This is a genomic window from Parabacteroides sp. AF19-14 (assembly GCF_003635485.1).
GTDB classification, from domain to species: domain Bacteria; phylum Bacteroidota; class Bacteroidia; order Bacteroidales; family Tannerellaceae; genus Parabacteroides; species Parabacteroides distasonis.
The window spans coordinates 1-57,671 of sequence record NZ_QTMJ01000023.1; the positions used below are offsets into that span (position 1 = coordinate 1).

Here is a 57,671-nt window from a genome sequence, read left to right on the forward strand (position 1 = left end):
ACGGCTAAGTTATAAATGTGACGAATCCGACGCATATAGGTAGACACCGTATTCAACGAACGGCCCTTGTCCAACAACCATGACTGATAGCACAAAAGCCTGTTCCTATTAATATAGGCATAAGGAATCGCCTCCATACCGCAAAAGCACTTGAACGAGTTCAAGGCATCTTGATAACTCTTCGCCGTGGAATACCGTTTTTTCTCACGCAGACAAGCCATGTAGATGGACAGGCCCATAACAAAATCTTCTTCTTTTTTCATATCTTCTCCTTAATAAAAAGGCCAAAAATACTACCTTTGTACACTGTGTAAATAAAATCTATACAGATGAAGCAACACCTACGACCGATTATGTTTGTCGGAACCTGCTCTGATGCGGGTAAAAGCGTTATCAATGCGGCGTTTTGCCGTATTTTCAAGCAAGATGGTTATCAACCGGCACCGTTCAAGGCACAAAATATGTCCCTCAATTCCTACTCTACCCCGGAAGGCGGCGAGATGGGCCGGGCGCAAGTCGTACAAGCTGAGGCCTGCGGTATTTCCCCGCATACGGATATGAACCCGATATTACTAAAGCCGACAAATGATAAAAGCTCACAAGTCGTATTAAACGGAAAGCCAGTCGGCAATATGTCCGCCAAGGATTATTTCGGGATACAAAACCAGAAGGAGGAGCTATTTAAGGAAGCTATCGAAGCCTTCAACCGTCTGGAAGCTCGCTATAACCCGATCGTATTGGAAGGAGCCGGAAGCATCTCCGAACTAAACCTGCGAGACCGGGATATCACCAATATGCGTATGGCGATGAAAGCCGGCGCCTCCACCTATCTGATCGCAGATATAGACCGGGGGGGCGTATTCGGCTCTGTATATGGAACGATCGCTTTATTACGACCGGAGGAACGAGCGTTAATGAAAGGGGTTATCATCAATAAATTCCGTGGAGACGCTTCTTTATTCGAGGAAGGACGGAGCCTGTTAAAGGAATTGACCGGGATTCCCGTGGTAGGCGTAATTCCATGGTTTCGGGATATCAAGATAGAGGAAGAGGATTCCGTAGCGTTGGATATGAAAAATAACACTTATAAAGACGGGAAAATCAATGTAGCTATCATCCTGCTGAAACGAATGTCTAATTTCACGGATTTTGATGTATTGGAGATGGACCCCCGTTTCAATCCTTATTATACCAACAATATCGATGAGATAGAGAAAGCCGACATCATCCTGCTCCCCGGCTCAAAGAATACGTTATCGGACTTACAAAGCCTGCGGGCCAATGGGATAGCGATGGCGATTATCCGGGCGCATAAAGCGGGTAAAAAGGTGATCGGTATTTGCGGTGGCTATCAAATGATGGGAGTCCGCTTGGAAGATCCGGAAAGTATCGAGGGAAATATCCCGGCGATTCCCGGTCTCGGTCTTCTGCCTCAATGCACGGTCATCGAGCAGGAGAAGATCACGAGACAAAGCGACTTTGCTTTCCTCCCCTCCTCGGAGAATAAGGATTGTAAAGGATACGAAATACATATGGGACGAACCACCCTATTGGGTGACGCCCCCGAACAGCCCGTAGCCCGACTGGAAGACGGACGAACGGACGGATATTACCTTAACAACCGATGCTGGGGAAGTTATATGCATGGTATCCTTGATAATCCGGCCGTATTGGACAACTTAGCTGAGGGCTTTGACACGGAAACGACTACAGGCCCTTTCGATTATGCCGCTTTTAAGGAAGAGCAGTATGACAAACTCGCCGCCCTCGTAAGGGAGCACGTGGATATGGAATATATTTATAACAGTATTAAAAACTAATATCATGAACAGACGTACTTTTATGCAAAAAACCGGACTTATCATGTCCGGACTTACTTTATCGCCGCTTATCGGTAAATCGTATTCCTCCATATACGGACAAACCGCCCCTAGCAACAAAGTAAAAGTAGCCCTCATCGGATGCCGTAGCATGGGATACGGGGATTTGAATACTTTTCTTGATTATCCGGAGACGGAATGCGTGGCTCTTTGCGATGTCGATGACGAATGGTTAAACAAACGGGCTGCCGACGTTGAGAAGAAAACAGGGAAAAAAGTACCTCACTTATATAAGGACTGGCGACGAGTAATCGATAATAAAGACGTAGATGTAGTCATTATCGGTACGCCGGACCATTGGCATTGCCTTCCGACGGTCTGGGCTTGCCAAGCGGGAAAAGACGTATATGTAGAGAAGCCGCTCTCCAATACGATCGAGGAATGTAACTTGATGGAAAAAGCCGCCCGTAAATATAACCGGATCGTACAGGTAGGCCAATGGCAACGTAGCGACCCGCATTGGGACGAGGCGGCTAATTTCTTGAAAGCCGGAAATATCGGACGGATCCGTACGGTCAAGGTCTGGGCTTACCAAGACGGCAAGCCGACACTTCCGGTTAAACCGGATTGCGACGCTCCCGCCGGTGTGGATTACGATATGTGGCTAGGCCCAGCTCCTAAACGTCCGTTCAATCCTTACCGCTTTCATTATAATTTCCGTTTCTTCTGGGACTATGCCGGAGGCTTGATGTCGGACTGGGGCGTACATTTACTGGATTATGCCCTTGAGGGAATGAACGCGGGCCTTCCCACCCGTGTATTCTCAGGCGGCGGCAAGTTCGCCTATCCGAACGACGCTATGGAGACACCCGATACTTTAATGGCGACTTATGCCTACGATGATTTTAATATCATCTGGGATCACGCTTGCGGAATCAATCACGGACTCTATAACCGTAAGGAAGGATTAGCGTTCTATGGGGAGAATGGTACGATGGTACTCGACAGGGCCGGTTGGGAGGTCATACCGGTCGTATCCAATAACGTAGCTCGCATGGAAGCCGTTCCTTTCAAGAAAGGAGAAGGCAAAGGACTTTATAATCATGTGGGAAACATGTTGAGCTGCATTAAAAGCCGTGAGCTTCCGAACGCCGATGTCGCTATCGGTGCCCGTGTAGCGAAGATGGCTCATCTGGCGAATATCTCCTGCCGGGTTCAACGGGAAGTTCATTGGGATGATAAAAACAATTTGTTTGTCGGCGATAACGAAGCTACCGCCTTGTCGAAAGCCTATTACCGGGCACCTTGGGAATTACCTAAATTGTAACAATCGCAGCATAACGTTAAAATTTTGACAAACAATAAACAATGCCCTAGTAAGCTTGTTAGAACTATAAAAAACGAACAATACGTTTAATTCTAAATTAATACAGCTATGGCAAAAGAAAGCGTCAAAATTTTAAGAGGGAAATTGGATGTCGACAATTTATTATCTCAACTAAACGCCGCGTTAGCGGAAGAATGGCTAGCATACTATCAATATTGGGTAGGAGCCTTGGTCGTTGAAGGAGCCATGCGTTCCGACGTACAAGGTGAATTCGAGGAACATGCCGAGGAAGAAAGGCATCACGCCCAATTATTGGCAGACCGGATCATCGAATTGGAAGGAGTTCCGGTACTTGATCCGAAACAATGGTTTGAATTAGCCCGATGCAAATATGATTCACCGACAGACTTTGACGTAGTAAGCCTTCTGAACCAGAATGTCGCCTCCGAGCGTTGCGCCATCTTGCGTTATCAAGAAATCGCTAAATTCACGGACGGCATCGACTTCACGACTTGTGATATCGCTAAGCATATCTTAGCTGAGGAAGAAGAACACGAGCAAGATCTGCAAGACTATTTGACAGATATCGCACGTATGAAAAAATCTTTCCAGAAATAATTTAGGAAAGGGAAAACTCTTTACAACAAAAATCCCTTGAGAGAATGTCTTAGAGACATTCTCTCAAGGGATTTTAATTTCAAGCACATTAATGCTTTGTCCCATGCAACAAAGCGTCATATAATAAGGCATCCGCCACTTCCAAAGCGATTTCCTCATCTTTCAGATTCCTCAAGATCGTCAAGCCGAACTCAAACATAAAACCCGGCCCCTTGCTTGTGATGATATTTCCATCCTGCTCTACTCCATTATCCGTAGGGGTAGCGCCTACCATTGTTGGTTCGAAGAAAGGAAAACAGGTAGCCCTTTTCCCTTTTAGCAATCCAAGACCACCTAAAACCATCGGTCCGGCACAGATAGCACCGATTAATACGCCTTCCTCCGTTTTCTCCTTGACTAATTCTTTCAAATGGGCATGCGCATTTAAATGGTTGCTTCCGGGTATTCCACCCGGCAAAATCAAGGCATCGACACAACTGAAATCCGCCTCCTCGAACAGGTAATCAGCCATTACCGGAATATCATGAGCTCCTATCACCAATCGGTCACCCGTAATAGATACCATCATAACCCGTACACCACCACGCCTCAAGACATCAATCGTACCCAAGGCCTCTATTTCCTCAAAGCCTGTCGCTAAAAAGACAACCGCATTTTTCATTTCTTTTTTATTTAATATAGTTGACATTCACTTAAAACAGAAGGATCATCCTTCTCCACAACAGCCTTATCCGTAACAACCAATGGTAAGGTGAACCAGAAAGTGGAACCTTTGCCAAGCTCAGATCGCACACCGATCTCACCACCCAACTGCTCTACAATCATCTTGCAGATAGGTAGTCCCAAACCAGCCCCTTGATAAAAATCATCCAATTTCACGAAACGCTCGAAAACAGACTCCAGCTTTTCCTCTGATATCCCGATTCCGGTATCCATGACAGAGACACGTACGAACATATCTTCCACCTCATAAAAAAGCGAGATAAAACCTTTGGAAGTAAACTTAATGGCATTAGACAAGAGATTTAACAAGACCTGTTCTACCCGGTGCGGATCGATCCACAGACGAACAGAAGGCATGGCGACCGAGTTATATAATAATGCCACATCGGAAGTCATCTTCAAGGATTGTACCACATAGGCCTCTTGGCAAATATCCCTCAACTCAACTTCCGACACGTTATAGTTTAACCGACCGGACTCGATCTTCGACAAATCCAGGATATCGTTAATCAGTTTCAACAATAAATCGCAATTCTTATTTATAATCGAGAAGTATTCCCTTTGCTCACTGGCATTAGTCGTTTCCGTCACGAGATGGGCAAAGCCAACGATAGCATTCAGCGGGGTCCGGATCTCATGGCTCATATTAGCGATAAAAGCGTTTTTCATCTTATCCGCCTCTTGTACTTTCATCAGCGCCAACTGGTCTTGACGTTGCTCCGTGATATCATTCAGCATGACCAATAACAGAGGCGAGGCTCCCGGGTCCGGATTCGTGATCAGTAAACGTACGATATTTACGATTCTCACCTCTCCATTCGGTTTCTCATACTCGACCATTTCCTTTACCATACGTCCCGTCTTGATCGTATGGTAATCTTCCGTTCGGATCTCATGCGCCCGCCGGGAATCAGGGAAAAGCTCGAAATCCGTCTTCCCTAAGATATCTTCCGCCTTGACCCCCGTAAATTCCTCCGCCGCCTTATTAAAATAGATATACCGGAAACCGTTGAAAATATCTTTCACCGTGATCTCCACAAATACGTTCGACAAGATCGTATCCATCAAGATATTTAAGAAGTTGATCGTATGCTGGCTTTGGCGCATCTCAAGTTCGTTATCGCTCGCGGATGGTGTCAAAGTGGCTTTTTCCAGATCGGCTTCCAGTCTCTCAATCCTTTGAATCAACTCTTCTTTGGAAAGGTGGTCATATTTTCCCATGGCCCATACATAAAGTTAAATTGCGTAATGGACAAAAATAGCTATTATTTTTTTATTTACAACGGCTTACCGCCTAATAATTCTTATTTTCAAAAGGTCATTACTAATATTTTGACACAAAAGCATGGCATTATCCAAAATAAAAGATACATTTGCAATCTAATTTCATGAATTAAACACACTCTAATTGAAAAAACGATGATGTATTGGCAGAAAGAAATAGAAACCATGGATCGTAAAGATCTGGTAAAATTCCAACTGGAACGACTGAAACAAACCATAGAACTAGCGGGCAACTCCCCTTTTTACCATAAGATATTCAAAGAGAAAGGAATTACCCCGGACAGTTTTCAGTCCTTGGAGGATTTACAAAAACTTCCGTTTACAACGAAAGATGATCTTAGAAATAACTATCCGTTCGGATTGGCAGCCATCCCGTTACAGAAATGTGTACGTATCCACTCTTCCAGTGGAACGACAGGTAATCCTACCGTTGTCTTACATTCCGCCAAGGATTTGGACCAATGGGCTAACCAAGTAGCTCGTTGCATGTATATGGTGGGGCTAAGGGATACGGACGTATTCCAAAATACATCCGGCTACGGCATGTTTACCGGTGGCCTCGGTTTCCAGTATGGAGCAGAAAAACTAGGTGCGTTGACAGTGCCTGCGGCGGCCGGTAATACCAAACGACAGATTAAGTTCATCACCGATTTCGGCACCACCTGTTTACATATCATACCGAGCTATGCCACTCGTTTGGCCGAGGTTATGTATGAGGAGGGAATAGACCCCAGAAAGGATACCAAACTACACACCGTATGTATCGGTGCCGAGCCTCACTCGGAAGAACAACGTAAACGCATCGAACAGCTTCTGGGTGTCAAGGCTTACAACTGTTTCGGTATGTCGGAGATGAACGGGCCGGGTGTAGCCTTCGAATGTACGGAGCAGAACGGCTTGCATATCTGGGAAGACAACGTGATCGTAGAGATCGTAGACCCGGTTACCCTGCAACCGGTGCCCGAGGGAGAAGTCGGAGAATTGGTATTAACGACCATCAACCGGGAGGCGATGCCTTTACTCCGTTATCGTACCCGTGACCTTACTTGCATCTTACCGGGCGATTGCCCTTGCGGACGTACCCATAAACGCCTTGCCCGTTTCAAAGGACGTAGCGACGATATGATAATCTTGAAGGGCGTGAACCTGTTCCCCATCCAAATCGAAAAGATATTGATGCAATTCAAGGAGTTAGGCAGTAATTACTTGATCACCCTCGAAACGATCGGTAACAGCGACGAGATGTTGATCGAGGTTGAGTTGAGCGACCTATTCACCGATGATTATTCAGCCTTACAGCGTTTGACGAAAGGTATCACCCGTCAGTTGAAGGACGAATTATTACTTACACCACGTATCAAGCTGGTAGCCAAGGGATCTTTGCCAACCACAGATGGCAAGGCGGTACGAGTGAAAGATCATCGCAAGCTTTGTTAAATAAACAATTAAAATAACACCTTATGACAGTCAATCAAATTTCTATTTTCCTAGAAAACAAGTACGGGAAATTAAGCGAGATATTAGCGTTATTGGCGGAAGAGCGCATCCGCATCATCGCAGCCACCGTAGCCGACACCTCCGAGTATGGAATCCTTCGTATCATCGTAAGCGATCCCCAGAAGGCATACAAGATATTAAAAGAAAACAACGTCAGCGCAAACCTGACCGACGTATTAGCGATCGTAACCAGCTCATGCGCCGGAAGTTTTGCCAATACATTATCTTATTTCACGAAAGCGGGCATCAGCATAGAATATATGTATTGTTTCTCCATCCGGGAAAAAGCGATCTTGATCTTGCGTACGAACAACCGGGAAAGCGCCCGTGAGGTAATCCGCCGTCAGAATCTCGAGTATATCTGTGAAAGTGATCTAATAAAACTTTAATAGGCACGGATATATGTTCGGAATCAGCGACCCCGGTATTTGGCTGGCTTACCTTCTAGCGTTCGCCTGCTTCCTATTTTCTATTTGGTTCGGGATAACCACTTGGAATAAAGAAGACGACGAAAAAACAAACCCTACTAAAGGATCACGAAAATGAGTACGCTAACATTAGGCATTATTGTCATCATTTACATGTTTGTAATCGCTTGGTTAGGGTATCTCGGATACAGGCAGACGAAAAACGCCAGTGATTATTTATTAGGCGGACGAAAAGTAAACCCCATTATCATGGCTCTGTCTTACGGGGCGACCTTTATCTCGGCATCGGCGATCGTTGGTTTCGGTGGCGTAGCCGCTACGTTCGGCATGGGTATTCAATGGCTTTGCTTATTGAACATGTTCATGGGCGTAGTGGTAGCCTTTATCTTTTTCGGACGAAGGACCCGGAAGTTAGGCGAGGCACATAACGCACGGACTTTCCCGCAATTATTGGGATTACACTATAAGTCCCGGTCTATACAGATCTTCATCGCCTCGATCATTTTCATCGGCATGCCCCTCTACGCCGCCGTGGTGATGAAGGGAGGAGCCGTCTTCATTGAGCAGATGTTTCATATCGACCTTCATCTGGCCTTGTTGATCTTCACCTTGATCGTAGCGGCCTACGTGATTACGGGCGGAATCAAGGGAGTACTTTATACGGATGCGTTGCAAGCGGTTATCATGTTCGCTTGTATGCTATTCCTGCTATTTTGGTTTTACCATATCATGGACATGGGCTTTATCGAGGCAAACCAGAAGTTGACGGATATCGCCCCCATGGTGCCCGAACGCTTCAAGGCCTTGGGACATCAAGGATGGACAGCTATGCCCATCTCAGGCTCTCCACAATGGTATACATTGGTTACCTCATTGATCCTTGGCGTAGGAATCGGTTGCTTAGCGCAGCCACAACTAGTCGTACGCTTCATGATGGTGGAAAGTACCAAGCAACTCAACAGGGGCGTATTGATCGGCTGCGTATTCTTGATTGTCACGGTAGGGGCGATTTATCACGTGGGAGCCTTGTCTAATTTGTTTTTCCTCAAGACGGAAGGTGTAGTCGCCTCCGAGGCGGTAAAAGATATGGACAAGATCATCCCCCTATTTATCAATAAAGCGATGCCGGAGTGGTTCGGGGCGGTTTTCATGCTTTGTATTCTCTCTGCCAGTATGTCTACCCTTAGCGCACAATTTCATACCATGGGAGCGGCTTTCGGGGCAGACGCATTCCCCAAACTAGGACGTAGCAAAAATCCGAACTCTACATTAGGTGTACGTATCGGCGTGCTATGCTCTATCTTGGTCAGCTACGTTATCTGCTATACGCTAAGCGCGAGTATTATCGCACGAGGCACCGCCTTGTTCATGGGTATTTGCGCGGCTACATTCCTACCTACCTATTTCTGCTCGCTATATTGGAAAGGGGCTACCCGGCAAGGGGCCTTGGCCAGCTTATGGGTAGGAGGCTTGGCCAGTTTATTCGCCATGTTGTTCCTTCATAAGGCGGAAGCGGCTCCGGTAGGACTTTGCAAGGCTTTATTCGGACAAGACGTCTTGATCGATGTATATCCGTGGCATGCGATAGATCCGATCTTATTTGCTTTGCCATTATCGGCGATAACGATTGTTTTGGTTAGCCTAGCGACTCAAAAGAAGGCTTTTTAGCTTTTCTTATGAACCTCAAAACACTAATTAGCATTTATTCTATTGACAGATATATAGAAAACAGTACATTTGCACTGTGGTTTTTTCATAATAGTATTAGATTTAAGGTTAACAAAGTTGGTTAGGGGTTGCCGGGAGGCAATCCTTAATTGTTTTATAGAGGTCTAGATATGATTAAATACATTTTTCTACTATTGATACTTTGTTGCTCCGGTTGCCGGCACGCACAAACGGAAGATACCGTAATCAAGGTTTCGGTACTTCGTGGTCCATCCGTTATCGCATTCGCCGATTGGCTTGAGAATCCTCCAATTATAGATAACAAGAAAGTACAAGTTAAAGTGGTAGACTCGCCCGATCTGGCGCAAGCCTTACTGATCAAGCAGGAGACCGACATAGCCGTACTCCCCATGATCAATGCGGCGAACTTGTACAATAAAGGGATCAAGATCAAACTAGCGGGGTGCCCGATCTGGGGAACCCTTTACCTCGTTGAGAAAACTCCCTTGAAAGAACCGGCATTGTATGTATTCGGCAACGGTACGACTCCCGATATCCTTACCCGGTACTATCTCGGCCGCCAACGATTAGATTATCCTTTGAATTACGCCTTCAATACCGCCGGGGAAATCACCCAAGGCATCTTAGCCGGAAAAGTAAATCGTGCCGTGCTCGGGGAACCGTTTCTAAGCATCGCTTTACGGAAAGACAGCAGCTTACGAATAACTGCGGACTTGAATCATTTTACAGACAACGATACCCTCGGATTCGCCCAAACAGCGGTCGTATACACCCCGACGATGGAGAAATATCGTATCGCTTTTGAGGATGCCTTACGAGCCTCCTGCCAAAAAGCCGTACGATATCCGAAAGAGACCATCCATTCTTTGGAAGAACATGGAATCTTCGCCCAAGGGGCCTTAACTCCTAAGAGTATCGAGCGGTGTAAAATCCATTATTTATCAGCTATCGAGGCGAAAGACGCCGTCATGGGTTTCCTACGTCTCATCGAACAGTATGAACCCAAGGCCGTCGGCGGGAGGCTTCCCGATGCCGGATTTATCCCCGAAAAACAATGAGATTGCGAAAAACAATCACTACGATAGTCGCTACCGCTATCCTCTTGGCGGGATGGCAACTATTCGCCGTTATAGCCAACCAACCGGAGCTGATACCTTCACTTCCTCGACTCGTACGGACACTTTGCGAATGGCTCGTCTCCGGTAGTTTCTATCAGTCGGTCGGAGCGACTATACTCCGGGGAATCTTAGGCATGTCGATCTCATTCGTTTGTGCGATAGGGATGGCCGGGTTATTCGCCCGTTTTGAGTGGGTGTATGAATTATTCAGACCTCTGCTTGCCATCATGCGCTCGATCCCGGTCATATCCTTCATACTTTTGGCGCTTATATTCCTAAATCCGGAAAGTATCCCTTTGATGATCGCCTTCCTCACCATGTTCCCGCTACTAACAGAGAATCTGACACGGGGAATCCTCGACCTGCGTCCGGGTTTATCCATTATGGCACGTCAATTCCATATCAGACGTTCCAATGTCTTATTCCAGATCATCTATCCGCAGCTAAAGCCATTCTTATATAGCGGGCTTGCCTCCGCCACCGGATTCGGCTGGCGTGCGATCATTATGGGAGAAGTCTTGTCGCAATGCGCATTCGGAATCGGAAGCGAGATGAAAAGGGCGCAAAACTTTATCGCTGTCCCTGAGCTACTCGCTTGGACAATCGTGGCGGTATTCATCAGTTTCTTTTTTGACAAAGGAATTAGCAAAGTCGCTGATATCACCCCTAAAATATCTTTCGCGAATGAGGATCAGACCATCCCGACCCCTACATTATCAGTTTTAGACACGAAAGATATAAGTTACCAATACGGCATACAGCACTTTTCCCATTCCTTTCAAAAAGGGATTATTTATGGAATTAGCGCACCTTCAGGCAAAGGAAAAACAACGTTATTAAACCTAATCGGAGGTATCTTATTGCCTACGGAAGGAGAGATACATCCCACAAGACACTTTGGAATCGCCACCATATTCCAACAACCGCAACTCCTGCCCCATCTAACCGCAGAAGAAAATATCATCCTCCCCCTCTCCTCTTTTCTCACGGAGGAAAAAGCCCGGCGAATTGCCCAAAAACACTTACAGGAAATGGAAATGGAGCCCTTCGGGAACCGATATCCTAAAGAGCTTAGTTACGGACAGCAACAACGTATCGCTATAGCGAGGGCATTGGCATACCCTTCTCCTCTCCTTTTGATGGACGAGCCGTTCAAAGGCTTGGATGAAGCCCTAAGCCATCGCATCATAGAACGAATACGAGAAATGCAAATGAAAGAAGAACGGATCATTCTTTTCACGTCACATAATCCGGATGAGATTCGGTTGTTGGCGGATGAGGTGATTTACCTATAAATTCCAACCAAACTTGAATGTCTTATTTCACTTTCATCGGTTGGCAAGGTATCGTAAACCAGAATGTAGAGCCCTTTCCTTCCTCCGACTCAACCCCGATTTTACCTTTCAACTTCTCAATTATCGTCTTGCAGATAGAAAGCCCTAATCCTGTTCCTTGCTTAAAGCTGTTCAATTTCACGAAACGATTGAATATGCTCGCTTGAGACTCCTTACTGATTCCCATACCCGTATCCGTTACGTAGACATAGATACCATCATCGGTCAAACGATAACCAAACCGTATAGAACCCGAGCTGGTGAACTTCACGGCGTTGGAAAGGAAATTGGTCAAGACCTGAGTCAAACGGGTCTTCTCCGACACAATACAATAGTCATTACCGTCCGACTCAAAGATAACCTTTACATCCGGGACCACTCTCAAGGCGAAAGCTTGCTGCTGGGGAGCGAATATCTCACTCAAACGCAGGGTCGTATAAATAAACTCCATCTTTCCTGACTCGATCTTCGAGATATCCAAGATATCACCGATCAACTGCAACAAAAACTCATTGCTACTCTCTATGATCCTCAGATATTCCTTTTTTTCCTCCTCATCGTCACTCTCCGCCAATAAGGTGGAAAAGCCGACGATGGCATTTAAAGGGGTACGTATCTCATGGCTCATGTTAGCGATAAAAGCGGACTTCATCCGGTCGCTCTCTTCCGCCAAACGCTTAGCCTGCACATCCGCCTCGTGCCGTTTATCGACGGTCATATCCCGAAGGATTCCGATCGAGCGGATCGGCTTGCCATCCGGATCAGCCTCATAGACCTCACCGATCTTCTCCAGCCATACATACTCATCCGAGAAATAACGACAAGGGAAACTGAATCGCATGGAATCGATCTCGCCCCGCATGAAAGCGGTTGTAATATTCTCATAGACTTTCCGGTAATCCGGATGGATCTTCTCCGTAAAACTAGCGTGGGTGATCTGCACATGCTTGATCTGGCCGTTTTCTTCCAAGGAAAGCTCCGCCGTACCGTTTACCAGATCCCAAAGCCACGGGTAGATCTTACCCGCTTGACATGCGAGCGCCAAGCGCTTATTATAGCTATGCAACTCCTCCTCGACCTGCCTTTGCTTTGTAATATCCCATGAAATCCCTACTAAATAAGGAGGCTTATCCTCACGGGGCGCTAGCAGTTTCATCGTATCCATAGTACGCAAGATACCTTTCGGATCGATCATTTGCTCCACGAAACGCTGCATCTTACCCGTTTTCACCACCTCCTCGTCCATATCTCTGAAAGATTGGGCGACGACCGGATCTAGAAATAGGTCAAAATCTGTTTTCCCGACCACATCATTATGATATCGTCCGTAAAGTTGGTTCATCAAAGGGCTGGAGTACACGTACCTGAAATTATCACCCGTATCCTTCACGAAAAAGTAGATGGGCAACGAGTCCACGATATTAGATAACAATCCTGCTAAATCCCTATAATCCTGTTCCAAAGTTTTGTTCTCCGTAGTATTAACTTCCATGTTGATTTTTTTAATCAAAGGCTTGAATATTCCGGCCGTAAAATTCTTGAAAATTAATGAAAGATACAAATAATAAGCCCAAGAAGTGAGCATCCCGACCGAAAATATAAGCAAAACCGTATATTTGTACTCCAATTCTAAGAAAACTAGATATGACAAACGTATTTCACACGCTTATAGCCCGTTTTCTACAAATTCCGGAAGGACAAGTGGAACGGACAATCGGGCTCTTGAACGAAGGCGCTACCATACCTTTTATAAGTCGTTACCGGAAAGAGGTGACCGGAGGATTAGACGAGGTGCAAATCGGTGCCATCAAAGATCAACTGGATAAACTGACGGAACTGCGCAAACGAAAGGAAACGATCCTCGCCACGATAGAAGAGCAAGAGAAACTTACTCCCGAGCTCCGGAAACGCATCGAGGAGTCTTGGGATAGCACCGAGATCGAGGATTTATATCTCCCTTACAAACCGAAACGGGTCACCAAGGCGGAGATCGCACGCCGGAAAGGACTGGAGCCCTTGGCTAAGATCGTTATGATGCAAAACGAGAATAACCTATCCGCACGTATCAAGAGCTTTATCAAGGGGGAAGTGAAAAACGCCGAAGAAGCCTTGCAAGGGGCACGGGACATTATCGCCGAATGGATCAACGAGAACGAATCGGCACGTAACACCGTACGTAACTCTTTCGCTCATACCGCCATGATCACATCCAAAGTGATCAAGGGGAAAGAAGAGGAAGGCGCCAAATACCGGGATTACTTTGATTTCAGCGAGCCTTTGAACCGGGCCAGTTCCCATCGCTTATTGGCTCTCCGACGGGGAGAGGCGGAAGGTATCCTTCGTGTAAGTATCTCTCCCGACGCAGAATCTTGTCTGGATCGCTTGAACCGGCGTTTCGTAAAAGGTCGTGGAGAGGTTTCCGAGCAAGTGGCTACAGCTGTCGACGATTCTTTCAAACGCTTGCTGAAGCCCTCTATCGAGACGGAGTTCTCCAACCAGAGCAAGGCGAAAGCCGATGAGGAGGCGATCCGGGTATTTGCCGAGAACCTCCGGCAATTGCTGCTCGCTCCTCCCTTGGGACAAAAACGGGTATTAGGCGTAGACCCCGGATACCGTACCGGATGTAAGTTGGTCTGTCTGGATGCGCAGGGGAATTTACTGCATAACGAGGCGATCTTCCCGCATCCGCCCCAGAACGAGAAGGGCAAAGCCGCCGCTAAGGTCGCCCAGTTAGTAGCCACTTACGCCATAGATGCCATTGCCATCGGTAATGGTACGGCCAGCCGTGAGACCGAGCAGTTCATCACGAATATACGATACGACCGCAAGGTACAAGTGTTCGTAGTCAGCGAAAACGGAGCCTCTATCTACTCCGCGTCCAAGATCGCTAGGGAGGAGTTTCCCGAATACGACGTCACGGTACGCGGAGCTGTCAGCATCGGTCGCCGGCTGATGGACCCTTTGGCCGAGTTGGTCAAGATCGACCCGAAGAGTATCGGTGTCGGCCAATACCAGCATGACGTAGAGCAAAACGCCTTGAAAAAGAGTCTGGATCAAACCGTAGAGAGTTGCGTGAATCTGGTGGGTGTAAACGTGAATACGGCGAGCAAGCATTTGCTGACTTACATCTCGGGATTAGGCCCCACGCTAGCGCAAAACATCGTGAATTACCGGGCGGAGCACGGACCCTTCACTTCCCGGAAAGAACTGATGAAAGTCCCCCGTATGGGAGAGAAGGCTTTCGAACAAAGCGCTGGATTTCTACGGATACCCGACGGAAAGAACCCGTTGGACAACTCGGCCGTACACCCCGAGAGCTACCCGATCGTCGAACGGATGGCCAAGGACCTAAAATGCTCGGTAGCCGACCTGATCACCGACAAAGCGCTTAAAAAGAAACTAAAACTAACGGACTACCTTACGGATAAGGTCGGGATGCCTACCTTGCTTGATATCATGGAGGAACTGGATAAACCGGGCCGTGATCCCCGCCAAACGATCCAAGTATTCGCGTTCGATCCTACGGTGAAAACGATCGAGGATTTGAAAGAAGGGCAAGTATTGCCCGGTATCGTGACCAACATCACCAACTTCGGTTGTTTCGTCGATGTAGGAATCAAGGAAAACGGGCTTGTCCATATCTCCGAGCTGGCGGATCGTTTCGTAAGCGATCCTACCCAAGTGGTCTCCATCCATCAGCATGTCAAGGTGAAGGTTCTAAGCGTAGACCTATCCAGAAAACGTGTTCAATTATCCATGAAAGGGATCTAAACGATGAAAGAGAAGATTAATAAGACAAACGTGGCGCGCCTGCTGGACAAGGCTAAGATCGCCTACCAGCTCGTGCCTTATGAAGTAGACGAGAATGATCTGAGCGCTACGCATGTAGCGGAGCAGCTAGGGGAAGATATCGCCCAAGTATTCAAGACCTTGATCTTACATGGCGATAAGAGCGGTTATTTCGTATGCGTGATCCCCGGAGCGGACGAGGTGGACTTGAAAAAGGCGGCCAAGGTATCTGGGAACAAGAAATGTGAGATGATCCCCGTGAAAGAGTTGTTACCGCTTACCGGTTATATCCGGGGAGGATGCTCGCCTATCGGCATGAAAAAGCATTTCCCTACATATATCCATCCTACGGCATCCGGCTTCGATAAGATCTATGTAAGCGCCGGACAACGAGGCTTGCAGATACAGATAGCCCCCGCCGATTTAATCAAGGTGGCACAAGCTATAGAAGCGGATTTGATCGCATGATCTAACACCGCGGAGAGTACTTCGTAAGAAGTACTCCAGTACTTCGCAAAGAGTATCGCAGTACTTCTTAGGGAGTACTGGAGTACTCCTTATGAGGGACTGAGATCAAACAGCACATGATATCTTAGAATTTCTTAAACGTATACGTTCTTCCTTCGCAGCTCATTACCAGATTCGTCACAGATGACTGCTCGATCGTGAAAGTTTGTTTAGGTGAGGTCCAATCCGTATAACGCATGAATTGTTCCAAAGGCGTACCTCCATAGTTGACCAACTCCAGATCCAGTCTCGTATCTCCCTCCAACGTCTTATAACCGAAATTCGTACGATATACGTCCTTTGCCGGGTCATATAATTGGTACTCGAACAAAGAGGTCTGGAAGTTATACCAAACCGTATCCACCGTCTGGACCACCCCATTCGCCTCTACGGTTTTCAATTGCCATTTCCCTTCCAGCTTATGTTCCACCTTATTACAAGACACCAACGCCACGACAAAACAAGTTATCGCTATCAAATTTTTCATCATAATCCTCGTACTTATATACCTATATTGATTTGAAACGTCAAAGAAAAGAATTAATTTCCAAAGGACAAAGTTTTTAAGGATATCCTAGCCACAAATACCCAGAACTTTTTCTTCCTTCCCTTTGTTAATTGGATAATTACAATACAAATATTATCCAATATGAAAACATTTATTGATAAAATGGATTATGCGGTCAAGAATTGGTGGTTGTCACTATTGGTCGGACTGCTTTACATCATCGTCGCTATTTATTTAATGTTCGCGCCATTGGCGAGCTACGTAGCGCTTAGTATCTTATTCAGCGTCTCTATGTTCGTAAGCGGCTTGTTCGAGATCGCTTTCGCCTTGGCGAACAAAAAGGGTATCAGCAGTTGGGGATGGTATTTGGCCGGAGGTATTATCGACTTGATCTTAGGTATATTCTTGATGGCAAGCCCGGGACTTAGCATGGAGGTGCTTCCGTTTGTCTTGGCATTCTGGCTTATGTTCAGAGGCTTCTCGGCTACCGGTTACTCGATGGACCTGAAACGATACGGTACACGGAACTGGGGTTGGTACATGGTCTTTGGTATCTTGGCTATCCTTTGCTCCATCGGTGTTATCTGGCAACCCGCCCTAGGGGCCTTCACGTTGGTTTACATGATCGCTTACGCCTTATTAATAATAGGTATATTCCGTGTCATGCTATCCTTCGAACTGAAAAGCTTGCATAAACGGAATAAGGAAGCACAAGCGGAATAAGTCTGATTCAAGGATTAATTGGTCTATTTTTAAATTAAGAAGTGAATCAACAGCACTTTTACTACTTTTGTGTTCGATCATTAATAAAATAACGGATGAACGCAAACTTACCACAATTAGATTTGCCCCGGGATTATGTCGTAGGAAACGACATTACCGAGGCAATCTTAAACTTTTACAAGCAGACTTGCCGGTTAAAAGCAGGTATTTTCGCTTTATGCGTTGAAGGAAATTTAAGGGCATCCATCAACTTGACAGAGTACACTTTGAAACCGAATGATTTCATCACCTTGATGCCGGGAAGCATTATTCAGTTCTGTGAGCAGAAAGAGAGTTTCCGCCTTTCCTTTATAGGATTCTCATCCGAGTTCATGGACTGCGTGAACATGATAAAGTCTACGATGAGCGCCTTACCTACTATCTACGAGAATCCGATCATATCACTGAGTGAGGACCGGGCGCACTTCATTAACGATTATTTCCATTTGCTAGAGCGGGTACAAGCGAAAGAGAAATCCATAAACAGGGAGATGGTGAAACATATCCTACTTACCATGATCCATGGGATCAGCGATTTGTATCAAGGGAAATCATGGCCTAACAAGATAACGACCCGTAGCGACGAGATCCACAAGAAATTCATCCAACTGGTGATGAAGAATTATACCTCAAAGCGGCAAACGGCTTTTTATGCCAGCCAACTAAGTATTTCTCCCCAGCACCTCTGCATGATCATCAAGCAAAAGACAGGACGTTCCGTATCCGATATCATAGCCGATATGATAATCATGGACGCAAAATCGCAATTGATGGCTACGGACTTGACTATCCAAGAGATATCTTACTCCTTGAACTTCCCGAATGTATCCTTTTTCGGTAAGTACTTTAAACGGTACGTAGGCGTATCTCCACAGAAGTTCAGAAACAGTTAAGATAAAATTTAAATGTAACAGAAAAAAAATATCACTTTTTGCTTGTAGTTTCCAAAAAAGCGTTACTTTTGCTGCGTATTTAAAAACAAACAGACAATGAATCGATTTAGCTTTACATATTACTTTTATTACTTTTACTTTAGCAGAGTAAAGGCAGGAGTTTGTATGTAAAGCGTTGATGATTGAATATAAATATCAATAAAATATAAAGTCCTGCCGGTTTCGGTGGGACTTTTTTTGTTTGTAACAGTTTAGAGTAAAAATAGAGAAACAAGATGAAAAAGAAAGTAGCAATACAGGGAATAGCCGGTTCGTATCACGACATCGCCGCCCGTAATTATCATGAAGGTGAAGAAATAGAAATCATCCCTTGCAATACGTTTCGGGATGTTATCACGACGATCAAGAAAGACCCGTCCGTACTAGGCATGATGGCCATCGAGAATACGATAGCGGGAAGCCTCCTTCAAAACCATGAGCTGATCCGTGAAAGCGGGCTGAGCGTCACCGGCGAGTATAAGCTACGTATCTCCCATTCCTTAGTAGCGCTTCCGGGAACCTCGATACACGAGGTAACAGAGGTCAACTCCCATCCGATAGCGTTGATGCAATGTACCGATTTCCTCGATACTCTGCCAAACGCCAAGGTAGTAGAGAAAGAGGATACCGCCATGAGTGCCCGGTGGATCTCGGAGAACCAACTGAAAGGACACGCGGCGATATGCGGGAAACTGGCTGCCCAGATCTACAAGATGGAAGTCCTTGCCGAGGGGATCGAGACTAACAAACGGAATTTCACCCGCTTCCTCGCTATAGCGGACCGCTGGACGGTGGATGAGATGCTTCGAGGAACCGATAAAAACAAATCCTCTCTCGTATTCGCTCTTCCCCACACCTCCGGCAGCCTTTCCAAAGTCCTCTCCGTTCTCTCTTTTTACGACATGAATCTTTCTAAAATACAGTCCTTGCCTATTATCGGGCGTGAATGGGAATACTTGTTCTACATCGATCTTACTTTCACGGATTTTACCCGTTACAAACAAGCGTTGGACGCTATCAGACCGTTAACAAAAGACTTAAAAATATTAGGCGAATATGCAGAAGGAAGACAAAGTGTGTAATATTACACCCGCTAACCGTGTAGGTAGCGTACAGGAATACTACTTCTCCAAGAAACTGAAGGAAGTAGCCGAGATGAACGCCGCAGGCAAGAACGTCATTAACCTTGGCGTAGGCAGCCCCGACCTTCCACCTTCGGAACAGACCATCGAGACGTTGTGTGAACATGCCCGCAGAGCGAACGAGCACGGTTATCAGCCGTACGTAGGCATACCGGAACTGCGTAAGGGATTCGCCGACTGGTACAAGACGTGGTACGACGTAGACTTGGACCCGAAAACAGAGATCCAACCGCTCATCGGCTCCAAAGAAGGTATCTTGCATATCTCGCTGGCATTCTTGAATCCGGGGGATGGCGTACTGGTTCCGAACCCGGGATATCCGACATATAGTTCCGTCAGCAAGCTGGTAGAGGCTCGTTTGATCCCTTACGAGTTGAAAGAGGAACTGGGATGGCAACCGGATTTCGAGGAACTGGAGAAAATGGATCTCTCCAACGTAAAGCTGATGTGGACCAATTACCCGAATATGCCCACAGGGGCGAACGCTAGCGTAGAGCTATACGAGAAGCTAGTGGCCTTCGGCCGGAAGCACGGTATTATTATATGTAATGATAACCCCTATAGCTTCATCTTGAACGAGCATCCGCTAAGTATCTTAAGCATACCGGGAGCCAAAGAGATCTGTATCGAGATGAACTCCATGAGTAAGGCTCATAATATGCCGGGTTGGCGTATGGCGATGCTGGCTTCCAACGCCCAATTCGTCCAATGGATACTGAAGGTAAAAAGCAATATCGACTCCGGGCAGTTCAAGCCGATGCAATATGCGGCGGTAGAGGCCCTAAGCGCAAAGAAAGAGTGGTACGACAACATGAACCGTGTCTATCGTAGCCGCCGGGACCTTGCCGGACAAATCATGCGTACCTTGGGATGCGAGTACGACGAGAACCAAGTAGGTATGTTCCTTTGGGGACGTATCCCCGACTCCGCCGAGAGCGGCGAGGCAATCGCCAACAAGGTGCTATACGAGGCAAACGTATTCCTTACGCCGGGATTTATCTTCGGTAGCCGTGGCGAGCGTTATATCCGTATCTCCCTTTGCTGCAAGAACGAGACTTTAGAAGAAGCCTTGAAGAGAATTGAGAATTTATAACTGAAAATTGAAAATTAAAATATAGATCACAAAGATGGAAATGAAGATTGAACCGTTAGCATTACCGGGAGTTGACACACAACGTCCTATCGTAATCGCAGGCCCTTGTAGCGCCGAGACAGAAGAGCAAGTGTTAGAAACAGCCCAAGGATTAGCCTCCAGAGGCGTTAAGATATTCCGTGCGGGTATTTGGAAGCCTCGTACGAAACCGGGTGGATTCGAGGGTATCGGAGCCGAGGGATTGGCTTGGTTGAAGAAAGTGAAAAAAGAGACCGGTATGCTGGTATCTACCGAGGTAGCGACTAAAGATCATGTATTCGAGGCATTGAAAGCCGGTATCGATATCCTTTGGATCGGAGCACGTACGACGGTAAACCCATTCGCTGTCCAAGAGATCGCCGACGCGTTAAAAGGGGTTGATGTACCTGTATTGATCAAGAACCCGGTTAACCCGGACTTGGAGTTGTGGATCGGAGCGTTCGAGCGTTTGTACGGAGCGGGCATTCATCGTTTGGGTGCTATCCATAGAGGTTTCAGCTCATACGACAAGAAGATCTACCGTAACCTTCCGTTGTGGCATATTCCTATCGAGCTTCGCCGCCGTATGCCGGACCTGCCTATTTTCTGTGATCCTAGTCACATTGGTGGTAAGCGTGAGTTGGTAGCCCCACTTTGCCAGCAAGCGATGGACTTGAGTTTCGACGGATTGATCGTAGAGTCTCATTGTAACCCGGATTGCGCATGGAGCGACGCTTCCCAGCAAATCACCCCGGATGTATTGGATTACGTATTGAACCTATTGGTGATCCGTGACGTAAACCAGACTACCGAGAACCTGACCGCTCTTCGCCGCCAGATCGATGGTATCGACGAGCAATTATTGGAGCTTTTGGCTAAACGTATGCGTATCTCCAAGGAGATCGGCGTTTATAAGAAAGAGCACAATATGCCGATCTTGCAGTCTCCCCGCTACAGCGAGATCTTAGAGAAACGCTCCAGCATGGGTGAACAAATGGACCTGAGCCCGGACTTTGTAAAGGAGATCTTGAAGGAGATCCATGAGGAATCCGTGCGCCAGCAAATGATTATCATGAACGAACAATAATTTATAAGATGAAAATATTGATTTTAGGCGCAGGAAAGATGGGTTCTTTCTTCACCGACCTGCTTAGTTTTGATCATGAGGTAGCCGTATTGGAGAAAGATCCGAAACGTATGCGTTTTATCTATAACGCCCTTCGCCTACAAAACCCGGAAGAGGTTAAGGATTTTAATCCCGAGTTGGTCATCAACTGCGTGACGTTAAGTTACACGATAGAGGCTTTCAAGGCCGTGATGCCTTACTTGCAACCGTATTGCATTATTTCCGATATCGCTTCCGTGAAGACTTATTTGAAGGAGTTTTATGAGACATGCGGTTTCCCGTATGTCTCCACTCACCCGATGTTCGGACCTACATTCGCTAATCTGGGACAACTGGAGAAAGAGAATACGATTATTATCTCCGAGGGCGATCATCTGGGCAAGATCTTCTTCAAGGATATTTATTCCAGCCTCCGCCTGCATATCTGCGAATACACGTTCGAGGAGCACGATAAAGTGGTAGCCTACTCACTAGGTATCCCTTTCGCCTCCACTATGGTATTTGCCGCTACGATGAAGCATCAGGATGCCCCGGGTACCACTTTCAAACGCCATATGAAAATCGCCCGCGGCCTTTTGTCCGAGGACGATTTTCTATTGACCGAGATCCTTTTCAACCCCCGTACCCCTCGCCAAATCGAGCGGATACAAGAGGAATTGCATATCTTGCAAGAAATCATCAAGGATAAGGATTCCGAGAAGATGAAAGAGTATCTGACGAAGATACGGAAGAATATCGAATAAGAAATTAAGAGGGTTGTGCTGATTAATTTTTCAGCACGGCCTCTTTTAAAAGTTCTCTCCTTACCAACATAAAGGAGATAAATAACGTACACAACTCCGCCACCGGTACATTATACCAAATACTTTGGATGCCGAATAAAGAAGGATAAACGATAATACCAAAGGTTACGAATACCAAGCTACGCAGCATAGAGATAACAACCGACAGCTTAGCGTTGCCGATAGCCGTGAAATAACTGGAGGCCAATATATTCAGCCCACTCATCAAGAAGGTGAAGCAATAAATCGTTATGCCGTAATTAGCGATCGCCAAAGCGTCCAAAGCCTCTCCTCCCTTAAAGAAAAAGGACGTGATCTGTTGCCCGAAAAAGAATAAGATGGCGAATAACGTTATACCTATCATAAAATTAACACGCCCTGCTAATCTCAGCACTTTCTCGATCCGGTCCAATCTTCCCGCCCCGAAATTATAACTGATAATCGGTATAATTCCATCGGATATCCCTAAAAATACCGTGGTGGCGATAAACAGGATATAGTTAATCGCCGTAAAGGCGGCGACTCCATCCTCTCCTAAATATCGCATCATCGTTATATTGAACAAAAAAATCGTGATTCCGGCAGATAGCTCGGATATTCCTTCCGAAGAGCCATTGTATAACGCATTCCAGACCAAAGGCCAACGGAAACGTCCTCTTTGTACCGCTACGACTTGCCCTCGCTGGAACATCCGGGGAATATTGAACAGCGCTCCCAAGGTAAAGGCCAAGCCTGTAGCCAATCCCGCCCCCTTAATCCCTAAACCCATTACCGGGATAAACAAAAGATCCAGACCGATATTAATCAACACCGTACTTCCCATTACGATCATGGCATAAAGCGGATGCCCCATCGCCTTAATCATATAATCTCCTAAGAACATCAATGATAATAAAGGGAAAAACGGGACAAGGGAACGAATATAGTCCACGGCTCCCGTAACCAATACGTCATTCGCACCTAACATACGGGCGATATCTCCGGCGAATATATAAATCAACCCGCTAATCAAAACGGATATTCCTCCAAGAAACAAGAACGAAGTAGTTATAGCGTTATTCGCCTCTTGCCGATCCGAACGTCCGAGGTTTATACCGATCAAGGTCTGACACCCTACTCCTATCACGATAGACAAAGCCGTCATCAAACTATAGCAAGGTAAGATCAGATTCACGCTGGCCAAAGCGTTCGCCCCGACAAACCGCCCTAATATCACACCATCGATCACCGACTGAATCCCGAGGAATAATAGGCCGGCTACTCCCGGTATCGTATATTTCAGAAATAGTCTTGAAATCTTTTGGGTTAGTAAACCACGCTCCAACTCTTGGCGATGGATCGCCTTTTCTCCACTCATTTTCATATTATCCACTTCACGTTTTTAACGACGCAAAGATATGGCTATTGAAAACAAGAAAAATTACCCTATGATAAATAATGACTTTTCCCTATTTTTTTACAGAAGCACGGATACGGCTCAATGACTGTGGGGTTATCTGTAAATAAGAGGCGATATGTTTCAAGGGTAGTTTCAAGATCAAGTCCGGACGGGTTTTCAGCAATGACTCATATTGTTCACGAGCTTCCATCCAGCTATCGTTTATAAAATAGTTCTCATATTCCCGAAGATAGTAATCTTGTATTTTCAATCCCCAATTGGCCAACTCAAGGGAGCTCCGGCATAGGTAATCCAATTTCGTTTTCGGTATTCTCAATAATGTCGTATTCTCCACCATTTGAACATTATAGGCGGAGATATCCCGATAAACAAAATTGATCACCTCGCTATCTGAGGCGAACCATAACGAGATATCTTTTCCCTCACGCTCCACGAAAGCCCGGACCAATCCGGTTTTCACGAACCAAACAAACGGATCTCTTTCTCCCTCCCGGATCGATAATTCTCCCTTAGCAAAAGAAACCTCTTTCATTTCTTCCAACAACTGCCTCACGATCTCATCTGATAAAGGAGACACCTGCCTTAATTGTTCTACGAATTGATCCATAATCATTCATTTATCTTATAACCGTAAAGATATAAAAAAAGTACGATCCCAAAAACAAAGGTAATTTTGAAGGTTTGCGGATTCCAGTGATTTTATGTAATTTTGCGCCGCTAAATCTAAGAAGAGGTATGAGCTGTAAATTCGAATATTATTTTTTTACGACTAAAAGCATCTTGTTCGTCCATTGGACTACGAGAGGTTCTACCGTATCCGCACCCTATTCCTTCTAATTTATCTTTACATTTTCATTTAGAACAACTCTATCGTATATCCGGTATATACGATCAAGGATTTTTACACCATCATTAATAACAGAACAATACATATGTACAATAGAATAGCGGGTTACAAACAATATTATAAATCCTTAGTAATGCTAGGGGTACCTATCATCATCGGACAATTGGGGGCTATCATCACCGGATTGGCAGACACCATCATGGTGGGACAGCACAGTACGGAGGAACTAGCGGCGGCATCGTTCGTCAATAATGTAATAAATGCGTTTATCATAATGGGAACTGGATTCTCCTATAATCTTACCCCGCTGATCGGACAGAATTTAGCGATGAATAAAAAGATCGTGATCGGAGGCTGGCTCAAAAACAGTCTGGTTGCCAATATGACTACCACCTTATTATTGATAGCCGTCTTACTGGGGATTTACCTAAACCTAGACTCTTTAGGCCAACCCGAAGAACTCTTGCCATTGATAAGACCTTATTTCGCAGTCTCATTAGTCTCGATCCTATTCGTAATGCTTTATAATTCATTCCGTCAATTCGTGGAAGGCATAGCCAACCCATCCATATCCATGTGGGTCCTATTGACAGGGAATCTGCTGAATATCATCGGCAACTATATCCTCATTTACGGAAAATGCGGAATGCCGGAACTCGGACTGCTCGGGGCAGGTATAAGCACCTTTATCTCGCGTATCATCATGCTATTGCTTTTCATCGCCGTATTCATGCTGCGAACCGACTATAAGCCTTACCGGAAAGGTTTCACCCATATTCGTATCAATAAGCAGAGTTGGAGAAGGCTGAATTCCATAGGCTGGCCGATCAGTCTACAACAAGGCTTGGAAGCGGGAACATTCTGCGTCACCGCCATCATGGTGGGTTGGCTGGGTAGCCTTGAGCTTGCCGCCCATCAAATAGCCATTACCATATCAACGATCAGTTTTACCATCTATTTAGGTCTTGGAGCCGCCGTAGCGATTCGTACCAGTTATTATAAAGGGGCGAACGACTGGTATATGGTGCGTAAGATCACCATTGCCGGGCTTCATCTAGGGCTTATTGTCGTTTGTATTGTCTGCACCACCTTATTCATGACCCAATCCTGGCTTGGATTAATATTTACGGATAATCTTCATGTCAACGCAATCGTGAAGACACTACTCCCCATATTGATGCTCTATCAAATAGGAGACAGCGCACAAATCATTTTAGCGAACTCCTTACGAGGGCTAGCCGACGTGAAAGCGATTATGTGGATCTCGTTTCTCGCTTATTTCATCATAGCCATACCTGCCGGATATCTATTGGGATTCACGTTCCATTGGGGTATCGCCGGGATTTGGATGGCTTACCCATTAGGCTTCTTATGCTCTGTATGCCTGCTGGGATACCGGGCGAAAATGCAGGTAAAATCGCATCTCGCCTAATCCGATCAAGCCTTACGATTGATCCGGGAGAAACTAATAACCGCCCCGATCAAGGCCAACACACTTCCCAGCCATAACGCCGCGGGCATGCTATGGCCGGGAAATAACTTAAACATCAAGGCTACCAGCGAAGCCCCGCAAGTTTGTCCCAGCAAACGGGCCGTACCCAACATGCCACTAGCCCCTCCACTCCTACTTTCCGGAGCGGCCCCGATCATGAGGCTATTGTTAGGAGTCTGGAACAACCCGAAGCCACAACCGCAAAGCGCCATGCGCCAGATAATATCCAGATCGGAAGGATGCGCCGGTAATTCCGCCAACGAGAACAACCCTCCCGAGAAGATAATCAACCCGATACCACTCAAGACCCCGGCATTCATTTTCTCCGACAAGATCCCGGCCAAAGGGGCGCACACCATTGTCGCCAAAGGCCAAGGAGTCAATAATAAGCCGGTCGCCACCTCATCGCGTCCCAGTACCCGCTGCAAGAAAAACGGGAAAGAGACCATAGCCAGCATCTGAGCGATGAAAGAAAACACAGACGTAATGATAGAAAGGGTAAAAAGAGGAATACGCAGCAAGTCTATCGGCAATAATGGATAGGCCTGCCGTTCCTCTCTCCGGATATAGAAATACCCACAGAACAATACGATAACAATCGCCGCTATTATCAATGAGATATGTACATCATGCGTGAACGCCTCGATAATCGCTATCACCAAACCGAATGTCAGCGCGTTCATGAGTGCCGCCGTAACATCAAACTTACGTCCGACAGCCTTCACCGGATTTTGCGGCAAGAACTTAAAGCTCAATATCAAAGCGGTAATACCTATCGGGATATTTATAGCGAACAACCAAGGCCAGTTCCCCACGGACAATATACCGGCGGCTATCGTAGGACCAGCGGCGGCCGATACGGATACCACCAAGGCATTAATCCCCATACCTCGCCCCAGAAAACGTTTGGGATAAATAATACGGATCAAGGCCGTATTCACGCTCGCTATGGCAGCGGCGCCAAAACCTTGTAGCGTACGGGCGATAATCAGCGTAAACAAGGAATCGGATAAAGCGCAGGCCAAAGAGGTACAGCTAAATAACAGCAACCCGATCGTATACACCTTCCGATACCCCCAGATCTCTCCCATCGACGATAACGACAGCAAAGAAATCGTGATCGCCAACTGATAAGCGTTCACCACCCATATAGAAGCAGACGGACTCGTATGGAGATCGCCGGCAATCGTAGGTAAAGCCACGTTTGCGATCGCCCCATCCAACACCGACACGGTAACACCAAGCCCAATCGCTAGGATCGCCCAATAACGGCTAGGGATTGGCAAGCCATCCGGGATATTCCCTCCCGTCTGACCATTTATATTCGTTATTTCTTTATCCATACGGTATATGAAACAGAAATAGGGTGTATCTGGTTTAGGAAGTATCGACCAGATCGAGTATCTTTGCCCGTATAAATGGACATGACATGGCAAAACAAGGCACTATACTAGTTGTGGATGATAATAAAGGTATCCTGACCGCCGTACAAATGCTGTTAGGAACTTGCTTCGAGAAGGTTATCACCATCTCTACCCCGAACAAGATAAAAAACACGCTGCACGACGAGAACGTGGATGTCGTATTGCTCGACATGAATTTCAGCGCCGGTATAAACAGCGGCAACGAGGGGCTGTTCTGGCTCTCCGAGATCAAGAAGGCTTATCCCTCGATACAAGTCGTTCTCTTTACCGCCTACGCCGACATCGATCTGGCGGTACGAGGAATCAAGGAAGGAGCCACCGATTTCGTGGTAAAGCCTTGGGACAACGCTAAATTATTGGAAACCTTGCAAGCCGCTTACCAAATCCGCTCGGCCAATCATAAAGGCGGTGTCGGCAACAAGCAGTTGGTATCCAAGGAAAGCGGTATGTTCTGGGGAGACAGCAACGCCATGCAGCAACTACGGATGCTGATAGAGAAAGTAGCCAAGACAGACGCCAATCTATTAATCACGGGAGAGAACGGAACCGGTAAGGAAATGCTGGCCCGGGAAATACACCTGCTATCCCCCCGCAAGGATGAGGCCATGGTACCGGTGGATATGGGCGCTATCACGGAGACGCTGTTCGAGAGCGAGCTATTCGGACACGTAAAAGGGGCCTTCACCGACGCCCGGACGGATCGCCCCGGTAAGTTCGAGGTAGCGAACAACGGAAGCTTGTTCCTCGATGAGATCGGGAACCTATCTTATCATTTGCAAGCCAAATTATTGACCGCCTTGCAACGCCGGAGCATCGTACGGGTAGGTAGCAATACCCCGATCCCCATCAATATCCGCCTGATCTGCGCCACGAACCGGGACTTGCAGGAGATGGTACAGAAAGAGCAATTCCGCGAGGACTTGCTGTATCGTATCAATACGATACACGTAGAGATCCCGCCCTTGAGGGAACGGCCGGAGGATATCGTACCGCTTACCGAGATATTCATCACGAAATATACCAATATCTACGGTAAAAAGCCCATGGCCCTCACCGACGACGCCAAGGAAAAGCTGAAAGCCCAACCTTGGCTGGGTAATATCCGCGAACTGGAACATACCGTGGAGAAAGCGATTATCATCGCCGATGGTGATACTTTAGATGGCAGCAATTTCGATTTCCCCCGTAAGCGGGAGGTGCCCGTCAAGAATGACATCACTACGCTCGAGGAAATGGAGTATACTATGATCAAGGCCGCCATGGATAAATTCGGCGGTAATCTCTCGCTCGTGGCTAACCAGTTGGGTATCTCACGGCAAACGCTTTATAATAAGATCAAGCGGTATGAACTTTAAAGGCATTTATTACAGCCTCACCTTCCGCCTCGCCCTCGCTATCGGGCTGACGGCGGCACTCACCTACCAGGCCTTGGAGAAAGAATGGGGATGGTTTCTGTTCTTAGGCATCGGATGGATGGCTGCCTTGCGGGGCATCAGCCTTTTGTTCAAGCGGAACGCACAAAAGGTAGCCTTCATGTTCGACGCGATCGACAATAGCGATTACGCCTTCAAATACGCTACCCGGGGGCGTTCCTCCAACGACAAGCTGGTTAGCGAGTCCTTAAACCGCATCACCCAGATACTTTTTCAAGCGAAAGCCGAGGCGATCCAGAAAGAGAAATATTACGAGTTGATCATGAACCAAGTGAATACGGGTATCATCGTAGAAGATGATAAGGGCAATATTTTCCAGACCAACAACGAGGCCTTGCGACTGCTGGGATTGACGGTCTTTACCCATGCCCGCCAGCTCGGACGCATCGACGAGAATCTAGAGCGCCTCATCAGCGACGTTCGTCCCGGCGAGAAACATCAGATCTCTTTTATCAACGAGCGTGGCACGGTACATCTCTCGGTCCGTGTCTCCGAGATGACGCTCCAAGAGAAACACGTCCGCATCATCGCGATCAATGATATCAACAGCGAGCTGGACGATAAGGAGATCGAGTCATGGATACGGCTGACACGGGTCTTGACCCATGAGATCATGAACTCCGTCACCCCTATCACCTCCTTGAGCGACACCTTGCTTTCCCTCCATCAGAATATTGACGAGGAGATACGAGGCGGTTTGGAGGTAATCAGCTCTACCGGGAAGAGCTTGATCGCGTTCGTCGAGTCGTACCGTAAGTTTACGCATATACCGACTCCTCAGCCCTCTTTATTCTACGTCAATAAGTTCGCCGAACGGCTCACGCGGTTGGCCCGTCATCACAATAACTACCCGAACATAACCATTCGTATCGACGTGGAACCGGAGGACTTGATCGTCTACGCCGACGAGAACCTGATCACGCAAGTAGTCTTGAACCTCTTGAAGAACGCCATGCAAGCGATCGGGCACGAGCAAGAAAACGGGCTTATCTTGTTCAAGGCGTATTGCGACCCCAACGAGGCCGTTATCCTAGAAGTGACGAACAACGGCCCTATCATCCCCCCCGAGGAAGCCGAGCATATATTCGTGCCGTTCTTCACCACGAAAGAAGGCGGAAGCGGTATCGGGCTGTCCATCTCACGGCAGATCATGCGCTTGTCCGGCGGCAGCATCGCATTGAGAAGCAACCCGGCCCAGCGGCAGACCACCTTCGTGTTGACATTCCCGTAGCTCGTTTACCGTATCCGCATAAACGCGGACACGCGGCCGGGCGGATACGCGGACACACAAGCCCGGATACACGGGCGCGACCGTACGGGTACGACCGCATATCCGTACAGCTGCCCATCCGTATCCGAGTAGCTACATCTTTGTATCCGGGCAGCTACATCTTTGTATCCGAGTAGCTACATCTTTGCAGCCGTACGGATACGGACGGACAGCCGGGCAGCTACAAGAGGACAGCCGTACGGATACCCGCCATCGGCCGTCCGAACGTATTTCCGGCCACCGTTGGGTAACAACAAAACTATTCGTATCTTTACGCTGTTTTTTAAATTTAAAAGTATCCATACAAACATGAACTTACTAGACAAACTGAAGATCAACCACCGCCCCCGCTCCGGGGCATTGGATTTGCTAAAATATATCGGCCCCGGATTACTTGTCACCGTAGGCTTTATCGATCCCGGGAACTGGGCGACGAATCTCGCCGCAGGCTCCGAGTTCGGCTACGCCCTCCTGTGGGTCGTCACCTTCTCGTCCGTCATGCTGATCATTATCCAGCACAACGTGGCCCACCTCGGTATCGTGACCGGCCTCTGCCTCTCGGAGGCGACCAACAAATACATGCCCCGCGTGCTAAGCCGCCCGATCCTAGGATCGGCCATGCTCGCCAGCGTATCCACCTCCCTCGCCGAGATACTCGGTGGAGCCATCGCCCTCCGGATGTTGTTCGGTATGCCGATCAAGGCGGGAGCGGTGATCGTCACCATCGTATGCCTCGCCATGCTATTCAGTAATACATATAGTAAGACCGAACGCTGGATCATCACGTTCGTGTCCATTATCGGGCTCTCGTTCCTATACGAGCTGGCGTTGGTCGACGTAGACTGGGGGCAGGCCGTGGTAGGCTGGGTGAAACCCACCTTCCCCGAGAACTCCATGCTGATCATCATGAGCGTACTGGGAGCCGTCGTGATGCCTCACAACCTGTTCCTGCACTCGGAGGTGATACAGAGCCGGGAATGGAACCTAGAAGACGAGTCGGTCATCAAGAAACAACTGAAGTACGAGTTCTACGACACGCTCCTGTCCATGGTGATCGGCTGGGCGATCAACTCGGCGATGATCATCTTGGCCGCCTCTACCTTCTTCAAGCAAAACATCGCCGTAGACGAGCTGGACCAAGCGCAACAGTTATTGGTACCCCTCGTAGGAAATAACGCCGGGGTGATTTTCGCCGCCGCCCTATTACTGGCAGGTATCTCCTCGACCATCACATCCGGTATCGCCGGGGCTTCCATCTTCGCCGGATTCTATGGCGAGGCGTACAATCATACCGACCTCCACTCCAAGCTGGGAGTCCTGCTATCGTTCGTCCCCGCCTTGGCCATCATATTCCTGATCGGCGATCCGTTCAAGGGATTGATCCTGTCGCAGATGTTGTTGAGCGTGCAATTGCCGATCACGGTCTTCACGCAAGTGTACCTCACTTCCAGCAAGAAGGTCATGGGTGTCTACGCGAACAGCCGCTCTACGACCATCATCCTCTTGCTGTTGGGAACGATGGTAACCGTCCTAAATATAGCCCTGCTCATCAGCCTATTTTAAAAAGAAATCGCTACCTTTGCCCCATTCGAAGAAAAACTATCAATTTTTAAGTATGAGCGATATCAATACAAACGAAGAAGAAGGCAAGAAGAACCTGAATTTCATTGAGGCAGCCGTAGAGAAAGATTTAGCGGAAGGCAAGAACGGAGGACGTGTACAAACCCGTTTCCCGCCCGAGCCCAACGGATACCTTCACATCGGCCACGCGAAGGCCATTTGCCTAGATTTCGGCATCGCTGAACGCCATGGCGGTATCTGCAACCTCCGTTTCGACGACACGAACCCGACGAAGGAGGATGAGGAATACGTGGAGGCGATCAAGGAGGATATCCAATGGCTGGGATATCAGTGGGGAAATATTTATTACGCGTCCGACTACTTCCAGCAATTGTGGGATTTCGCGATCCGCCTCATTGAGGAAGGTAAAGCATATATTGACGAGCAGACATCCGAACAAATAGCCCAGCAAAAGGGCACGCCTACACAACCGGGCATCGAGAGCCCGTATCGCAACCGTCCGATCGAGGAAAGCCTAGCTCTCTTCAAGAAGATGAACACGGGTGAGATAGCGGAAGGTGCCATGGTACTTCGCGCGAAGATCGACATGGCAAACCCGAACATGCACTTCCGCGATCCGATCATCTATCGGGTGGTTAACCATCCGCACCATCGTACGGGCACGACGTGGAAAGCGTATCCGATGTACGACTTCGCCCACGGACAGAGCGATTTCTTCGAGGGCGTGACGCATTCCTTGTGTACCTTGGAGTTTGTCGTACACCGTCCTCTGTATGATTTGTTTATCGATTGGCTAAAGGAAGGCGAGGACTTGAACGACAACCGCCCCCGACAGACTGAGTTCAACAAATTGAACCTAAGCTACACGCTGATGAGCAAGCGTAACCTGCTTACATTGGTAAAAGAGAACTTGGTAAACGGCTGGGATGATCCCCGTATGCCGACCATCTGCGGTTTCCGCCGCCGGGGTTACTCTCCGGAGTCTATCCGTAAGTTCATCGACAAGATCGGTTATACGACTTACGACGCCCTGAACGAGTTCGCCTTGCTGGAAAGCGCCGTACGCGAGGATCTGAATGCCCGCGCCATCCGTGTATCCGCCGTGATCAATCCGGTGAAACTGATTATCACCAACTATCCGGAAGGACAGGTCGAGGAGCTGGAAGCGATCAACAACCCGGAAGATCCGGAAGCCGGCAGCCATACGATCGAGTTCAGCCGTGAGTTGTGGATGGAACGTGAGGACTTCATGGAAGACGCTCCCAAGAAATATTTCCGGATGACACCGGGACAGGAAGTTCGTCTGAAGAACGCCTATATCGTAAAATGTACGGGCTGTAAGAAAGACGAGAACGGTGAGATTACCGAGGTATATTGCGAATACGATCCGAATACCCGCAGCGGTATGCCGGACGCTAACCGTAAAGTAAAAGGTACCTTGCACTGGGTAAGCCGCGCCCATTGCCAAAAAGCGGAAGTACGCTTATACGACCGCCTTTGGAAGGTGGAGAACCCTAGAGACGAATTGGCCGCTATCCGGGAGGAGAAGAATTGCTCCCCGCTAGAGGCGATGAAGGAAATCATCAACCCGAACTCCTTGGAGATCCGGAAAAACTGTTACGTAGAGAAGTTCGTGGCGACCTTGCCCAAGCTTTCCTACCTTCAATTCCAGCGTATCGGCTATTTCAACATAGATAGCGAATCCACCCCCGACAACTTGGTATTCAACCGTACCGTAGGGCTAAAGGACACGTGGAGCAAGATTAATAAATAAAGAATAGTAAATGAAAAAAGACGATATCTCACGCTTGTTACAACATTATCTTTCAGCGAAGGAAGAGGGTAAGGAGCCTTATTTCGACGCTGATCAAATCGATGAAATGTTGGACAGCTTTGAAGATTCGAACGATTATACTTACTTTGATGAAGTCTTAGCCCTCGGGCTAAAGCTTCATCCCGGTAATTCCGCCTTGCAAATCAAGAAAGGCAGGCAATTCGCGTATAACGAGGATTATGAGAGCGCTCTCGCTCTGCTCGAGAATATAGCGGAGACTGATAACCAAGATCTGGATATGTTAAAAATGGAATGCTATTGCTCGCTCAACCAATATCCCAAGGTTCTGGAGATCACGGAAGAGTTGATCACTAGGGATTGTGACTATTTGGAGGAAGTCTTCGAGTACATCTCCCCCATCCTGAATGATTTAGACATGAACAAAGAGGCCCGCGATTTCGTGGACCGTGGCTTGGCTTTATTTCCGGATAACTTGATCCTTAAGAATGAGCTTTGCTACATCCTCGAGACGGAAGGAGACGTTCCCCGGGCGATCGAGTTATGTAATGAGCTAATCGATAAGAATCCTTTCTCATACGAGTATTGGTTTACGTTGGGAAGGCTACATTCCATGGTTGGCGATTACGAGAAAGCGATCGAGGCTTTCGACTTCGCCTTGACGTGTGATGATTCCGATACGGAACTGAAAATATTGAAAGCGTACTGCCTGTATATGAACGAGAGCTATGAGAAGGCGATCGAGGAATATCAAGAAATCGAGGGTGATGAGGAGGTGATGCGCCGTATCTCTCCACTCATGGCGGAATGTTATATGAAGCTGGAGCAATATGAGAAGGCTTACCAACTGCTTTCCACGATCATAAACGATCCGGATATGGAGGATGGGCCGACCAATTATATCAATTATATCCGTTGTTGTACCGAGACTGAGCGCGACAACGAGGCTTCCATCATGTTATTCAAGGCGGCGCAATTGTATCCGAACAATGTCCGTCTCCTTTCTCTTTTAGCGCTTTGCTTGCTTGATAGCGGGAAAAAGGAGGAGGCTATCGCTATTACGAATAAGATATTCAAGATCATCGATAAGAAAAGTATCAATCCGGAAACTCAAGAAGAATGCAACAGCCTGCTTCATGCCGGACAATATTTGCTTTCTAAGGGAGATGTAGATAAGGCGATCTCTTATTACAAGAAAGTCCTTCAAATCAACCCGAAGACTCCAATGATTCACATCCATTTGGCTATGGCTTATCTGGATAACCGTGATATGGAAAATTTCATGGAGCATATCGGCCAAATATCCGGAGATGATCTTCTTTATTTGCTTCGTAAAGTGGGACCAGAAGTATTCGCGGACTTTACCATCGATTCCGATAAAGAGAAGAAACATATCCAACCCGAGGATCTGGTAAAAGAGTTTTTAAAGAATAAAGATAACAGTAATTAGACAATTAATAATGTAATATGCCTAACAAACGAAATCTCAAGGACTACGGTTTCTTAGTATTAAAAGGTATGGGTATGGGAGCGGCGGATGTCGTTCCCGGCGTGTCGGGAGGAACGATCGCCTTTATCGTAGGTATCTACGAGGAACTGATCGACTCTATCAAAAGTATTAACGGGACGACATTGAAACAATTATTCACGGGGAAAATAGCGGCCTTCTGGAAAGGGATCAACGCTAATTTCTTGCTTTCTATCGTGGGTGGTATTGGTATTAGTATATTCTCGCTGGCGAAGATCATTACGTATCTCTTGGTGTATCATCCGATCTTGGTATGGTCTTTTTTCTTTGGTTTGGTGCTGGCCTCTACTTGGTTCGTCTCTAAGGATATCAAGCAATGGAACTGGAAGACGATCTTGAGTTTTGTTGTCGGGGCAGTGATCGCTTTTTATATCACCGTGGCGACTCCCGCCGAGACTCCGAGTAATTTACTCTTTATCTTCCTCTGTGGGGCTATCGCTATTTGCGCCATGATCTTGCCGGGTATCTCGGGTAGCTTTATCTTAGTGTTGCTCGGAAAATACTTCTATATCATGGAGGCGGTCAAGACGTTTAACGTTCCCGTTATGTTGGTGTTTATAGCGGGTGCGGCTATTGGTATCACGACGTTCTCCCGCGTGTTGTCATTCGCCCTTCGTAAATTCCATGATATAACGATCGCCGTATTGGCCGGATTCATGTTGGGTTCGCTTAACAAGGTATGGCCTTGGAAAGAAACGATCGAGACCTATGTGGATAGCCATGGCATGACCAAGCCGTTGGTCGAGGCGAATATCGCTCCGAATCAGTTTGTTTGGGAGGCCGTCGGATTGATGATCTTAGGTTTTGGGATCGTATATTTCCTAGAAAAGCTCTCACAAAAAAGCACTAAGGCGTAACCCAATATTACAATGGGCATTATAAGGTGATTAGAATGCCCATTGTAACCTTCTTATAATGCCCATTCAAAGGTGGCTACAATGCCCATTCTTATCTACTAATCATTTCTATCATCGCACATCGTACTTTTCCAATAAGCGAAACCCTCCCCATACCAGTAAGGCGATAAAGAAAAACGTGGTCAGCGCATACAGGCCAATAAGCGCAAGACGTTCTTTTAAGGGAACGCTTCTTTCTTGATATCGAGGCGCTTCTTTTATATCAAACGACTTTCGGCTGGTAGAGACATCCTCATAAGGATTATACCAATGTGGGCTTTCCGGGTCCTCGGCGTCTTTTTGCTTGAACCATGCGAGGAACGTAAGTTGGAAGGCCTGTAAATCACGCCAATTTTTCTGGAATCGTAGATGGCCTCCTCCTAATAGGGCTTCCATCGCCCGCTCGTATTGGACGGTTGGGGACAGGAGGGTCAATCGACGGACTCCCTCGAACTGGCGGATCAGGCATTCGTAGTAATCCCGATAGGATTTCTCCCTTACTTCTTTCTTTTTCATCCACAGGATCGCACGGCGTTCATGATAGGGATAAAACGGATTCTCACTCTGTTGCGCCATGCTACCGGGAGGTGCCTCTTTGGTCAATTGGCTCTCCTTCGCCTCTACCTCTTGGGCTATGTCTCGCAATAAAGGGGTCGGATAAAGGGTATAGCCCCAGAATGTGGCGCTATTCGGGATGATAATAGTCCCAAACAGCCAGAAGGATACGCAGATCAGCAGACTTACATTCGAATGCCTTGTCATGACGGAGGCGAAAAGTCCAAAGCAGACGCATAACGTGATCAGTAAAAGGCTGATTCCGATAAATCCGAGTAACTTATAAATGAAAGAGGGCGTATAGATGGATGGTAACATATCGCCTAAGGCTAATAATCCCACGAATATGCCTCCTAGCAATAAGAGCATGACAACGGATATATGCGAGAATATCTTACTGATCCAATAGTTCCTCCGGGAAATGGGATAGGATAACAAATAGCCTAACACCTTATCCCGTTTCTCTCCACATATCGAATCATAAGAGAATAACAGGGCGATAAAGCTAATGAAAATCGAGACGATAAACGTCCAGTCCACCGAGCTTTTCGTGTCCAGCAAAGGGTTCAACATTCCTTGTTCCACCTCCAGCCTTCCCGCGTTCCATACATTATATTGAATGGAGTTTACCATTTCCTCCTCTTTACAGCCATACAGGAAACCGTCCGTACGGGGAGAGTAACGGAATATTCGTAGATGATTCGCGAAATTCGTCAGGTTATCGCTCAACTCACGTTCCTTTTGCACCTCATCTTCCACCAATTGCTTATAAGTAGCCTGCTGCTCCATGTAGAGCGAGACAAACAAACGACTTCCGCCGGCAAATAACAGCACGATAAGCACGAACGATACCCGGAAGCGCAAACTACGCAGCAGGCGGCTCACCTCGTGACGATATACTATAAGACTATCGCAAATCATATCTTTTAAAAATATATATACCACCCGATAAGAACCCGATAAGCAGGAGGGATAAGAGGACAAATGCCCGCATCCCTTTCTTCGCCCGTTGCCAGCCGGATAATTCCCGTGGGCAAAACCGAGGAACATCCCGAACATCCACAGGCGAGTAGTTCGCGTCGGCATACTGTTTCTCTGCCTCTTTCATGGTCTTCTCAAAAGCGGCAGGATCTTCCTTCTGGAGTCTCTCCCATTGTCGCTCTAACGCCTCCCATTCCGCTTGGGGCATGAACTCATCCTCCCGGCAAGGGGTCACATAAGAGGCCGAATAGAACAGGTCCCGATCCGTCAAGTATTGGATGAACCGTTTGCGATAGTCGCGGGCATCGCTCATATAAGACAAAAGCGCATCGGCATCGGTATTACCCAGCCGGGCCATCAAACGGATATAAGTAGCCGACGGGGAGAGAAGATTCAAGATATCCTGCCACTTCCGCTGGGCAGACAAGATACGCGAGTATTCCTTATCCAGTTTCCAGAGCCGCTCCGCATGATCCATCCGTATATTAGCCTCTACGACGGCCATCCGGCGGGTATGTTCCAGCACCAAGCGAGAACCTCCCCGGATATCTTTCATGCCTTCCCCATCCTCCATGTTAAATAAATATTGAAGTGACTGGAGCCTCATGGAATCCCGTAGCTCCACCCATCGCTTATTACACTCTCCTCTCATCGACCAGAAAAGTTCCACCTTCTCATTCTCCACCTGTTTATAGGAGGGCAAGGCCACCATGCTCCGGGAAGCGTAGGAGGACAAAGCCGGAATCACGAACAGGAATGTCAGCCAACTGAGCATACAGAGCACGATTGAGGTTACCGACCGGGCCGTCAGCGACGACACCAAGATACCGAACGAGGCAAAGAAAGCCAAATAGACAAACGAAGCCAAAAACATCCACCCTACGCCCATCCATTCGCTGCCCGAAAAACGGATGCCGCCTCCCAACACCACCAAGCCGAGCGCCAGCAAAAAGCAAGCCAGCAAGATCGGCAAAACGGTCAATACCACGCCTAGCCACTTCCCCAACAAGAAGCTATACCGGCTCACGGACGAGGAGAAGATGAAACGAAGCGTCCCCTCTTCCCTTTCCCTCGTCACCGCATCATAGGAAAAGACCAGCGCAAGGAGCGAGATCATAACGCTCAATACCGCCGAGAAATCAAACGGGGGAAACACTTTCATGAACGGGCTGTTTTGCGCCCAGTTAAATTGAAGTGGCAGAAACGGGATTTCCCATAAGTCGATGGAGACGATATAGCCCACGTTATTCGTGATCCCCCGGCTGAGCAGGCTCAAAGGTTCCGGCTCACGGACGAGCTTAGGACTCACTTTAGACCATACCAAGCAGGAGCGCATTTCCTCCCCCGCCTGTCTCGCCTCTGCCTCACATACCTCTTTTTGTATCTGATAATCGCTGACGCTGACAATCATCGTGAAAAGCACGATCACCAAGCAGAGCAATAATCCTACCACAAAACGGGACGAGCGGACGTTTAGCAGGAACTCCTTCCGAGCGAATATCCAGATATTTCTCATAAGACCGCCTCCTGCATATAGTCCAGATAGATACGTTCCAGATCATCGCGCAGGAACTCGTCACGGGCACGGACCATGACCAGACGCCCATCCTTCATGATCCCTACTCGATCCGCCAAGGAACGGGCACGGAACAGGTCGTGGGTACAAATCAGTATCGATTTTCCTTCCAAGCGGAGGTGGTGCAAGAGTTGCATCAACTCGGCGGTGCTCCGGGGATCAAGGCCGGAGGTAGGCTCATCCATCACCATATTGTCGGCGTCTTTCAACAAGAGGGCGGCGATCTCTACTTTTTGCCGCATTCCCTTGGAGAAGGTCTTCAACTTACGCTCGAAGCTTTCTTCCGGCAGGCCGACACGACGCATCGCTTGATAATAGTCTCTCCGATCCAAGCGTTTCCCGGTAAGGCGTGTGAAGAAGTCCAAGTTCTCCCGGGCGGTAAAGTCACCGTACAGCATGACGTTCTCGGAGACATAGGCGATATGACGGCGTGTCTCCGCCGGATTGGAACGGACCTCTACCCCGTTCACCAAGGCCCGCCCGGAAGTGGGACGGATGAAATCGAGGAAGAGGTTTAAGGTCGTACTCTTCCCCGCCCCGTTCGCCCCCAAAAGAAAGAAGATCTCTCCCGGTTCGATCCGGAGGTTCAAGGCATCCAGAGCCAGATGCCCATCCTCATATCGTTTCGTTAAATCAATCGCTTCTAACATGAAACAAAGATAATCATAATCTGTTGATAACCTCATTAGCCGCACCGGAACCTTTGTACTTGCTACGGGTGGCGTTGAAACGATACGTAACGGTCAGGCGCACTTGGCGGCTATCCGGATTACTCCATTTCGTCATACTGCGGTCCGCCGCATACATCACGAAAGAATAACGTTGCGTAGCGAAAATATCGAAGCCTTGCAAGTTCAATGTCAACGCCTCGTCTTTCAAGAACGACTTACGTAACCCCACATAAACCCCTCCCGTTCGCTTACTTAAGCCTTGCATATTATCGCCATCTGTGGAAACACGACCATCCAACGAGAATATCCATCCTTTAGGCAAACGAAACGAGTTGTTTAAACTAAAGCCATAAGTCGGTTTATTAAAGGATCGCATCTCCCCCATCGTAAAAGCCTCAAAGAAAGGTTTGCTCACGCTTAGGTAAAGGGAAGGTTCCCAGAAATTAAACTTAGGGGATAAAGAGACGGAAGCATTAAGGTATTGCGCCTTCGGATAGTTTTCTTGGGAGAAGACCGTAATGACCGGATCCGGCTCGTACGCCTTCATCATAAACGACGAAACATCCTTTATATATTGGTAATTCAATGAGGCTTGGATAAATTTATAGCCAAATTGATAAGTCAAGTCGTGATTGAAAGAGGGTTTCAATAGCGGATTACCGCCCTCGTAAGTGAAACGATCGTCGTACTGCAAGTCACTCCGCAATTGATAAAACGAGGGGCGACTTGTCTTTGCCGTATAACTTAACGACATCTGGGTCTTTCCTATCGGCATGGAAAGAGCGACATTCGGGAAGACATTATCATACAGACGGCTTTGTTCCGGAAGGAAAATACCTTTATCATAATAATCAAAGTCAACATGCTCATAACGCAAACCGATCTCAGCGCTTAATTTCTGCCAAGTCAAGGCATAACTGATAAAAGCGGCGGCATTCTGCTCCCGTATCTTGCTATCGGTAGCGGGCAGGATGCTTTGTGGATTGTCGAAACGGTCCGTACGATGTACATAACTGTATTCCCCTCCCCATTTCAATTCTCCCACGGCGATCGGGTAAGTCATCACTAATTTAACGGCATACAAACGGTTGCGAGTCCGGTTACTGGTTGTTACCAAGCGATCGTCATCCATCTCGCTATTCTCATTGGCAAACATACGGTTCTCCGAAGATCCGGTTAACCAGTCCGCATTAAAACTAATGGTTAGTTTATCATTAAACCTCCCTTCATAATAAGCGTTCACCTTGTGTTGATTTACGTCCGTTTCCATGCGGGTTTGGTAATGCAATACATCATATACCGTTTTATTTGCGTACATCGTGTTATCCGATATGAAATCACCTCCCGAGTTAAAACCCTTATTTCCTTCATACGTAGCGCCGAAGGAATGATGCTCATTCACCTCGTAATTCGCACCCAACTGACCATATACCGAACGGGAAGACTGGTCCACTGTCGTTTCCGCTTTCTGTTCCCACAGCGTGTCCACTTGAATATAGCTACTTGTCCGTTGCCTCGTTTGGGCTTGCCACAAGGAATAGTTAACCATCCCAAACAAATCCAATCCGTTCTTACGATAGTTCAAGTTCAATTGATCCGTGTTACTCGTCTTATGGCTTTGGGAAACATTACTCCGGACATTGACACCCAATCCCTCGCCCGCATGCCGAACCGTACGAATTTTCAATACCGCCTTCACCGTAGCGTCATATTCCGCACCCGGGTTCTGGATCAGTTCCACCTTGGAGATATCCTTCGAGCTTAGGCGTTCCAATTCCGAATTATCACGAACCAAACGGTTATTAATGTAGATCAAAGGCTCTCCCTTGCCGAACACGGTATATTTCCCGTCCGAGCTTTCCAAGCCGGGGATATGCGAGAGCACGTCATTCGCCGTACCGACCGTACTCAGCAAAGTCTCCCGAATGTTCGTCACCAAGCTACTTCCCTTTAGTTGGTAAGTAGGCAGTTTACCGGTCACGACCGCCTCGCCCAAGGCGATGGCATCCGGTTCCAGACGGATCGTTCCCACATCCCCCGCCTTCGGGCACTCCAGACAAATATCCTTATATCCGATATAAGATACCCGCAAGATATAACACTGCTCTTTCAAGCCTTCCAACACGAACTCACCCGACTCCTCGCTAACCGTCCCTTTTACGAACGCGGAATCTTCCGGATTCAATAACACCACATTGGCGAAACCAACAGGCGCCTCTTTATCATCTACTAACTTACCTAGGAAAGACTGTGCATTGACGCTTCCCCCAAAGATCGCTATAAGTATAGCGAGTAAAATAACAGCTCTCTTTCTCATATTCTTATTCTTTTTATCGTATCTAATCAAGTCTGCGATCACTATCCACTAAGCATTGATAACCAACAAACTACAGTTTCTTAAAATTCCTTACTAGGAAAACTTTTGTTTCTTCCTGTGAAAACTTTTGTTTCTCTATAGGAAAACTTTAGTTTCATTGAAGGAAAAACTTAGTTTCTAGTAAGGAAAAACATAGTCCCTCCTATGGAAACTAAATGGGTATCGGTAAACTTTTACCCAAATATACCAGAGATCATCCCTCTTTACCCTATAGAATACAAACGCCGTGCCAAAGCACATAACTCACTAATAAACAATATTATACACAAACAGCAAATATTCCATCTTTGGGTAACGGGTAATATCCTTACTCAAAACGGGTAAATTCTTACTCAAAAAGAGTACATTTGCCCATCCTAATATCCGAGAAGCATGTTATCCTTATTCAAACGACACACAAATACACCGCAGCCCGAACTCAGCAAGATGCTTTCCGAGTTCAACCGTTCCTTGATGCTTATCGCAGATAAGTCCCTACTGATCAATAATTTTATCTCCAAGATCAGACAGATATGCCCTGTAGAGATCATTCATCTTTTTCTATTAGATGAGAATACGGGAAAGTATAAACCGCAAGACGGCCCGTTATCCTCTTCCCTCTCTTTCAATGGAAAAGATAAACTGATCAGTTGGCTATTCGTGAACGAACGCTCGCTTCTGCTCTCCCAAAATCCCGATATAGCGGATTACTTCACGGCCGAGGAGCGGGAGAAGCTGGAGCAACTCCAAGCGGAGCTCATTTACCCGCTCAAAGTGATGAATAAGGTGAGCGGCGTGATTATGCTGGGAAAGAAGACAGATCGCACCGGTTTTACCGAGAATGAGCTGGGGCTTCTCTCCCTCTTGTTCAACCAAGCGGCATTCGCCATCGAACATGCCTCCCTTTATGAGATCCAATCCGAACGAATCAAGAAGATGTACCGGACCGACCGGCTCGCCACTTTAGGGGAACTGGCCGCCGGAGCCGCCCACGAGATCCGTAACCCGCTGACCGCCATTCGTAGCACGATCCAATACTTAAGCAAGGATTTCTCGGCCGATCCCGTGAAATCGGAGATGGCCACGGAACTCATCTCCGAGGTGGAGCGTATCAACAAGATCGTGCAAGGCCTGCTCTCTTTCGCCCGTCCATCCGCCTTGAATTCATCGGAAGTCAATCTGGAGCAATTGATCAACCAGACATTGCTACTCGTCCATAATACGCTGAAGAAGCAACAGGTCGAGGTGGAATTTGAATATTTCCATGAGAATACCGCCTTGCAAGCGGATGCCGAGCAACTCAAACAAGTATTTCTCAACATCATCCTCAACGCGGTGGAGGCGATGAGCCAGAATCCCCCGGAACGCTCACGTACATTAATAATTAGTATAGAGAAGGGAGCATCCATTGACGATCATTCCCATTACCTGCTCCTCTCCTTCGAGGACAGCGGAAAAGGCATCGGCGAGAAAGATCTGGATCACATCTTCAATCCCTTCTTCACCACCAAAGACGAGGGGACTGGTTTAGGACTCGCCATCTGTTACGGTATCATCAACCGCCACGAGGGCGAGATCGAGGTACACAGTACTCCCGGCAAAGGCACATGTTTCACCATCAAGTTACCGCAATATATAGTATGAAAGCAAAAATAGTAGTAGCCGACGACGAGCCGCGCATCCGTGCGATGATCGCCCTGCTCTTGAAAGAAGACGGATACGAGGTACAAACCGCCGCGAACGGACAAGAGGCCGTAGACGCCCTCCTCTCCTTCCGTCCTGACGTGATCTTGCTAGACCAGCAAATGCCGGTGCTTACCGGCGTGGAGGCATTGGAGAAGATCAAACGGCTATGCCCGAACCAAGTCGTCGTGTTCATAACCGCCTTCGGTTCCGTCTCCTTGGCGGTAGATGCCGTAAAGAAAGGCGCTTACGATTTTATTGAGAAGCCTTTTGACAACGATAAGTTGCTCCTTACCGTAAGCCGTGCCGTAGAGCATTGCCGGATGAAAGGCGAGATCAAGCACTTGAAAAACAAGTTAGGAGATATGAACACCGGTATCATCGGTGAGAAAAGCGGACTGAGGCAGGTCATGCTCCAAGTGGGACGGGTGGCGGAAACCGACGCTACCGTCTTGATCCACGGAGAGAGTGGAACCGGAAAGGAACTGATCGCCTGGGCGATACACGACCGGAGTAAACGCGTGAGCCAGCCTTTCGTGGCGATCAACTGTGGGGCGATCCCGCTCACCTTGATGGAGAGCGAGCTTTTTGGGCATGAGAAAGGCGCCTTTACCGATGCCAAGGAAACACAAGCCGGCACGTTCGAGCGGGCAAATGGCGGTACCCTGTTCCTAGACGAGATCGGTGAACTCCCGCTAGACGCCCAAGTAAAATTACTGCGTGTATTAGAAGAACGTAAGATTACCCGCATCGGAGGCAAGAAAGCGATCCCCGTCAATGTCCGGATCGTGGCGGCTACGAACCGGAACTTGGAAGAAGAAGTAAGACTGGGTAAATTCCGTCTGGACCTGCTCTATCGGCTGAATGTCTTCACCATACAGCTTCCACCCCTTAGGGAACGGAAAGAGGACATCCCGTTGCTGGCCGCATTTTTCCTTCGCAAACATAATTCCTTGCTCAATCTCTCGATCGAGAGCATCACGCCCGAGGCTATGGATCAGTTATGCGCCTACGACTGGCCCGGTAACGTACGGGATTTAGAGAACGCCGTACAAAGCGCCATGATACTCTGCGTAGACCGGCAAATCCATCCCGGACATCTGCCCGCCCGTATCAAAAGCTACCAGATGGAGCGACTGACAGCTCCTCAGGAAGCGGAAGAAGACACCTCGCTCCGTGATACGAACTCCTTGGCGGAGAGGGCCCGCATCCTGTCCGCGCTGCAAAAGCATAACTATAACCGTACCCTGACCGCCGAGGCTTTAAATATCAGTAGAAAGACGCTATTCAACAAAATGAAACGTTATAATCTTGGCAACGAGTAATTTTTTACTAACTTTGATGCCTCAATAGAAATGTGTTACATTTAGATTTTAAATAAACAAGTATTATGGCGAAAATAAAAGGAGCTGTTGTTGTAAACACAGAGCGCTGCAAGGGATGTAACCTTTGCGTAGTAGCCTGCCCGTCGGATGTACTGGAGTTGCACCCACGAGAAGTAAACAACAAGGGGTATCACTATGTGTACATGAAGAACCCGGACGCATGCATCGGTTGCGCTAGTTGCGGGTTAGTTTGTCCGGACGGTTGTCTAACGATCTACAAAGTAAAAATATAAAGTTATATCAAGATATGGCAGAAGATATAAAATTAATGAAGGGTAACGAGGCCATCGCCCATGCGGCTATCCGCTATGGCGTGGACGGTTACTTCGGCTATCCGATCACTCCGCAGTCGGAGATATTGGAAACCCTTATGGCAGAGATGCCGTGGGAAAAGACCGGCATGGTAGTCTTACAAGCGGAGAGCGAGGTAGCCGCTATTAATATGGTATACGGCGGAGCCGGCTCCGGAAAGAAAGTGATGACCTCTTCTTCCAGTCCGGGCGTGAGCTTGAAACAAGAAGGTATTTCTTATATCGCAGGAGCGGAGCTTCCTTGTCTGATCGTGAACGTTATGCGTGGCGGTCCCGGATTAGGAACGATCCAGCCAAGTCAGGCTGATTATTTCCAGACCGTGAAAGGCGGTGGTCATGGCGATTATCGCTTGATAACCTTGGCTCCATCTTCCGTACAGGAGATGGCTGATTTCGTCGGTCTTGGTTTTGATCTGGCTTTCAAATACAATAACCCCGCTATTATCTTGGCAGACGGTATCATCGGACAGATGATGGAGAAGGTGGTATTGCCTCCCTATCAACCCCGCCGTACCGAGGAAGAGATTATCGCTCAATGTCCTTGGGCCGTACAAGGAAAGAAGGGCGGACGCAAAGGTAACGTCATCACTTCCTTGGAGCTAGACCCGGCGAAGATGGAAGAGAACAATATCCGTTTCCAAGCGAAATATCGCAAGATCGAGGAAAACGAGGTTCGTTACGAGGAGTTCCAATGTGAGGACGCTGATTATCTATTGATCGCGTTCGGTTCTTCCGCCCGTATTTGCCAGAAGGTAGTTGAGATCGCCCGTGCGGAAGGTATCAAGCTTGGCTTGTTACGCCCGATCACGTTATGGCCGTTCCCGACAAAAGTGATCGCCGCTTATGCGGATAAGGTAAAAGGTATGTTATCGGTTGAGTTGAACGCCGGACAGATGGTAGAGGACGTTCGCCTAGCCGTAAATGGTAAGGTGAAGGTAGAGCACTTTGGCCGATTGGGTGGAATCGTATTCACCCCGGATGAGGTATTGAACGCGCTGAAGGAAAAATTATTCTGATCCGTATGACACGAGGAAGTAAAGCTGACGAGATATTGACGCTGGTCTTTATGCTACTGGCCATAGCTGCCGTGGTATGTTACTTCGCTGTTAGCGATAAGACCGTATTCTTGTATTGCGGTGGAGCGGCGATCGTATTGCGGCTGGTGCAATATGTCCTAAGATATATACATTAATAATTAAAGATTATGGAACTCAACGATATAATTAAACCGGAAAATCTGGTGTATGAAAAGCCCAGATTGATGAATGAAAATCCCATGCACTACTGCCCCGGTTGCAGCCACGGTGTGATACATAAGCTAATCGCCGAGGTTATAGCCGATATGGGTCTGGAAGATAAGACAATCGGTATCTCCCCCGTGGGATGTGCCGTATTCGCATATAACTACTTGGATATCGATTGGATCGAGGCAGCCCACGGACGTGCGCCAGCCATCGCTTCCGCCGTTAAACGCTTGAATCCGGAGAAGATGGTATTCACGTATCAAGGAGATGGTGACTTGGCGGCTATCGGTACGGCCGAGACGATTCATGCAGCCAACCGTGGCGAGAATATCGTGATCGTATTCGTAAATAACGCGATCTATGGTATGACCGGCGGACAGATGGCTCCGACTACATTGGAAGGTATGCCCACAGCTACCTGTCCTTACGGACGTAACATCGCCTTGAACGGTTACCCGCTGAAGATCGGTGATTTATTAGCCCAATTGGAAGGAACTTGCTTGGTAACACGCCAAAGCGTACAGACGGCCGCAGCCGTACGGAAAGCGAAGAAGATGCTTCGTAAGGCTTTCGAGAACGCTATGGCCGGTAAGGGTACTTCTGTGGTAGAGTTCGTCTCCACTTGCTCATCCGGCTGGAAGATGACTCCGGAAAAAGCCAATAAATGGATGGAAGCGAACATGTTCCCCTTCTACCCGCTGGGCGACTTAAAGAATGTTGAATAAGTAATACGGTAAACGACAATGAAACAAGAAATAATTATAGCAGGCTTCGGTGGACAAGGTGTATTGTCTATGGGTAAGATCTTGGCCTATTCCGGTTTGATGGAAGGCAAGGAGGTTAGCTGGATGCCTTCATACGGACCTGAGCAACGTGGCGGTACGGCCAACGTAACCGTTATCTTGAGCGACGAGCGTATCAGCTCACCCGTATTGAATGAATATGATATCGCTATTATCTTGAACCAACCTTCCATGGATAAGTTCGAGAGCAAGGTGAAACCGGGCGGTATCTTGATTTACGATGGTTATGGCATCCATACGCCGGCGAAACGTACGGATATTAACGTATATCGGGTAGATGCCATGGACGCCGCTACCGAGATGAAGAACGAGAAGGCATTCAATATGTTGATCTTAGGCGGGTTGCTTAATATCGTCCCGATGGTTCAATTGGAGAACGTCATGCTAGGATTGAAGAAATCCTTGCCCGAGCGTCACCATCATTTGTTGCCGATGAACGAGGCTGCCATTAAGAAAGGAATGGAGATTATACAGAAAATATAAGAAGCTCATTCATTGATGTGCCGATATGCCAATTAAGTTTTCTGATTGGCATATTGGCATATTTTATAATTGGCACATTATTTTTTGTTATATCTTTGCAACCCATGAAGTATTATCTATACATATTACTTTTTCTGATAGGAACGGCGGCTTCCGCGCATGCGCAAGGACGTTCCGGGAGCCGGGGAGGACGAGGTGGATTCTCGTTATCTAATTTATCATCCTCAAACAAGGAAATACCGGATAGCTTGCTGCAAACAGATAGCGCAGCGCTGAAATCAAAACGAATCATCGGTTATCGGCTCACGCCTCTTTTGGGAGAACGTTATATCGCTCCTATGGATACCAATCGATTAAATTTCGGGAATAGTACGTTGGTGGAAGCGAACTCATTGGCCGTAGGTTATCTGGCGAATGTGGGATCGCCGGCGCAAACCCGTATTTTTAACGAACGTAAGGAGGAACGTGATTTCATCTTCGCCGATGCTTATGATTATTATATCACGACCCCGACAAACGCTTATTTCTATGATACCAAAGTACCCTATACCCAAGTGACTTATACGACAGGAGGAGCCAGCCAGAATAAGATGGACCGACTGAAAGGGGTACTGACCATGAACTTTGGCAAGAAGATCAATGTCGGTGGCGAGATGGATTATATCTATAGCCGCGGATATTATAACTCCAACGGTAATAAATTATTAAGTTATCGTTTTTTCGGAAGTTATATCACCGACCGTTACGAGTTAAACGCTTATTTAAGTAATTTCAATTTCGTAAACTACGAGAACGGTGGACTTACAAATGACCAGTATATCACGAATCCCGATGACTTGGCCGAGAATCAAAGAAATATCGATAGTAAATCATACCCTGTCCGTTACACGGACACATGGAACCGTGTCCGTGGAAAACAATATTTCCTGACACAGAGATACAATCTCGGTTTTACCAAAGAATTGGAAGAAACCGATGAGGAAGGGAACATAAAAGAGGTATTCATTCCGGTTTCCAGTATCATCCATACCATCGATTACGAAGATAACCGCAGACGCTTTATCTCTAATGATGCCGGGATCGATACCTGCTACACTCATCTTTATGGTATGGACGCATCTTTGAATGACCAGACTTCCTCCTGGAATTTAAAGAATACTTTTGCGTTGGCCTTGCGGGAAGGTTTCCAAGATTGGGCTAAGTTTGGGCTGACCGCCTTCGTTACTTTCGAGAAACGCCGGTTTAGATTGGCATCCCAAGTTCCCGGACTGGATTACGGTCCGGATGGTCGTGGAAGCTCTGAGCCGAGTACATTAAATTTCCCTACTTCCGAGGTATATGATGAGTTTACGACCTACATCGGAGGCGAATTATCCAAACGCCGTGGTAGCCTTCTTACCTACAATGTCCGTGGAGAATTAGGACTTGCGGGAAGTGACGCCGGAGAGGTTCGAGTGAGCGGAGACTTACAGACCAAATTCAAGCTTTTCAAGAAAGACGCTACCATCAAGGCGGAAGGATATATCAAGAATATCACCCCGGCGTTTTACCAACGTCACCATCATGGGCGTTACTATTGGTGGGATCTATCATTGAAAAATGTGCAAAGGATTTACGCCGGAGCGAAAATCAACTTGGAATCCACCCGTACCCAGTTATCCGGAGGAGTGGAAAGTATCCAGAATTATGTATTCTTCAACGGCAAAGGTTTGCCGGAGCAAAGCAGTAAGAACATCCAAGTTGTCTCAGCCCGTATCAAGCAAGATATCATGTACCGTGCGTTCGGATGGGAAAATGAGGTAGCCTACCAGCTTTCTAGCGAGAAGTCTCAACTTCCGTTGCCGGATATCAGCGCATACTCGAATATATATCTAGCGTTTAAGTTGGCGAAAGTATTAACCGTACAGATTGGTGCGAACGTATACTACAACACCGCTTATTACGCTCCTTATTACGAGCCGGCTACCCAGCAATTCCAAGTACAGGAAGAAGACAAGAAAGTGAAGGTTGGCAATTATCCGTTGATCAACGCTTATGCGAATTTCCATTTGAAGCAAGCTCGCTTCTTCATCATGGCATACAATCTAGGCTCTAAGTTCGTTGACCCGCATTACTTCTCTCTTGCGCATTATCCGTTGGACCCGATGGTCTTGAAAATGGGCATCTCCGTGACTTTCAATAATTAATCGATTGCCATGAGATCTAAGAAGTTGCTTATCCTATACGCTTTCCTACTGATTGTCGCTGTAGTGACAATGGTACAGCTTTGGAGACTTAACCAACGTCCCCAAGAGATCGGACCTCGTGATTATCCGGAAATCAAGGAAGAAGGAATTCTCCGGATGATAACCGAATACAATCAATCCGGGTATTTCGTATCAGGCGATACAGTGCAAGGTTTTCAATACGAGCTTAGCCAAGCGATCGCTAAATTATCCGGATTGGAGGTTCAGACGCATTTGGAAATGAGTTTAGCGAAAAGTTTCGAGGAATTATCGGACAACAAATGCGACGTAATCGCAAGAAACATACCCATCACCTCCGAGATGCGGGAAAACTACCTGTTCACCGAACCGATCGTTCTCAACAAGCAAGTCTTGGTACAACGTACGGCAGAGGCGAACAACGGACAAGCCCCTATCCGTAACCAATTGGATTTAGCCCAAAAGACTTTATACATACCGAAAGATTCCCCGGCCTTATTGCGTCTGCAAAATCTGGGACACGAGATAGGCGATACGATCTACGTGGTGGAAGATGAGTTATATTCTACCGAGCAGCTTATGATCATGGTAGCCAAAGGCGATATCGATTATGCCGTATGCGACCAACAAATCGCTCGCATGACCCAGAAAAACCTGCCGGAAGTCGATATCCTAACGGATGTCAGTTTTACCCAATTGCAATCGTGGGCGGTCCGTAAAGACTCCCCTGTCCTACTGGATAGCCTAAATAGTTGGCTCCAGCAAATCAAGAACAGTGGATTATACGACCAAATTTATAAACGCTATTACAAATAGCGCTATTCGTGAGACGGCAAAATAAAGGAGAACTCTGAACCTACCCCTAATTCAGAAGTAACATGTATCGAACCTCCCATCTTAACAACTAATCCTTTGCAGATAGCCAGTCCTAATCCGATACCTTCCATATAGTCGTTTATTTTCACGAAACGACCGAAGACATCTTTCAATTTGTCCTTATCGATACCGATTCCCGTATCCCTTACGTAAAAACGTAATTGATTATCCGGTTGAATGGTATATCCCATCGTGATGCTACCTTCTTTCGTGTTCTTGATAGCGTTGTTCACCAAATTATTAATCAACTGCAACAGACGCATGCTATCCGTACCGAACATATGGTGGTCAGCCCCTTTCTCCAAAACTAACTTGACTCCTCCCGGAACCCGTAACTTGGCGGAAGCATAAATCGTATCCATCAATTCACTGACATCTAATTGCTCATATGTGATCTTTATCGCATCCGCCTCGATCTTCGAGATATCCAAGATGTCATTGATCAATTGCATCAACAATTGGTTATTCATCTTGATCACATCGTAGTACGACATACGTTCCTCATCCGTATCAGCAAAAGCCATCAATTCAGAGAAGCCGGTAATCGCATTCAAAGGAGTCCGGATCTCATGGCTCATATCCGCCAGATATTTCGATTTCATCTTATCAGCGGCCTCGGCCTTCACCTTCGCCTCCTCAAGGCTTAATTCTTGATTCTTCCGTTCCTGAATATTCGTTGAACATCCAAGGATAACCGAAGGTCTTCCTTTCTCGTCCCGTTCATACACGGTAGCAAATACCTCTCTCCAAACATATTCCTTCTTGCCGGGAAATAGCATACGTGCCTCGATCCTTGCCTCAGAGATTTCCCCTCGGCAAAGACGGGTAAACATATTATGATAATGTTCTTGATCATCCGGATGCGCCCGGCTGATAAACTGCCCCCATGACACCTCTATCATATCTTCCGACATGGTATTCCAATCGTTCAAGGTCACAACGGAATCCTTGAAATTATGGGTACTGTCCGGATCGATGAAAATCGAGCATGTACGTATATCACTTATCCGCAATGCCATTTTCGTCAAGATCCGGGTTCTTCTCAAAGTATTCTCCGTAGCCAACTCGGAAGTTATATCTCTCCATAAAGCCAAGACAAGCGGCTTGCCATTATTTAGGGAAATAGGATATTTAGCGACCTCTATATCCCGGTAATCGCCGGAGGCCGATTTTACCTTGCCCTTGAATCTAGCGGTCAGTCCTGTCTTGATCACGTTCATATCGGTTTCCAGACGCTCCTCGGCGGTCATCAAGGCATTATAATTCACCTCGAAATCATCATGTCCCTCGATCTCCCGGGTTTCAATACCCGTTATTTCCTCCATAAAATGATTCCAATACAGGTAATTAAAATGGTTATCCCCATCTTTCACGAAAACCCCCAACGGTAACCGATCTAATATCGTATTGATCAGTTCTTGTAGATTGTTTTCTGTTTTCAGAGAAGATACATTGCGTGTATAAACGATTACAAGCTCCTCATTAAAAAGGCTTGCTTGCGATAGATAATAATAGTTCTTTCCTTCAAAAGAGACCTCAAAAGAGAAATCCACTTTCACTTGCTCCTCGAAAACACGTTTAACCGCAGCTCTATAGATCTCATATTGATCGTAGTTCTTCCCGTCCGGGAACAACGCTTGAGGTTGCTTTCCGATACAGTTATTCGCTAAATAATGATAATAATCGTCTTTTGCAGAAATAACCTTGACAAGAGTAAGATTTCGATCTACTAATACAATCGTATCGGGACTCTTCTCCATGATCATCTCTAATCCAGACTGAACGTTACTTCCGCTTTCTAGACTATTCATATTAATTCTTTCGTTTTTGGGGTATAACTCGGGGATAAAGGTATTTATTTTTCTATTTATCACCAAAGAGAAACCTACCTATTGCATAATATTTCTAAATAATCTTTATCTTTACCGGGAATTTGAATGTAAAAAGATGAGATTTGATGAATTAGATTTGGAAGATGCCGTATTAGACGGGCTTTATGACATGAATTTTGACGAAACGACTCCAGTCCAAGAGTTAACGATTCCTGTCATTTTAGAAGGTAAAGACATCATCGCTTGCGCACAGACCGGAACCGGTAAAACGGCGGCGTATGTTTTGCCAGTTATTAATGAACTAAGCAAAGGTTGTCATCCGACAGACGCGGTGAATGCGGTCATTATGGCACCGACCCGGGAATTGGCTCAACAAATAGACCAACAAATTCAAGGATTCACTTATTTTATACCTTCCGTATCCGCAGTAGCCGTGTATGGAGGTACCGACGGAATCGCTTGGGAACAACAAAAGAGAGGTTTAGAGATGGGTGCGGATATCGTGATCGCTACCCCGGGACGTTTATTGTCCCATATTAAGTTAGGTACTGTAGATTTGTCTAAAGTGTCGTTCTTCGTCTTAGACGAGGCGGACCGCATGCTGGATATGGGTTTTTATGACGACATCATGCAGGTTCATAAACAGCTGCCCCCCTACTGCCAGACGATCATGTTCTCGGCTACCATGCCGCCTAAGATCCGGACGTTGGCTAAAACCATCCTAAAAGATCCGGAAGAAGTCAAGATCGCTATCTCACGCCCACCCGAATCTATCATGCAAACCGCATATATCTGCTACGATCCACAAAAGCTCAAGATTCTACAAGATCTCTTCACTCAAAGCCGCCCTCAACGGGTAATTATCTTCTCCTCTTCTAAAATGAAGGTGAAAGAATTAGCGTCTACCTTAAAAAGATTAAAGTTCAATGTAGCCGCCATGCACTCGGATCTAGAGCAATCCCAAAGGGAGGAGGTCATGAAAGAATTCAAGAGCGGACATATCGATATCCTTGTGGCTACGGATGTCGTAGCACGTGGAATTGATATCAATGACATCAAGTTGGTCGTGAACTTCGATATCCCGCATGATCCGGAGGATTACGTACACCGAATCGGACGTACGGCACGGGGTACGAACGGCGAAGGATTGGCGATTACTTTCGTATCGATCGACGAACAAGCACAATTCAAGCGCATAGAGGATTTCTTGGAAAAAGAGGTTTATAAGATACCGGTCAGCCCGGAATTCGGCGAAGTGCCCTTGTATGAGCCGGAAAAATACGGTATGAATAAAAGAGGCAGAGGACGGCCTCGTAAAAGTGAAGATAAAAGATCATCCTCGAGCCCACAAAAACGAAATATGGGACATCGTGGAAGACCTAAAAAGGTGCAATAAAAGCACTATACTTTTTAATAGAAAAACACTATACTTTTGGAGCTAAAACAATATTGCTTTGAACTCAAAAGTATAGTGTTTTTTTATGGGATATTATCAACCGTTCATGGATGCCAAGAATTCCATATTATCAACGGTTTGTTCCATCCGTTGCTTAACAAATTCCATAGCCTCCATAGAGTTCATGTCTGATAGATATTTGCGTAAGACCCACATACGGTTCAACGTGCTCTCATCCTGCAATAAATCATCACGGCGAGTGCTGGAAGCCGTGATATCCACAGCTGGATAGATACGTTTATTGGATAATTTACGATCCAATTGTAACTCCATATTACCCGTACCCTTGAATTCCTCGAAGATCACGTCGTCCATCTTAGAGCCAGTCTCCGTAAGGGCGGTGGCTAGAATCGTAAGGCTACCGCCATTCTCAATATTACGGGCGGCACCGAAGAAACGCTTCGGCTTCTGCAACGCATTTGCGTCCACACCACCGGAAAGCACCTTACCGGAAGCCGGTTGTACCGTATTATAAGCACGAGCCAAACGAGTGATCGAGTCCAGAAGAATCACGACATCATGACCACATTCTACCATTCGTTTCGCCTTGTTCAATACGATCTCAGCGATTTTCACGTGACGTTCAGCCGGTTCGTCGAATGTAGAAGCGATCACTTCCGCATCCACGCTACGAGCCATATCCGTAACCTCCTCCGGACGTTCGTCGATCAATAATATAATCATATAAACCTCGGGATGGTTGTAAGCGATAGCGTTCGCGATATCTTTCAACAACATCGTCTTACCGGTTTTCGGTTGAGCGACGATCAAACCACGTTGCCCTTTTCCGATCGGGGAGAATAAATCAACCACACGTACGGCGATATTATCGTATACTTTCGGTGATTTACGTGCCGTAAGCATGAATTTCTCATCCGGGAATAACGGGGTCAAATGATCAAAAGGAACCCGGTCGCGAACCTCTTCCGGCGTACGTCCATTGATCTTGTCCACTTTCACCAACGGGAAATACTTCTCACCTTCCTTCGGCGGACGGATCGAACCTTCTACCACGTCACCCGTTTTCAAGCCAAATAACTTGATCTGGGATTGAGAGACATAAATATCGTCCGGTGAAGTCAAATAGTTATAATCTGAAGAACGAAGGAAACCGTAACCATCTTGCATCATCTCCAACACGCCGGTTCCTGTAAGGATGCCATCAAACTCATACATTTTCTCTTGAGCCTGCTGGTTGTTATTAGCGTTATTGTTATTACGGTTGTTATTATGATTATTCTGTCGATTGTTCTGTCGAGGATTATTCTGCTGGGGAGCGGCCTCGGGTTGAGGTTTGTTAGCCTCGGGTTTCGGAGCGGAGAACGGGAAAATTTGATCCAATACGGATTTAGCGTCCGGATGGCGGAATACGATGCGCTTAGGCTCTTCTTCTGTCGCTTGTGGAGAAGTGGTTTCTTCCGCTACCTCTACAGGAGTCGTATTTTCCGGCAAAGCGGCTTCTTCTTCCGTTTCAAGTTCCGCCACAACAGGAGGCAACAACGGTTTCTCCACCGGGCTCTCTGCTACCGCCGGAGTTTCCACGGCCGAGATTTCCGTTACCGTAGAGATCGTTTGCGGCTCTTTCGAAACCACCACTTCCTTGTTATCCTCGGAAGGAGCGATAGCGCCCGCTACCTTTTCCTTTTTCTCGATACGGACTCTTTTCTTACGTTCAGGCTGCTCTTTTTGCTCTTTCTTGTCAGCCGGAGCAGTCACTAGCTTTTCCGGAGCCTGTTGGGTACTCTCTGCAGTTTCGGCAGTCTCAGCCTTCGCCACTTTAGGAGATTTGGCCGGACGGCCTCTCTTACGGCCCTCTGCAGGCTTCTTAGCCTCTTTCTCTTTCATCTTTTCAGCCTGGATGCCGGCATAGGAGATCGCTTGCTCATCAAGAATCCGATAAACCAACTCTTCTTTCTTTAAGCTGCTAACTTTTTTTATTCCCAACTCTTCCGCGATACTTTGAAGTTCGGGAAGAAGTTTTTCATTTAGTTCTAGAATGTTATATTTCTGCATATTGCAAAGTAATAATATAAATGGTACATACACACGGATCACATATACAAACACGATGTACGCCCAATGGTATCATTGTATCTTTATTTAATTATAATTTTCATGTAATAACCGGATTGTTCAGCTAATTTGAACCATTAGTAACATATCTGCGGAGTAAATCTTCGCAAATGTAAGAATATTTTTACAATAAACGAGGATTTAGCCCAAAAAATTCACAATTAGCACACGCTTTGTTGATTCGTCTATACGAAAACGATTATCAGTCCTTTCTCCTACCACCCAAACGATAGCGTCGCCACTACAAAGAAGCCATGTGCGCTCCTTCTCAATCCGGCTAAATTTATGATCGGAGAAATAGTCACTCAACTTCTTACGTCCTTTCATTCCGAAGGGAATAAACCAATCGCCTTCTTTCCAAGTCCGCAATGTTAAAGGGAAATCGAGTTTATCATAATCCAAATAAGCGATCCGCTTATTCTTCTCGATAGGGAAACCTATAGTTATAACAAGTTTTTGGAAAGATAGTTCAATAGGTTCATGATTAATACCCTTTTCCGGATCTAAAACGAAGGTTCGCTCTTCCTTCTTCTCTAAAGGAGTGATCCATAAATAATCCCGATCCTTCAGCAAACGATGGGTGGAAGAGTAAAACAGCTTACCGGGCTCCTTGGTCAAGGCTGCGAAAATATCGTCCGAGACCAGACGGGTAAAACCATATTCTTTTAATAACTCATACAAAATCGTCTCCGGAGCCGGAAACCGCATCAACGCCCCGATAGAAAAACGATCATCCGATACGACAACCTCTTTCCGGGCTTGTTCCAATACATATATATATATAGTCTCTGCGGCAGAAAGATGCTCGGCGGAACGTGCGATGGTATTCCGGGCCGATGGATTTATCTCCTCCAAAAGCGGCAACACATTCAAACGGATGAAATTACGGGTATAAGCATCCGATAAATTCGTGCTATCCACCATATAGGCGTAGCCTTGATCCGCCAACCAAGCCAAGATATCCTCACGGCTTACGCACAGCAAAGGACGGACGATGAAACCATTCCTCGGACGGATCCCGCT

General features: G+C 47.0%; 49 protein-coding genes (1 of these 49 running past the window's edge). 34 read left to right on the forward strand and 15 right to left on the reverse strand.

Translation table 11 applies throughout. The features are described from left to right. On the reverse strand, positions 1 to 263 hold a 263-nt coding region (locus DWX33_RS18240; protein ID WP_199713322.1), incomplete at its 3' end, for a phage integrase SAM-like domain-containing protein. A gap of 66 nt (positions 264 to 329) precedes the next feature. On the opposite strand from DWX33_RS18240, the gene DWX33_RS18245 reads away from it, so the two are divergent. The 3 genes from DWX33_RS18245 (at position 330) to DWX33_RS18255 (ending at position 3,765) form a co-directional block, all read left to right on the forward strand. Continuing rightward, complete coding sequence (locus tag DWX33_RS18245; protein WP_008771917.1) at positions 330 to 1,820, forward strand: cobyric acid synthase; 1,491 nt, start codon at positions 330 to 332, stop codon at positions 1,818 to 1,820. A gap of 4 nt (positions 1,821 to 1,824) precedes the next feature. Continuing rightward, positions 1,825 to 3,147 carry a Gfo/Idh/MocA family protein gene (locus DWX33_RS18250; RefSeq protein WP_122380824.1) on the forward strand — a complete coding sequence of 441 codons (1,323 nt, stop codon included), beginning with the start codon at positions 1,825 to 1,827 and terminating at the stop codon, positions 3,145 to 3,147. A gap of 108 nt (positions 3,148 to 3,255) precedes the next feature. Next, entirely contained in the window at positions 3,256 to 3,765 is a 510-nt protein-coding gene (locus DWX33_RS18255; protein WP_005856408.1) for a ferritin-like domain-containing protein, read from the forward strand. Positions 3,766 to 3,853: 88 nt separating this feature from the next. On the opposite strand, the gene DWX33_RS18260 is transcribed toward DWX33_RS18255, so the two are convergent. Both DWX33_RS18260 and DWX33_RS18265 read right to left on the reverse strand, forming a co-directional pair. Next, positions 3,854 to 4,426 carry a DJ-1 family glyoxalase III gene (locus DWX33_RS18260; protein WP_005868262.1) on the reverse strand — a complete coding sequence of 191 codons (573 nt, stop codon included), beginning with the start codon at positions 4,424 to 4,426 and terminating at the stop codon, positions 3,854 to 3,856. 11 nt (positions 4,427 to 4,437) lie between these two features. After that, positions 4,438 to 5,709 (reverse strand): ATP-binding protein, encoded by a 1,272-nt coding sequence (locus tag DWX33_RS18265; RefSeq protein ID WP_005856401.1) that lies wholly within the window; start codon positions 5,707 to 5,709, stop codon positions 4,438 to 4,440. Between the two features lie 198 nt (positions 5,710 to 5,907). On the opposite strand from DWX33_RS18265, the gene DWX33_RS18270 reads away from it, so the two are divergent. The 6 genes from DWX33_RS18270 (at position 5,908) to DWX33_RS18290 (ending at position 11,799) form a co-directional block, all read left to right on the forward strand. Further along, on the forward strand, positions 5,908 to 7,209 hold the full coding sequence (locus tag DWX33_RS18270) for a phenylacetate--CoA ligase family protein (protein ID WP_005856399.1): 1,302 nt from the start codon (positions 5,908 to 5,910) through the stop codon (positions 7,207 to 7,209). A 23-nt stretch (positions 7,210 to 7,232) separates the two neighbouring features. Further along, entirely contained in the window at positions 7,233 to 7,658 is a 426-nt protein-coding gene (locus tag DWX33_RS18275) for a hypothetical protein (RefSeq protein WP_005856397.1), read from the forward strand. A 13-nt stretch (positions 7,659 to 7,671) separates the two neighbouring features. Next, the gene (locus tag DWX33_RS23185) at positions 7,672 to 7,815 is read left to right on the forward strand and encodes a symporter small accessory protein (protein WP_349200193.1); all 144 of its coding nucleotides are present in this window, start codon (positions 7,672 to 7,674) and stop codon (positions 7,813 to 7,815) included. After that, positions 7,812 to 9,365, forward strand: coding sequence for a sodium:solute symporter (locus DWX33_RS18280; protein WP_008780467.1), 1,554 nt, complete (start codon positions 7,812 to 7,814; stop codon positions 9,363 to 9,365). The genes DWX33_RS23185 and DWX33_RS18280 overlap by 4 nt, the downstream gene beginning before the upstream one ends. 170 nt (positions 9,366 to 9,535) lie before the next feature. Beyond that, a complete protein-coding gene (locus tag DWX33_RS18285) occupies positions 9,536 to 10,444 on the forward strand; it encodes an ABC transporter substrate-binding protein (RefSeq protein ID WP_122380825.1) in 909 nt (302 codons plus the stop codon). After that, the gene (locus tag DWX33_RS18290) at positions 10,441 to 11,799 is read left to right on the forward strand and encodes an ATP-binding cassette domain-containing protein (protein ID WP_008780465.1); all 1,359 of its coding nucleotides are present in this window, start codon (positions 10,441 to 10,443) and stop codon (positions 11,797 to 11,799) included. The genes DWX33_RS18285 and DWX33_RS18290 overlap by 4 nt, the downstream gene beginning before the upstream one ends. Before the next feature lie 22 nt (positions 11,800 to 11,821). On the opposite strand, the gene DWX33_RS18295 is transcribed toward DWX33_RS18290, so the two are convergent. Continuing rightward, positions 11,822 to 13,330 (reverse strand): ATP-binding protein, encoded by a 1,509-nt coding sequence (locus tag DWX33_RS18295; protein ID WP_034527573.1) that lies wholly within the window; start codon positions 13,328 to 13,330, stop codon positions 11,822 to 11,824. A gap of 152 nt (positions 13,331 to 13,482) precedes the next feature. On the opposite strand from DWX33_RS18295, the gene DWX33_RS18300 reads away from it, so the two are divergent. Both DWX33_RS18300 and ybaK read left to right on the forward strand, forming a co-directional pair. After that, positions 13,483 to 15,609 (forward strand): Tex family protein, encoded by a 2,127-nt coding sequence (locus DWX33_RS18300; protein WP_122379098.1) that lies wholly within the window; start codon positions 13,483 to 13,485, stop codon positions 15,607 to 15,609. Positions 15,610 to 15,612: 3 nt separating this feature from the next. After that, positions 15,613 to 16,095: a Cys-tRNA(Pro) deacylase gene (gene ybaK / locus DWX33_RS18305; protein WP_005856380.1), complete on the forward strand. Its 483-nt coding sequence runs from the start codon at positions 15,613 to 15,615 to the stop codon at positions 16,093 to 16,095. Positions 16,096 to 16,219: 124 nt separating this feature from the next. Here the strand turns inward: ybaK and DWX33_RS18310 are convergent, their stop codons facing one another. Then, the gene (locus tag DWX33_RS18310; protein ID WP_008771908.1) at positions 16,220 to 16,624 is read right to left on the reverse strand and encodes a lipocalin-like domain-containing protein; all 405 of its coding nucleotides are present in this window, start codon (positions 16,622 to 16,624) and stop codon (positions 16,220 to 16,222) included. A 159-nt stretch (positions 16,625 to 16,783) separates the two neighbouring features. On the opposite strand from DWX33_RS18310, the gene DWX33_RS18315 reads away from it, so the two are divergent. The 6 genes from DWX33_RS18315 to DWX33_RS18340 all read left to right on the forward strand — a co-directional run bounded on the left by DWX33_RS18315 (position 16,784) and on the right by DWX33_RS18340 (position 22,458). Next, the gene (locus DWX33_RS18315; RefSeq protein WP_005856375.1) at positions 16,784 to 17,365 is read left to right on the forward strand and encodes an HdeD family acid-resistance protein; all 582 of its coding nucleotides are present in this window, start codon (positions 16,784 to 16,786) and stop codon (positions 17,363 to 17,365) included. Between the two features lie 95 nt (positions 17,366 to 17,460). Next, the gene (locus tag DWX33_RS18320; RefSeq protein WP_122380826.1) at positions 17,461 to 18,297 is read left to right on the forward strand and encodes an AraC family transcriptional regulator; all 837 of its coding nucleotides are present in this window, start codon (positions 17,461 to 17,463) and stop codon (positions 18,295 to 18,297) included. Between the two features lie 275 nt (positions 18,298 to 18,572). After that, complete coding sequence (locus DWX33_RS18325; protein WP_122380827.1) at positions 18,573 to 19,418, forward strand: prephenate dehydratase; 846 nt, start codon at positions 18,573 to 18,575, stop codon at positions 19,416 to 19,418. Then, on the forward strand, positions 19,393 to 20,571 hold the full coding sequence (locus tag DWX33_RS18330; RefSeq protein ID WP_122380828.1) for a pyridoxal phosphate-dependent aminotransferase: 1,179 nt from the start codon (positions 19,393 to 19,395) through the stop codon (positions 20,569 to 20,571). Before DWX33_RS18325 ends, DWX33_RS18330 begins: the two co-directional genes overlap by 26 nt. 34 nt (positions 20,572 to 20,605) lie before the next feature. After that, positions 20,606 to 21,676, forward strand: coding sequence for a bifunctional 3-deoxy-7-phosphoheptulonate synthase/chorismate mutase type II (locus tag DWX33_RS18335; protein ID WP_005868246.1), 1,071 nt, complete (start codon positions 20,606 to 20,608; stop codon positions 21,674 to 21,676). Between the two features lie 8 nt (positions 21,677 to 21,684). Then, a complete protein-coding gene (locus DWX33_RS18340) occupies positions 21,685 to 22,458 on the forward strand; it encodes a prephenate dehydrogenase/arogenate dehydrogenase family protein (RefSeq protein ID WP_121962741.1) in 774 nt (257 codons plus the stop codon). Between the two features lie 22 nt (positions 22,459 to 22,480). Here DWX33_RS18340 and DWX33_RS18345 read toward each other — a convergent pair whose 3' ends face one another. Both DWX33_RS18345 and DWX33_RS18350 read right to left on the reverse strand, forming a co-directional pair. Then, the gene (locus tag DWX33_RS18345; RefSeq protein WP_034527476.1) at positions 22,481 to 23,860 is read right to left on the reverse strand and encodes an MATE family efflux transporter; all 1,380 of its coding nucleotides are present in this window, start codon (positions 23,858 to 23,860) and stop codon (positions 22,481 to 22,483) included. An 85-nt stretch (positions 23,861 to 23,945) separates the two neighbouring features. Continuing rightward, a complete protein-coding gene (locus DWX33_RS18350) occupies positions 23,946 to 24,509 on the reverse strand; it encodes a Crp/Fnr family transcriptional regulator (RefSeq protein WP_172618153.1) in 564 nt (187 codons plus the stop codon). Between the two features lie 319 nt (positions 24,510 to 24,828). On the opposite strand from DWX33_RS18350, the gene DWX33_RS18355 reads away from it, so the two are divergent. Continuing rightward, on the forward strand, positions 24,829 to 26,175 hold the full coding sequence (locus tag DWX33_RS18355; RefSeq protein WP_005856341.1) for an MATE family efflux transporter: 1,347 nt from the start codon (positions 24,829 to 24,831) through the stop codon (positions 26,173 to 26,175). A 5-nt stretch (positions 26,176 to 26,180) separates the two neighbouring features. Here the strand turns inward: DWX33_RS18355 and DWX33_RS18360 are convergent, their stop codons facing one another. Continuing rightward, the gene (locus DWX33_RS18360; RefSeq protein ID WP_005856339.1) at positions 26,181 to 27,578 is read right to left on the reverse strand and encodes an MFS transporter; all 1,398 of its coding nucleotides are present in this window, start codon (positions 27,576 to 27,578) and stop codon (positions 26,181 to 26,183) included. 86 nt (positions 27,579 to 27,664) lie between these two features. On the opposite strand from DWX33_RS18360, the gene DWX33_RS18365 reads away from it, so the two are divergent. From DWX33_RS18365 to DWX33_RS18390, 6 genes are all read left to right on the forward strand, one after another. Then, the gene (locus tag DWX33_RS18365; protein WP_057327114.1) at positions 27,665 to 29,014 is read left to right on the forward strand and encodes a sigma-54 dependent transcriptional regulator; all 1,350 of its coding nucleotides are present in this window, start codon (positions 27,665 to 27,667) and stop codon (positions 29,012 to 29,014) included. Next, positions 29,004 to 30,323, forward strand: a complete 1,320-nt coding sequence (locus DWX33_RS18370) for a PAS domain-containing sensor histidine kinase (RefSeq protein ID WP_122380829.1) — start codon at positions 29,004 to 29,006, stop codon at positions 30,321 to 30,323. Before DWX33_RS18365 ends, DWX33_RS18370 begins: the two co-directional genes overlap by 11 nt. A gap of 348 nt (positions 30,324 to 30,671) precedes the next feature. After that, a complete protein-coding gene (locus tag DWX33_RS18375; protein WP_008780456.1) occupies positions 30,672 to 31,925 on the forward strand; it encodes an Nramp family divalent metal transporter in 1,254 nt (417 codons plus the stop codon). 52 nt (positions 31,926 to 31,977) lie between these two features. Then, positions 31,978 to 33,717, forward strand: a complete 1,740-nt coding sequence (locus DWX33_RS18380; protein ID WP_122380830.1) for a glutamine--tRNA ligase/YqeY domain fusion protein — start codon at positions 31,978 to 31,980, stop codon at positions 33,715 to 33,717. A gap of 10 nt (positions 33,718 to 33,727) precedes the next feature. Then, a complete protein-coding gene (locus tag DWX33_RS18385) occupies positions 33,728 to 35,185 on the forward strand; it encodes a tetratricopeptide repeat protein (RefSeq protein WP_008771897.1) in 1,458 nt (485 codons plus the stop codon). A gap of 17 nt (positions 35,186 to 35,202) precedes the next feature. After that, positions 35,203 to 36,120, forward strand: coding sequence for a DUF368 domain-containing protein (locus DWX33_RS18390; RefSeq protein ID WP_009276071.1), 918 nt, complete (start codon positions 35,203 to 35,205; stop codon positions 36,118 to 36,120). A 111-nt stretch (positions 36,121 to 36,231) separates the two neighbouring features. Here DWX33_RS18390 and DWX33_RS18395 read toward each other — a convergent pair whose 3' ends face one another. From DWX33_RS18395 to DWX33_RS18410, 4 genes are read right to left on the reverse strand one after another with little or no spacing between them, the layout of a single operon-like run. Next, complete coding sequence (locus DWX33_RS18395; RefSeq protein WP_122380831.1) at positions 36,232 to 37,635, reverse strand: ABC transporter permease subunit; 1,404 nt, start codon at positions 37,633 to 37,635, stop codon at positions 36,232 to 36,234. Further along, positions 37,622 to 39,211, reverse strand: coding sequence for an ABC transporter permease subunit (locus DWX33_RS18400; protein WP_122380832.1), 1,590 nt, complete (start codon positions 39,209 to 39,211; stop codon positions 37,622 to 37,624). The genes DWX33_RS18395 and DWX33_RS18400 overlap by 14 nt, the downstream gene beginning before the upstream one ends. Beyond that, entirely contained in the window at positions 39,208 to 39,921 is a 714-nt protein-coding gene (locus DWX33_RS18405) for an ABC transporter ATP-binding protein (protein WP_057318804.1), read from the reverse strand. The genes DWX33_RS18400 and DWX33_RS18405 overlap by 4 nt, the downstream gene beginning before the upstream one ends. Positions 39,922 to 39,934: 13 nt before the next feature. After that, a complete protein-coding gene (locus DWX33_RS18410) occupies positions 39,935 to 42,259 on the reverse strand; it encodes an outer membrane beta-barrel family protein (protein ID WP_122380833.1) in 2,325 nt (774 codons plus the stop codon). Positions 42,260 to 42,691: 432 nt separating this feature from the next. On the opposite strand from DWX33_RS18410, the gene DWX33_RS18420 reads away from it, so the two are divergent. The 9 genes from DWX33_RS18420 (at position 42,692) to DWX33_RS18455 (ending at position 51,227) form a co-directional block, all read left to right on the forward strand. Then, positions 42,692 to 43,942: a GAF domain-containing sensor histidine kinase gene (locus DWX33_RS18420; protein WP_008771891.1), complete on the forward strand. Its 1,251-nt coding sequence runs from the start codon at positions 42,692 to 42,694 to the stop codon at positions 43,940 to 43,942. Next, entirely contained in the window at positions 43,939 to 45,306 is a 1,368-nt protein-coding gene (locus DWX33_RS18425; RefSeq protein ID WP_057318806.1) for a sigma-54 dependent transcriptional regulator, read from the forward strand. Before DWX33_RS18420 ends, DWX33_RS18425 begins: the two co-directional genes overlap by 4 nt. Positions 45,307 to 45,371: 65 nt before the next feature. After that, positions 45,372 to 45,599, forward strand: a complete 228-nt coding sequence (locus DWX33_RS18430; protein ID WP_005856324.1) for a ferredoxin family protein — start codon at positions 45,372 to 45,374, stop codon at positions 45,597 to 45,599. Positions 45,600 to 45,613: 14 nt separating this feature from the next. After that, positions 45,614 to 46,693: a 3-methyl-2-oxobutanoate dehydrogenase subunit VorB gene (locus DWX33_RS18435; RefSeq protein ID WP_008780453.1), complete on the forward strand. Its 1,080-nt coding sequence runs from the start codon at positions 45,614 to 45,616 to the stop codon at positions 46,691 to 46,693. Positions 46,694 to 46,698: 5 nt separating this feature from the next. Then, a complete protein-coding gene (locus DWX33_RS22625; protein WP_005868224.1) occupies positions 46,699 to 46,869 on the forward strand; it encodes a hypothetical protein in 171 nt (56 codons plus the stop codon). A 12-nt stretch (positions 46,870 to 46,881) separates the two neighbouring features. Continuing rightward, positions 46,882 to 47,646 (forward strand): thiamine pyrophosphate-dependent enzyme, encoded by a 765-nt coding sequence (locus DWX33_RS18440; RefSeq protein WP_005856318.1) that lies wholly within the window; start codon positions 46,882 to 46,884, stop codon positions 47,644 to 47,646. 18 nt (positions 47,647 to 47,664) lie between these two features. After that, entirely contained in the window at positions 47,665 to 48,207 is a 543-nt protein-coding gene (locus DWX33_RS18445) for a 2-oxoacid:acceptor oxidoreductase family protein (RefSeq protein ID WP_005856316.1), read from the forward strand. Between the two features lie 104 nt (positions 48,208 to 48,311). Then, a complete protein-coding gene (locus tag DWX33_RS18450) occupies positions 48,312 to 50,393 on the forward strand; it encodes a putative porin (protein ID WP_057318807.1) in 2,082 nt (693 codons plus the stop codon). 9 nt (positions 50,394 to 50,402) lie between these two features. Continuing rightward, positions 50,403 to 51,227 carry a transporter substrate-binding domain-containing protein gene (locus DWX33_RS18455; protein WP_008771887.1) on the forward strand — a complete coding sequence of 275 codons (825 nt, stop codon included), beginning with the start codon at positions 50,403 to 50,405 and terminating at the stop codon, positions 51,225 to 51,227. A 2-nt stretch (positions 51,228 to 51,229) separates the two neighbouring features. Here the strand turns inward: DWX33_RS18455 and DWX33_RS18460 are convergent, their stop codons facing one another. Next, complete coding sequence (locus tag DWX33_RS18460; RefSeq protein ID WP_122380834.1) at positions 51,230 to 53,098, reverse strand: ATP-binding protein; 1,869 nt, start codon at positions 53,096 to 53,098, stop codon at positions 51,230 to 51,232. Between the two features lie 136 nt (positions 53,099 to 53,234). Between DWX33_RS18460 and DWX33_RS18465 the strand changes: the two genes are divergently transcribed. Further along, the gene (locus DWX33_RS18465) at positions 53,235 to 54,515 is read left to right on the forward strand and encodes a DEAD/DEAH box helicase (RefSeq protein WP_010182817.1); all 1,281 of its coding nucleotides are present in this window, start codon (positions 53,235 to 53,237) and stop codon (positions 54,513 to 54,515) included. 96 nt (positions 54,516 to 54,611) lie between these two features. Here the strand turns inward: DWX33_RS18465 and rho are convergent, their stop codons facing one another. Both rho and tilS read right to left on the reverse strand, forming a co-directional pair. Then, positions 54,612 to 56,588, reverse strand: a complete 1,977-nt coding sequence (gene rho / locus DWX33_RS18470; protein ID WP_005868216.1) for a transcription termination factor Rho — start codon at positions 56,586 to 56,588, stop codon at positions 54,612 to 54,614. 201 nt (positions 56,589 to 56,789) lie between these two features. Beyond that, positions 56,790 to 57,671: the 3' portion of a tRNA lysidine(34) synthetase TilS gene (gene tilS / locus DWX33_RS18475; protein ID WP_122143736.1), read on the reverse strand. Its footprint extends 435 nt past the window's final position; the window shows 882 of its 1,317 coding nt (coding positions 436-1,317); the start codon falls outside the window, past its right edge — the gene reads right to left on this strand; the stop codon is at positions 56,790 to 56,792.

Bases quoted from the DNA above. Each gene is read 5' to 3' on its own strand.
- DWX33_RS18430 (WP_005856324.1), top strand. From the start codon at position 45,372: ATGGCGAAAATAAAAGGAGCTGTTGTTGTAAACACAGAGCGCTGCAAG.
- DWX33_RS18435 (WP_008780453.1), top strand. From the start codon at position 45,614: ATGGCAGAAGATATAAAATTAATGAAGGGTAACGAGGCCATCGCCCAT.
- DWX33_RS18355 (WP_005856341.1), top strand. From the start codon at position 24,829: ATGTACAATAGAATAGCGGGTTACAAACAATATTATAAATCCTTAGTA.
- DWX33_RS18380 (WP_122380830.1), top strand. From the start codon at position 31,978: ATGAGCGATATCAATACAAACGAAGAAGAAGGCAAGAAGAACCTGAAT.
- DWX33_RS18255 (WP_005856408.1), top strand. From the start codon at position 3,256: ATGGCAAAAGAAAGCGTCAAAATTTTAAGAGGGAAATTGGATGTCGAC.
- DWX33_RS18310 (WP_008771908.1), bottom strand. From the start codon at position 16,624: ATGATGAAAAATTTGATAGCGATAACTTGTTTTGTCGTGGCGTTGGTG.
- DWX33_RS18440 (WP_005856318.1), top strand. From the start codon at position 46,882: ATGGAACTCAACGATATAATTAAACCGGAAAATCTGGTGTATGAAAAG.
- DWX33_RS18390 (WP_009276071.1), top strand. From the start codon at position 35,203: ATGCCTAACAAACGAAATCTCAAGGACTACGGTTTCTTAGTATTAAAA.
- DWX33_RS18300 (WP_122379098.1), top strand. From the start codon at position 13,483: ATGACAAACGTATTTCACACGCTTATAGCCCGTTTTCTACAAATTCCG.
- DWX33_RS23185 (WP_349200193.1), top strand. From the start codon at position 7,672: ATGTTCGGAATCAGCGACCCCGGTATTTGGCTGGCTTACCTTCTAGCG.
- DWX33_RS18315 (WP_005856375.1), top strand. From the start codon at position 16,784: ATGAAAACATTTATTGATAAAATGGATTATGCGGTCAAGAATTGGTGG.
- DWX33_RS18455 (WP_008771887.1), top strand. From the start codon at position 50,403: ATGAGATCTAAGAAGTTGCTTATCCTATACGCTTTCCTACTGATTGTC.
- DWX33_RS18275 (WP_005856397.1), top strand. From the start codon at position 7,233: ATGACAGTCAATCAAATTTCTATTTTCCTAGAAAACAAGTACGGGAAA.
- DWX33_RS18320 (WP_122380826.1), top strand. From the start codon at position 17,461: ATGAACGCAAACTTACCACAATTAGATTTGCCCCGGGATTATGTCGTA.
- DWX33_RS18270 (WP_005856399.1), top strand. From the start codon at position 5,908: ATGATGTATTGGCAGAAAGAAATAGAAACCATGGATCGTAAAGATCTG.
- DWX33_RS18425 (WP_057318806.1), top strand. From the start codon at position 43,939: ATGAAAGCAAAAATAGTAGTAGCCGACGACGAGCCGCGCATCCGTGCG.
- ybaK (WP_005856380.1), top strand. From the start codon at position 15,613: ATGAAAGAGAAGATTAATAAGACAAACGTGGCGCGCCTGCTGGACAAG.
- rho (WP_005868216.1), bottom strand. From the start codon at position 56,588: ATGCAGAAATATAACATTCTAGAACTAAATGAAAAACTTCTTCCCGAA.
- DWX33_RS18360 (WP_005856339.1), bottom strand. From the start codon at position 27,578: ATGGATAAAGAAATAACGAATATAAATGGTCAGACGGGAGGGAATATC.
- DWX33_RS18285 (WP_122380825.1), top strand. From the start codon at position 9,536: ATGATTAAATACATTTTTCTACTATTGATACTTTGTTGCTCCGGTTGC.
- DWX33_RS18250 (WP_122380824.1), top strand. From the start codon at position 1,825: ATGAACAGACGTACTTTTATGCAAAAAACCGGACTTATCATGTCCGGA.
- DWX33_RS18280 (WP_008780467.1), top strand. From the start codon at position 7,812: ATGAGTACGCTAACATTAGGCATTATTGTCATCATTTACATGTTTGTA.
- DWX33_RS18365 (WP_057327114.1), top strand. From the start codon at position 27,665: ATGGCAAAACAAGGCACTATACTAGTTGTGGATGATAATAAAGGTATC.
- DWX33_RS18395 (WP_122380831.1), bottom strand. From the start codon at position 37,635: ATGATTTGCGATAGTCTTATAGTATATCGTCACGAGGTGAGCCGCCTG.
- DWX33_RS18265 (WP_005856401.1), bottom strand. From the start codon at position 5,709: ATGGGAAAATATGACCACCTTTCCAAAGAAGAGTTGATTCAAAGGATT.
- DWX33_RS18290 (WP_008780465.1), top strand. From the start codon at position 10,441: ATGAGATTGCGAAAAACAATCACTACGATAGTCGCTACCGCTATCCTC.
- DWX33_RS18370 (WP_122380829.1), top strand. From the start codon at position 29,004: ATGAACTTTAAAGGCATTTATTACAGCCTCACCTTCCGCCTCGCCCTC.
- DWX33_RS18410 (WP_122380833.1), bottom strand. From the start codon at position 42,259: ATGAGAAAGAGAGCTGTTATTTTACTCGCTATACTTATAGCGATCTTT.
- DWX33_RS18260 (WP_005868262.1), bottom strand. From the start codon at position 4,426: ATGAAAAATGCGGTTGTCTTTTTAGCGACAGGCTTTGAGGAAATAGAG.
- DWX33_RS18385 (WP_008771897.1), top strand. From the start codon at position 33,728: ATGAAAAAAGACGATATCTCACGCTTGTTACAACATTATCTTTCAGCG.
- DWX33_RS18445 (WP_005856316.1), top strand. From the start codon at position 47,665: ATGAAACAAGAAATAATTATAGCAGGCTTCGGTGGACAAGGTGTATTG.
- DWX33_RS18335 (WP_005868246.1), top strand. From the start codon at position 20,606: ATGGAAATGAAGATTGAACCGTTAGCATTACCGGGAGTTGACACACAA.
- DWX33_RS18450 (WP_057318807.1), top strand. From the start codon at position 48,312: ATGAAGTATTATCTATACATATTACTTTTTCTGATAGGAACGGCGGCT.
- DWX33_RS18345 (WP_034527476.1), bottom strand. From the start codon at position 23,860: ATGAAAATGAGTGGAGAAAAGGCGATCCATCGCCAAGAGTTGGAGCGT.
- DWX33_RS18400 (WP_122380832.1), bottom strand. From the start codon at position 39,211: ATGAGAAATATCTGGATATTCGCTCGGAAGGAGTTCCTGCTAAACGTC.
- DWX33_RS18460 (WP_122380834.1), bottom strand. From the start codon at position 53,098: ATGAATAGTCTAGAAAGCGGAAGTAACGTTCAGTCTGGATTAGAGATG.
- DWX33_RS18350 (WP_172618153.1), bottom strand. From the start codon at position 24,509: ATGATTATGGATCAATTCGTAGAACAATTAAGGCAGGTGTCTCCTTTA.
- DWX33_RS18420 (WP_008771891.1), top strand. From the start codon at position 42,692: ATGTTATCCTTATTCAAACGACACACAAATACACCGCAGCCCGAACTC.
- DWX33_RS18375 (WP_008780456.1), top strand. From the start codon at position 30,672: ATGAACTTACTAGACAAACTGAAGATCAACCACCGCCCCCGCTCCGGG.
- DWX33_RS18405 (WP_057318804.1), bottom strand. From the start codon at position 39,921: ATGTTAGAAGCGATTGATTTAACGAAACGATATGAGGATGGGCATCTG.
- DWX33_RS18340 (WP_121962741.1), top strand. From the start codon at position 21,685: ATGAAAATATTGATTTTAGGCGCAGGAAAGATGGGTTCTTTCTTCACC.
- DWX33_RS22625 (WP_005868224.1), top strand. From the start codon at position 46,699: ATGACACGAGGAAGTAAAGCTGACGAGATATTGACGCTGGTCTTTATG.
- DWX33_RS18465 (WP_010182817.1), top strand. From the start codon at position 53,235: ATGAGATTTGATGAATTAGATTTGGAAGATGCCGTATTAGACGGGCTT.
- DWX33_RS18295 (WP_034527573.1), bottom strand. From the start codon at position 13,330: ATGGAAGTTAATACTACGGAGAACAAAACTTTGGAACAGGATTATAGG.
- DWX33_RS18325 (WP_122380827.1), top strand. From the start codon at position 18,573: ATGAAAAAGAAAGTAGCAATACAGGGAATAGCCGGTTCGTATCACGAC.
- DWX33_RS18330 (WP_122380828.1), top strand. From the start codon at position 19,393: ATGCAGAAGGAAGACAAAGTGTGTAATATTACACCCGCTAACCGTGTA.
- DWX33_RS18245 (WP_008771917.1), top strand. From the start codon at position 330: ATGAAGCAACACCTACGACCGATTATGTTTGTCGGAACCTGCTCTGAT.